Origin of the sequence: Chryseobacterium sp. X308 (assembly GCF_020733145.1) — a bacterium.
Classification (GTDB): Bacteria; Bacteroidota; Bacteroidia; order Flavobacteriales; family Weeksellaceae; genus Chryseobacterium; species Chryseobacterium cupriresistens.
Genome location: NZ_JAJFZH010000012.1, coordinates 57672 through 115342, shown reverse-complemented (window position 1 = coordinate 115342; position 57671 = coordinate 57672). Strand labels below are relative to the sequence as shown.

Sequence of the window (57671 nt, the reverse complement as noted above, 5' to 3'; positions counted from 1 at the left end):
GGCGTTTTGCAGAAACTTGTGTTGCGATTTACAGTTGCGGGGACAGTCCGGGAGTTACACCCGATTCCCTTTTCATTCCAAAATACTGGAAACCAAAATTTTTGCAAAGATAGTTTTTTATATGTATTCGCCAAAAATCAGACTTTTCTATACAAAACATGCTATCCTTTTGTTATATACACAAAAAAGAACGGCCGCTTTCAATATTGAAAACAGCCATTCATCCCACTACTTTACTATTTATATATGTTATTTTTTAATAAATTTATAAGGCTCCTGTTGTACTCCTTTTACGGAATATTGTAAAATATAATCTCCTTTTGACAGAGATGAAACATCAATCTGTCCTTCTACAGTATCCAATGATTTTACCTTTTGTCCAGCCATATTATAAATTTCTGCTTTCTCTATTTTTCCTTTTCCTTTAAAATACAGGATGTCAGCCACTGGATTAGGATAGATACTTGTATTGTTTTTCTCTTTCACAGCATCACTCACCGATAAAAATTCAGAAGTATCCAGGTAAAAAGCAATCATCTGCCCTGAAGCATTTGTCCCTGACCCGGCAATTTTCTTTCCGTCCTGTGAAATCGCAAGAGGAAGTCCCATTGTTACTCCATTAGTGGCAATTCCTAAAGATGCCGCATAATCATTCAGGTTAATTCTCCCGGCGGCAGAGGTCCAGATAAAGCCTTCTCCTGACATGGGAGGAGCCCCAAATGCTCTGTAATACCCGATCACTTTTTTCCCATCAGCAGAAATCCCGGTGGCACCTCCTTTGAAGCTGAAAGAAGCATTAGGATGCGTTATATAAGTAAGTCCGCTCACAGCATTCCATACATAAGGATTAGGATTTGCCGAACCTATTATTGTATTTCCGTCAGCAGAAATTCCTCCTGCTTCTCCTACATGATTCCCATTATTATCTGTAATAAAACTTTCCACTCCATCCTGCCATTTTGCTCCGCTTCTTGTTCCGGTTGATTCATCCTGCCAGCCTACGATCACTGTTCCTGCTGCATTGATTGCGTTTGCTCTGGAGCTGCGTCCGGGAACTATACTTCCCAGATCTACCACGCCGTTTACTTCGTCCCATTTCACAGCATGCGCATTCGCTGCGGTGAGAAAACCAAGACCAACAATAGTATTTCCATCAGTCGACATTCCCCAGGTAGAGCTTACGCTGCCATCCCATCCTGTAGGTACAAGCCCGCCTCTGTTTACCCATGTGGCCATAGCGACATCATAAGTAGATATTTCATTGAATCCTGTTGCGGCATTGGTAACGGACGACGATATTTTGGTTCCGTCATTCGAAACAATGGTTCTGCCTGCAGCCGGATATCCGTTTGTTATAGAACCTATCTGTACGAGTCCTCCTGCAGCATTCCATTTATATATACTTCCTGCACTGGTGTGCAAGCTTACTACTCCATTATCCGATACTGCGCCTACATTATAATTTCCCAAGCCGATTACAGTAAGCTGCGCTTCTGCAAAACCAAATTTCAGGAAAAGATAAGCTATCAATATTTTCATTGACATTCTGTAAAAATTTTTCATATTTTATTATATTTAGCGTTTTGAATTGGTGAAAACAATATTAATACAACATTCACTCAATTAAAAGAAATTGACTTTCATAATTCGTGAATTTTAAAAGAGTTTAATTTTTAAAACACTAATAACCAAATAGATATAAAACAATATTTTGAATATGGATTTTACCGGAATTATTCAAAAAAACACAAAAAACAATTTATCAGGACAAAAATTATTTCAAATCTTACTGTTTATTTTCTGCTTCCTTATTACCAAAGGACAGCCCGGCCCCGACTTCAATATGCTAGCAGATAAAGCATTTCTGAAATTGTATCAGAATCCCGACGAATGCATAAGTTATACCCAGGGAATTCTTGTGAGTGATCAAAATAGAGAGTACAAAATTGTACTTCAAAATATTATTTCACAAGCTTTTGCCCTGAAGGGAGACTATGTACAGTCTGTCAATATTTTTGCTCAAAAAGAAGATATTGATCAGAAAAATAACCTTTCATATTTTATGCAGGTCTTCAGTGGTTATAATCTTGCTGATCAGTATCAGAATCTGGGTTTATACAATCAGTCAAAGACAATTATTACCAATCTTTTATCCGATCAGAAACTTCCTAAAAGTAATGATCGTTCCTTAAGAATCACCACTGCAAAATTGTATCAGCTTCAGGCATTAAACTCAGGAATCAACAGAAACTATCCTGAAGCCTTACAAAATCTTGATAAAAGCAACCAATACCTTGGGAATCATAATGAAGAGAACAGAATTTTAAAAATAGAAAACAGAATTTTTCGCTCTTCTTATCTGCTGAAGCAAAATAAATCAATAGAATATAAAACACTTATAGAAAATGTGATTGCTGATCTTGAATCTCAGAAAAACCAGCCGTTTCTTTTAGGTTTGGCTTATGAGAATCTGTCCCAATACTATTTTCTGAAGCAGGATTATGCAACCTCTATTCAAAAATTGGAGGCAGGTCTTCGATTGATCGAGAATCTTCCGTTTAATAATTTAAAAATTAAAATTTACGAATCACTGTCCCGTAATTATTACGCGGTACATAATGATGCAAAATATCATCAGTACAATAAACTTTACACTGATTTAAAAACAAAAACAGATTCCGGTTTAAAAGAAGGAATACGATATCTCGTGAAGCTTGTGGAAACCAATCAGAATAAAAACATTGAATTTCAGAGGTATATGCTTTTAAGATCTTCCTCGGTTTTAATCTTCATTTTATCTTTGATAATTCTGGGCTTGCTTGCCTATTTTTTAGTCATTAGAAGTAAAAATAAAGATTTAAAAAAACAGTTTGATTTCTTTGAAAAACAGACCAGTCAAAAGACTCAGCCAGTTATTTTAAATAAAACAACTACAATAAAAGATAGTGGGACGCCCAAAATATCGAAGGAAAAAGAAGATGAAATTCTTCAAAAGCTAGAAGAATTTGAAAAATCCGATAGGTTTCTCAATAAAAACATGTCTCTGTCGCTGCTTTCTTCTCAAATGGAAATCAATACAAAGTACCTTTCCGAAATTATTAACAGTAAGGAAAAAAACTTCAATGGATACATTAATAAACTTAGAATCAATCATATTGTACAGCTATTAAGAACTGATTCTACTTTTCTTAATTATAAAGTAAGTTATCTGGCAGAATATTCAGGATTCTCATCACACAGTGCATTCACTACTGTTTTCAAATCCGTTACCGGAATGTCTCCCAATGCCTATATTCAGGAAATCAGTAAAACAAAAGCCTTATGAAATTAATTTTTAAAATAATAGTGTTGCTGGTTGCCTTTTGTAATGGTATGAAGGCACAAAAGACACCTGATAGTATCTTACTAAGAAAGGCCAAACTTGAAATTTACGACAACCCCGATAATACCATCAAAATCGGAGAACAATTATTAAAAAAATCTCGTGATATCAAAACTTCCATTAATCTTTATATGCTGCTTTCAACTGCCAATATTGCTAAAAGAAATTTTGAAGAGTCTTTACAATATATTCTAAAAGCAAAAGAATTGTCTCAGAAAACCAATGATGCAAGAAGCCAGGCAGGTGTTCTCATCTCAGTGGCGATCCAATATCAGCAAATGGAACTTTTCAACAAATGCTTAGAAACACTGAATGAGGCAGAACAGTATATTGCAAAAATTCCTGAAAAAAATCCGGAGAAATATATTGAAACGGCTGCGAGCTACGCAATACGAGGAATGGTATATAAAAGTCAGTCTAATTCAGAAATTGCTCTGGAAAAATTCCTGATTTCTATACGAAATTATGAAAAGGTTCCCATAAAGAAAACCACTTACTCCAATATGAGTGTGGTATACTACAATATTGGGTACTGTTATCTGAACCTTAATGAGATTGACAAAGCACAAGAGTCATTTTTACAGTCTGTCAGCTATACCCGGAAGAATTATGGTAAAAGTCTGGAAGCATTTGCTTTGAAAGGAATTGCTGAAATACACAAACAGAGACATGAAAATCAAACAGCGATAAACCTTTTACTAAAAGCTGAGGATCTTTCTAAAAATACCGGAGATATTATCCTGAACGAAGGACTTTATAAAGAATTGGCTGAGAATTATCTTGCTATGGGACAACAGAATCTCTATCAGCAGTTTAACAAAAAACACATGGAAATGAGATTTAAAAGAAAGCAGAATGAACTGAAATCTATTAATCAGGTGATCGACAACCACAACAAGGAAACAGCTTTGAAAAGTGAGAAACTGAAATCTCATTATCGTTATATTAAAATGGCTTCAGTTCTTCTGGGATGCATTTTGATCGTTCTGCTTTTATATTCTATTATAAAAATCAGAAAACAGAATAAGAAGTTTCATAAAGAGATACAGCAAATGATAAGAACATCGTAAGCTATGAAAGCAAAAAACATCCCAAATTGGGATGTTTTTTTATGATATAAAATTTTCAATTTATTTACCAATAACTTCGGTAATCGGATTTCCTACATTTCCACTTGGAAACTGGATTTTCAATAAGGAAGATACCGTAGGAGCAATATCTGTCATGTGATATTCTTTATTGCTTTCTCCCTGCTTCACTCCCCAACCCATAAAGATCAGTGGGATATGAGAATCGTAAGAATTCCATACACTGTGTGTAGTTCCTGTTTTAGAATATGGCGGAAGCATAGAATCATGAGAGATTAACTGAATATCTCCGCTTCTCTGTCTGTTGATCCCGTTGATAATTCTTTGTTTAATTGGCTCCGGAATGCTTGACTCCTGAACTTTGTCCACAGAAACAGCATATAAAACGGTAGGATCTTTTTCAATTTCCTTTATAGCGAAATTTCTTACATCATCCAGTTCAAGCTTGTTATCTGCCAATACTTTTCTGTCAAAATAAATCTGATAGTTATCAATGGCATTGACCAGTTTATCAGTTCCGAATTTTTCTTTCAGTTTCTGGTTCAGATTCTTTTCCGCATCTTCTCCGAAGAAACCTGTAGAGATTTTATGTTCTTTAAGGAATCCTACAGAGTGTGCTCCACCGTGATCAGCAGAAAGGAAAACCGTGTACTCTCCTTTTCCTACTTTTGAATCAAGATACTTGAAAAACTCAGCTAAATCCTGATCTAATCTGATATATACATCTTCTACTTCAATAGAATTCGGCCCGAATTTATGTCCTGCATAATCCGTAGATGCCAGATTAATCGCTAAGAAGTCTGTAATATTATCTCCACCCAGCTTTTCACCTTCTACAGAAGCTTCTGCCAGCTTTAAAGTCAATGTATTTCCAAAAGGAGTATAACGGATATTGTCTTTTTTAGTCTGGTAGTCTTTTGCTAGATTACTGTAAGGGAAAGTAGGTGTTTTTGCACTTCCCAACAAACCTTCCCAAGGAGAATTGTCCGGTGCGCTTTCTGTATATTCGTTGATTGGAAGTAAAGTATTCCAGCCATTCGCTACTAATTTCTCAGGGAGATTCTGAGAGTTGAATGATTTTATCCACTGAGGAAGATCATTCATATACCATGTACTGGTAATGAAATTCCCGGTACTGTCATCAAACCAGAAAGCTCCGTTTGGAGTGTGTCCTGCAGGAAGAATGGAAGCACGGTCTTTCAAAGAGACACCGACTACTTTTCCCTGGAAGTTTGTTGCCAGTCTCAATTCGTCAGTGACTGTCGTAGACCAAAGATTTTTCGGAGAATGGCTTCCCGTTTTTGTATTGGTAGTACCTACCGGCTGAACGTTCTCATCTGCAGTACAGTAAACTCCTTTACCTGTTTCCTTATCTGTCCAGTCATTTCCTGCAATTCCGTGAATAGCCGGTACAGAACCCGTATAGATACATGTGTGTCCCAAAGCTGTAACGGTAGGAACATAAGGAATATGTACATTATTCAAAGAATATCCTGTATTTAAAAGTCTTTTGAAACCGTCATTTCCATATTTACCATAAAAACGGTAAAGATAGTCCCAACGCATCTGGTCTACTACCAGACCAACGACTAATTTAGGTCTTTCCAGTTGAGTATTTCTGTTCTTCTGTGCATTGATTGTAACTACGGAGAATAAAGTAGCTGCCGCAATTGAAATGTTCCTAAGCATCCAAGTAAATTTTTATTGTTGACAAATTTAAGGGTTTTGAAAGTTTTGGAGTGTGAAATTTTATTTAATTTTGAACTAATCATTGATTTAATGTTTTGGAAAGAACTACTCATGTAATAACTGCTAAATCGATACAAGAGCTTCCTTGTATTGATTACCTCAGAAATATTCCTCGACAAAAAATAATCAGAATAGTTTTTGATCATCCTATCAATCATATCAGAGAGGATTATGGTGAACAATTAACGAAAAATCTTCCTCATTTTCAAATAGCTATTCATTCGATGGAGCCTAAAATTGAAGTAACGAAACTCATTACAAAAGAAGAGATAATTGCCAACCAATTATTTTTTGTACAGTGTGCAAAAGACTACAGAAAACTTGGAGAAAAACTGGTCAGTTTATTTTTTGAAAAGAAGAAAATAAAACTAAACAAAGATTTCCCTTTTCTTGCTTTTAATTATTTCAAAGGTCGAAGTAGAAGAACTCAGAGTGGAAAAGTAGGTAAATGGAGATATTTCCTTCATGGTTTTCATTGTCACTTTCAAAATGTAACTACAAAACAGCAGATTGAAGTTCCTTTTATGTTTGGGATGGAATTTGGGGATCTTGATCCTTACTTTTTTTCTCGTTATATTAAGTCTACGCCTGACTACCATCCTCTTCCCGTTAGTATTTATGAAGATTTTGCGGATGGAGAAAGAATATTAGATGTGATGCTGCAATTGGGACTATTGGAACAAATCAGTTCAAACCTTGAAAATCATTCAGGGCTTGTAATCAAAGATAGAAATAAGGTTGACATTAAAATATATAATCCTGATAAAGATTATGAAAAAATTGAATTCAAATCCAGATTATCAAAATTTATACAGTTTTTTAATTTCTAAATTATTTAATAACCAATGATATTAGGTGTATACTGGTATTTCAAATTCCCAGACCATTTATATGACTTTCAATTTTTCAAATTTTCTCCTGGACTTGGAGGACATGCCGATACTCCTGCTGAACTGACTGCCAGAGTACATGTGGAAAATACAGATGGTTTTGTCCATAAACTGGAAGCGCTAAAATCTGACTTCAAAAGAACCTATTTACACCTGAATATTGATGATAATCAAGTAATCATCAATATTGGTGGCCATATGCTTTTTGATTTCCATTTTCAGTTTGCATTAGAAATTGAAGAATTATTAATCCGGGAAAATGCTGTATCAGTGGATTACAGTGTTCCTTTTACCATTCAATCTACCAGAAGTTTTCCTCCGGAAAAAGAAAAATTCAAAAATATAGAACACCGCTTCATCCAGATGGTGGGATCGGATTTCAGAAAAAGCAATGCAGAGAATTATGCAGCCAGAATTGATTGCAATCTGCCTTTGCAGTACAAGCAGGTTCTTATTAATGATTTAGACCGTATATGCAGAGAAGAAAACATCCATGTATTTTACTATAATGATTTTGATTATAAAAATCATTGTAATCTGATGCTCTTTTTCACCAATGGCAGACAGAAAAAAGAAACCATTCAAAAGGTTGACATCAATTCATTTGGACGTAAAGTGCGGCAGCTTAGCCAGAAATATCCTCTTCATTTCGGTCATTTCGGAAGCTTTAAGGAATATCCTTTACGCGGACCCCATTCAGTGTTGATGGTAGATGAAGAATATATTGTAAACAAGAAATAAACCTTTCAAATTCAATCTTATGATCAAATTCAAATATGTTATTCTGTACGTGCAAGATGTAGAACTGTCCATGAATTTTTATAAAAACACCTTTGGTTCCGAAATAAAATTCATCACTCCTGAAAAAGATTATGGCGAACTGCTGACCGGGGAAACAAGTCTTTCATTTGCTTCTGTGAACCTGGCCAGTTCCAATATTAAAAAAGGATTTTTAACCGCAAAAACAGAAGACAAACCTTTTGGAATGGAACTGGGATTTACAACGGATGATGTGGAAGCCTTGGTAGAAAAGGCACTAAAAAACGGGGCTGTTCTTTACGAAGATATCGCGGTAAAACCATGGGGACAAAAAACAGCTTATATCAAAGATCCCAGCAATTATCTGGTAGAAATCTGTACTGAAATGCAATAAAATGTAAAGGTGGAAATAAAAAAATTACAGCAGCTGTCCTCCAATCCCAGCGCAGGATGGGGACATAACGGATATACAACAGACATACGGTATGTGGTTTCATCTATTGAATTCGGAGGTTCTTTTGAGTTTATTATAAAGGAAAAGTCTTTGCCTTATACCAAAATCTGGGAAACGACTTCCGAAGACCTTGAAGAAATGAATACGATCATTGAACAGGGAAATTCCTTTGGTGCTTTTGTCAATGAAGAGCTGGCAGGCTGGATCATCTGTGAACACAGGACGTGGAACAACAGTTTTTATATAGAAAGCATTCTGGTTGACGAAAAATACAGACGGCAGGGAATCGGAATCATGCTGATTAAAAACGCCATTAAAGAAGCAAGGAGATTAAATTGCAGGGTTATTGAACTGGAAACACAAAATACCAATTATCCTGCGATACAATTTTACAGAAGAATGGGATTTAATATTACCGGACTCAACACAAGGTTGTACGAAAATACAGAGGAAATTGCGCTTTTCATGACTTTGGATATAGAGTAATATATCATATTCATTAAAACACTTGCTGGCGTGTTAATAATTTTATACATTAGTAATCAACAAATTAAAAATGATTACTATGAAAAATCTTAAAAAACTAAAGAGAAATCAGCTGTTGCTGATCAGTGGAGGCGATACTCCTTATGCCTTATGTGATATGGATGGCAACTGCCCTCCGACAATAGGTTCCTACTATTGCAGCGATGGTACCTGTTACAGAGTTTCGGGTGGCGGTGGCGGTAATCCCGGATGTAATGAACCAATGCGTCTTTGCCAGGAATGGGAAACAGGATGCGGGTGTGTTTATATATAAATGTATTTTGTTAGATAAAATTTTGGAAGAGCGGTTTTTACCGCTCTTTTTTGCAATCAGCAATAGCATTCATTAACTTGCATCTCTTAATAATACATCAAAGAATATCATTATGAAGACATTAATCTGGAAAGGAATATTTTACCAATCTCTTGAATATTTTAATTTACAATCTGATGATAAAAACTATACGGTAAAATCAAAAATCATCGGTTGTCTTGAGGATAAAATATATAATACAGAGTATAAAATTCACATTGATAAAGACTGGATCGTTCAGGATTTTTTGATTGAATCTGAGGTCAATACAATTAAAAAAACTTTTTCGGGAAAAAGAAATCAAAGCCAATGGGAAATTAATGGTGTTGTAAATCCTGAGTTTGATCATTTCAATTTCATAGACATTTCTCTTACTCCGTTTACCAATACTCTACCGATCAACAATTTAAAGCTTTCAGAGAGTGGTTCTCAAAAGATTAATATTATATATATTGACGTGTTAAAACATCATATCAGACCTGTTCAACAACAATATACCCGGACAGCTGTTAATAAATACCTGTATGAAAATATCGAAACCGATTTTAAAGCTGAAATTTCGGTTGACGAAAGTGGATTAGTCACCTGCTACCCTGAATTGTTTGAAAAGATTGCAGAATTTTAATACCATAAAAGAACTCCATAATCGTTAATAGATCAAGCTGCTACCCTTGCATTTCAAGGCAAATAATACTCAGGAACAATCTGATAAAGTAAGAGAACTTAAAGATAATGCTCTTTTTAAATGTATTGCATTTGTACAATATAATCAAAGAATTAAGACGTGACAGAGCCAAAGGAAGATAGTTTGGTATTTTAGTAATAAATACCCTTATACAGTTGTTATAATAATATGAAAACAATTGCTATCCTACTCTTTTTTCTCACTTCCTTGACTGTCATTTCAGCTCAGAATAAACCGTCAGAAGGCATCTTTGAGACCTCAGATCACGTAAAGATCAAATATAAAGTCTCCGGAAAAGGAGAAGCTTGTATTTATATTCCAGGTGGTCCCGGACAGGGATATCCATCTTTTGAGCTGATGGGTGGAAATAATCTGGAAAAAAACTTACGGATGATCTATATGGATCAACGGGGTTCCGGAAAATCCGGCACATCGGACAACTATCATCTCGATAAAATGATTCAGGATATTGAAGAATTGAGACAGCATCTGAAATTGAAAAAGGTATTCTTGCTGGCTCATTCCTTTGGCGGAATCATAGCAGTCAATTATGCAAAAAAATATCCAGAGTATACCAAAGGACTCATTCTTGCGAACGTTACCCTTCATTTTCTGAATGATGAATCTGTCAAAGAACAGATTGAATACGGAAACAGCCTTTTACAGTTAAAAAACAGAGTGATTCCTAAAGACAGTCTTTCTTCAGAGCTTTCAAAAGTCAGCAGCGCTTTAAGAAAGAAAAGAATCGGGTATAAATTCCTGACCGAAGATATTGAAACCATAAAAGAGTCTGATAAAATAGATTCTCTTCATCCCCGCATCATCGACTTTGGAATGGCAGTAATCTCAAAACCCAAAGAATTTCCTGAATATTATGCCGATTATGCACCCATCACCAGGGACATTCGTGTTCCGGTACTTATCATTACCGGAAAAAATGATAAAGCAGTCGGAACTCAGCATTATAAAACTTTCCGGTTTCCCAATCAGAAAGTAGTTTCTATTGATGGCGGACATCTTTTGTACTACGAGAAAAATAAAGAATTTGTGAAGTCTGTTACTCATTTCGTAAAAACAACGAAGTAATAGCAGCTGTTTATTTTTATAATCAGTTTTCGGCGCGGCCTTCGGCCGCGCCGAAAACTTCCTCCATTCAAATACTCAAACAAAATCCGGCTGTTTCAAATTTGAAACAGCCGGATTATATCTATTTTAATTCCTGCTTAAAGTGGGTAAATCATTAAAATTTAAGATCTCCATTCACTTCTCTTACTGCATTAGCAGCTTCAGCGAATTTCAATTGCTCTTCAGCAGTCAATGTTACATTTACGATTGATTCTACTCCATTCGCTCCGATAATCGCAGGAACACCTAAGCAGATATCATTTTGTCCGTATTCTCCTTCAAGCATTAAAGAACAAGGGATCATTTTCTTCTGGTCACATGCAATGGCCTGAACCATTACAGAAACAGCAGCACCTGGAGCATACCAAGCTGAAGTTCCTAATAATTTTGTAAGCGTAGCTCCTCCTACTTTCGTTTCTTCGATGACATATTTTTGTTGCTCATCACTTAAGAACTCAGTTACAGGAACCCCGTTTCTTGTCGCTTTGCTCAATAATGGAAGCATACCTGTATCACTGTGAGCAGCGATTACCATTCCGTCAACATCAGAAATCGGAGCTTCTAAAGCTTCAGCCAATCTGTATTTGAATCTTGCAGAGTCTAATGCACCACCCATTCCGATGATTTTGTGCTTAGGAAGACCTGAAGTTTTGTGAACAAGGTAAGCCATAGTATCCATTGGATTGGAAACCACGATGATGATTACTTCCGGAGAGTGTTTTACTAAGTTTTCAGTAACTTCTTTCACGATACCAGCATTGATACCGATCAATTCTTCTCTTGTCATTCCAGGCTTTCTGGGAATTCCTGAAGTGATTACTGCTACATGAGAACCTGCAGTCTTGCTGTAATCTCCTGTTGTACCCGTAATTTTTGTATCAAATCCGTTAAGAGATGCTGTCTGCATCAAATCCATTGCTTTCCCTTCAGCAAACCCCTCTTTAATGTCTACCAAAACTACTTCTGAACAGAAGTTCTTCATTGCGATGTATTCTGCACAGCTTGCTCCTACAGCGCCTGCACCTACTACAGTTACTTTCATATTGTTACTTTTTAAATTATTTTTTTGTTAGTTAAGTTAAATTTGAAACTCCCCAAATTTAACAATTCCTGAAAAATTGCGCAATTTTTCAGGAATTTAATTAGAATTAAAATAATTAGTTGACATTCAGTAAAAACGAATACAGTTTTTTTGCGCCGGAAAGCACCTCATTGTAGCTTTCTTCTGCCACCTCAGTATCCAGAACTTCTTTAAAGTTTTTCCACATCGGGCCTGTATTTTCCTGATAACATCCGAAAAAATTGAAAGTAACGTCATCAAAACCCTCCGTTTTAGAAAGCTGTTTAGCAATAACATTTCCTCCCAACGTAGACCCTTCAATCACATACATCGCTCCAAGCGCTTCATGTTCATTATCGAAATCCAGGGGATGGGAAACTTCCTGATTTTTCAGGGAAAGGCTTTTCAGGTCTTTTTCAATAAGGGAAAGCTTCTTTCTTTCCTCAAGCTGAAGTTTTTCTGCATACTTGTCAGACAGGCTGCTGAATATTTTATCTTCGCTGTGAAGAAGCATCAGGTAATTGGTATGAATGATTTTTTTATAATCCTCTAAAGTGAAGGTTTTGTTGAAAATCTTCTCAGAATTAAAAAGTTTTTCTGCCGCATCGTGATACTCTGCTGTATTCTGTTTAAGATATTCTGATACCATAAATAACGTTTTAAAAGTTTCTCAAATGTAAGGCTTTTTGAACGTTAAAATAAATGAAGTCCCCTCATTATTACTCTCAAAATCAACATTTCCTCCAAGTCTTTGCATAATGCGGTGCACAATAGATAATCCCACTCCGTTTCCTTTGAATTTCTTGGCATTATCCATCCTGTTAAAGATTTTAAACATCTTATGTTTTTCCTCCACAGGAATACCGATACCGTTGTCTGAGATCCTGTAAATAATGGTTTGCCCATCTTCAGTTCCTTCAATTTCCACTTTCGGAAGATCTTTATGGGAAGAATATTTCACAGCATTGTTGATGATGTTCAGAAACACCTGATGAAGCATTGTCTTATCAGCCAGTACATCCGGACATTCCTTGATGATAATCTCACTGCTGGCACTTCCGTAGGTCATCTTGGCATTTTCAGATATTTTCTCAATAGTATGCGTTGTTTTCAGACTTTCAAGCTGAATTTCGCTGTGCTTGGCACGGCTCAGCTGCAGGACGTCATGCATCATTTCAGCCATATTATCAATTTCTTCAATAATGGCATTGATCTTGGCTTTACTTTTTTCAGAATTATCGGCAAGGTTTCCCAGAAGCATTTGTGCATTCAGTTTCATCACGGTGAGAGGTGTTCCCAGGTCATGAGAAATGGTGTAGGAAAAACTGTCAAGTTCCTCATTTACTTTTTTAAGCTCATCATTAAGCCTTTTAATCGCATTGTAATTTTTATGGGAAGTTTCTAAGATCAGATCTCTTACAGCCTGTACTGCACTTACATTTCTGGAATTCCATCTTTTGGAATGCCCTTTGATATTTTCTGTAAAAATGCGGAATGAAGTTCGGGGAGATATCATTTGTCTTTCCTCTCCGTTCTGAGAAAATACACTGACTTTCTTCTCCGGATTTCCGGCCCAGTTGATATGTTCATCAAACTCTTTTCTGAACCAGATCAGCATTTCATTTTTATCCCTTTCAATAAAATAGATGGCAATGCCCGCTGCATTTTCAGTCAGTTCGAGTTCTTTACCATGGTCTTTAAGGAAGTTTCGGCTCACATAAATACGTTCATCGGTATTACTAAGCGCCCATACTGCAATTCTTCCAATACTTTCGAGATCAGGAGTACTTCCGTCTGTTACTATATTTTCATCAGAAACAATGGCAAGCCCATCTGCTTCCGGTAAGTTTCTGATTTCTTTTTTACATTCAACAAGAGAATCAAAGAGATTGTTATGCTTTAAAAATTCCGTTTTCAGCTGAGACATTCTCTCATTGAGTTCCAACCGGTAATTCAGTTCGTTTTTTGATTTAAAAGAAGAATAGGCATTCGCTGCCAGAGCAGTAAAAATTCCGGCCTGTACTCTATCTTCAAGATCAATATGTTTAGGTTCAACATTCTGGCAGGTTACCAGACCCCATAGATGATCATCAATAATAATGGAAACACTGAAGCTGGAAGCCACTCCCGAATTTTTCAGATACTGTGCATGAACCGGTGACATTCCTCTGGATGCGGAGTAAGTAAGGTCAATATTTTCAGGACTTCTGCTTAAAATGGGAACCGTATCCGCATATACATTGCTGAAAATTCTTTTTCTTTTTTTCAGATAAAGATCACGGGCCTGTTTTGGAATATCAGACTCCGGGTAATGAAGACCAAGAAAGCTTTCCATATTTTCGTTTTTCTTTTCTGCGATTACTTTTCCGGAACCGTCCATCATGAATTTGTAGACCATCATACGATCATAATTTACCACCTTTGAAAGAGTTTCCAGGAGATGATTCCAGAGTTCCTTTTCATTGTCGATGATATAAAAATTATCATACTTATTGGAAATCCGTTTGTTGGGATTAATGATAACCTCTTCTAACTCCAGAAAAATATAAAGTTCACTTCTGAAAACAGAGAAATGATATTCTTTATCATTAATAAAAACCTTATCGAAATACGTTTCATTCTTACGTCTGGTAAACTTATCCAGTGAAGTATAGATTTCTGAATCAATAATGCCCTGAAAACTTTCCGGAAAGCCAGTAATCTTTCTTCCGAACAGCTCCTCTGAGCGCTCAATTTTAAATAGATCCGCAATATTCCTGCTAAAAAAAGTAATGGTACGGGATTCTGCATCAATGCCAATCAGGTAACCAAAGCTTTGTATAGAACCCGGAATATGGATAGGTTCTTCATGGCATTCTATAAAGTTCATATATCTCTTCAGTCTAGTAATCAAATATAGCGTTTTTTTGAACAGCTTTCAATTTTGTGGTATCTATTTTCAAACCTCAGTATATCAGGCATTCACGGGAAATAATGGTATAAAAAACGTAAAAAAAACATTAAAATATTCTTCATTTTATCCCTTTTTTCATGTCATTTCTGTAAAATATACGAAAAAAGATTCAATAATGCAATACTCAATCTTTAACCATGATTCATAACATAAATTACGGATTATTAATCTTAATAATTGTTTTATTTAAACAATTTTCGCTAAATTTATATCACCAAATAATGAATATGACAAAAATTCATTGAATTATTCACAACAAATTCAATACAAAATTTAAATTCAAATAATACTATTATGAAAAAGTTCCCATTAATTTTATTTTCTCTGATCCTCTCCGTAGGATTATGGAATCCTTCAGAAGCCTGTACAAGGGTAGTTTACAAAGGTCCCCAGAATACCGTTATTACAGCCCGTTCCATGGACTGGCGTGATGAGATCCCGGTCAATTTATGGGTACTTCCGAAAGGAATAGACCGCAACGGACTGGTAGGACCAAAATCTGTAAAATGGACCGCCAAATATGGCAGCCTTATCAGCTCTTCGTGGGATATTGCTTCTGCCGACGGAATGAACGAAAAAGGATTGGTAGCCAATCTGCTCTGGTTAGGAGAATCCCAGTATCCTAAATTCGACGGAAAAGGAAGTAAAAAGGGAATTGCCATTTCATTATGGGCGCAATATTATCTTGATAATTTCGCTACAGTAAAAGAGGCTGTAGAGTTTTCACGAAAAGAACCTTTCGTTATTGTTAGTGATTATATTCCGGGAACAGAAAGATTTACCACCGTCCATCTTTCCATTTCCGATGCTTCAGGAGACAATGCTGTATTCGAATATATTGACGGAAAGCTTGTCATCCATCATGATCCGTCTTACACGGTAATGACCAATTCTCCTGTTTTTGAGGAGCAGCTTGCCCTTAATAATTACTGGAAAGGTATTCCGGGGACCGTTATGCTTCCGGGAACCAACCGTGCCGCAGACCGCTTCGTAAGAGCTTCTTACTATATCAATGCGATTCCTCAGACCGCAGATACCCGCACAGCTGTAGCCAGCGTTTTCAGCGTAATCAGAAACTGCTCTGTTCCTTACGGGATCACTTCTGCCACAGAGCCTAATATTTCTTCTACAAGATGGCGTTCTGTTTCGGATCAGAAAAACCTGGTATATTATTTTGAAACAGTCTTTACTCCAAACACTTTTTGGGTAGATCTTAAGGAATTTGATTTAAGTCCAAAAGGTAAAGTAATGAAACTGGATCTTAGTAATTACCATACATACAGCGGAAAATCCAATGCAGAATTTAAAGAATCTGCTCCGTTCACCTTCTTAGGATTAAAATAGACATTTCGCCACAAACTACTTATGCTTAAGTAAATCTGGTTCCTGCAGATGAAGACCTAAGTATTCCGCACTTTGAGTGAATGTATGACCATTCAAAATACATCAGATGCATGTGGTAAAATAAAATTTACAATAAAAAAACAAAAATAGATATGGCCTTTTTTTCGATTAAAAAGAAAAGCCTGATCCTGTGTATGCTGGCCTGTGGGTTATCAGCTTATGCACAAAATCGGGATTCTCTTAAGACCACTTCTCCTCCACAGGAAGACAATGTAAAATATCCGCAGCTGCAGATCAAAGGCCTTTTTCAGGCGCGCTATCTTGTAGGGATGAGTAAAGATGTAGATGTAAACGGACTTCACCACACCGATGGTTCCGGAACTGATAATAATTTCATGCTCAAATATATGAGGGTTCAGATCCGGGCGCAGATCAGTAAACGTACTGAAGTTGTGGTTTTGGCTAACCTTGCCGATTTTAAAAACGATCCTAAAAGCAGAGTTCTTGAAAATGCTTACCTGAAATATACGTTCAATCCCAAATTGGCAATTACTGTAGGACAATTCAGACCCTGGTTTGGTATTGAAGAAACTTATCCTATTGATATTATTAAATCTTTGGACTGGTCTAACCAGTATACGGAATTCGGAAAGCTGGGCTGGACAAGTTTCCAGATCGGAATGTCTGCTACAGGACAGCTTCAGCTGGGAGAAATTCCTTTCCAATATGCTGTTTCAGTGGTGAACGGAAACGGAAAAAACCCGGTTAATGATAATGACAACGGAAAGCAGTATTCTACCCGCCTTGTTTTCGGATTATCAAAAAAATACAATTTCAATGTAGGGTTAAATGGTGGTATCGGAGAGGTATTCAGTAAAAAAGTATATGCTTTGGGAATAGACCTGAGCTCACTGATTCATTTTGATCCGAAATGGAGTCTCGATATGCAGCTGGAAGCTAAGCAGGCAACCAACCATGTTCTGTACAATTCTATTGCCCCTGAACTTCGTCCTGAAAATCCTGATCAATATCTGATCCGGGGAGCGTATTTCCTTCCGAACCTAAGATATGAAATCAACCACAAAAATCTTAGCGCCTTCGAACTATCCTGCCGTTACGAATATCTTGATACCAACTTCAGAATGGCATCCAACCCAAGACAAACGATTACCCCGATGTTCGGATTGGAATTCCTGAAAAATTATGGTGCAAGAATTCAGCTGGGAGTCCAGTTTGACCGCTACAAACATCAGATAGAAAACACATCACAATACAACAATAATCTATTCATTGTACAGGTACAAAGTAGATTTTAACGATTAAATAGTAGTATCATGAAAGAAATTAATATTAAAAACGTAGCGATCACATTTGTTGTTGCGTTGATCATATGGTTCATTCCTGCTCCGGAAGGTGTTGCCGAAAATGCCTGGCATCTGTTCGCCATCTTTGCTGCGACCATTTTAGGGATTATCCTTAAAGCAGCTCCAATGGGTACAATGTGTATGATGGCCATTGGTTTTACAGCCCTTACGCAAGTGGTAGCTCCGGGAGACGCGGGAAAATCCATTACCAAAGCGCTTTCCGGTTTTGGAGACAAAGTAATCTGGCTGATCGGGATTTCATTCTTTATTGCCAGAGGATTTATAAAAACCGGATTGGGGAACCGTATTGCCTTTTTATTCATCAGAGTTTTTGGAAAAAGCTCACTGGGACTGGCTTACGGGTTAGGACTTGCCGACGTTTGTCTGGCACCTGCCATTCCAAGTAACACCGCAAGAGGTGGTGGGATTATTTATCCTATCATGAAATCTATGGCGATAAGTTTTGATTCCGTTCCTGAAAAACCGGAAACTCATAGAAAATTAGGTTCATTTTTAACGTTGAACAGCTACTACATGAACCTCATCGCCTCTTCCATGTTCCTTACCGGGACAGCCAGTAACCCGATGTGTCAGAAGTTTGCAGCCAACCTTGGTATTGATATTACATGGATGTCATGGGCTGCTGCAGGGTTCATTCCTGGTGCAGTAGCGTTCTTTGTCGTTCCCTTGGTATTGTACAAATTATATCCGCCAGAATTGAAAAAAACAGGTGATGCTCCGAAAATGGCAGCTGAGAAATTAAAAGAAATGGGACCTATTTCCAGAAACGAATGGCTGATGCTGCTGGCATTCTTCATTCTGCTGGCCCTTTGGATATTCGGTGGAGCGCTTTCTATTGATGCTACTACTACAGCCTTTATCGGATTAACATTATTACTACTAACCTCAGTACTAACCTGGGAAGACGTAAAAGGTGAAAAAGGAGCATGGGATACTATCGTTTGGTTCGCCGTTCTGGTGATGATGGCAAGCTCTTTAAATGAGTTGGGTTTCATTGGATGGTTCAGTAACCTTATCAAAGTACAAATCGGAGGATTGAGTTGGCAGGTAGCTTTCCCGGTTATTATTGTAGTGTATTTCTTCAGCCACTATATTTTTGCCAGTGCTACCGCTCACGTAGCGGCCATGTATGCGGCATTGCTGGGTGTAGGGGTTTCTTTGGGAATTCCACCAATGTTACTGGCAATGATGCTTGGTTTCATGGGTTCAATTTACGGGGTGCTTACTCATTACGGCCACGGTCCGGCTCCGGTATTCTTCGGTAGTGGATATGTTGACCTGAAAGCCTGGTGGCTCAGAGGTCTTGAAATAGGAATTGTTCTATTGATCATTTATATGGTCGTAGGAGGATTATGGATGAAAGTCTTGGGATATTATTAATCAATAAATCAAAAATATGTTATCAACACTGTCAAGAAAAATGCTGATGTGCCTTACAGGACTCTTTTTGGGATTCTTCCTGTTGATTCATTTCCTAGGAAATCTTCAGCTTTTTCTTCCACAAGAACAGGCACACCTGCAGTTTAATGCCTATTCACATTTTTTATCAGGAAATATTATTATCAAAATAGTTTCTTACGTCTTGTATGCCAGTATCATTCTGCATGCTGTAGACGGCCTTATTATAACTTTAAAAAATAAAAAATCCGGCGGCGGTTATCAGTCTGACGGACGTGGAAGAGCCAGTACATGGGCTTCCAGAAATATGGGAATTCTCGGAACATTAATCCTGATTTTCCTGGTGATCCATTTCCAGAACTTCTGGTATATCTACAAATTCGGAACTCCTCCTTTGGATGAGAACGGAAATAAAGATCTCTACATTCTGGTAGTGAATGTCTTTAAAGAATGGTGGTACGTTATCATTTATGTTGTATCAATGATCGCTTTGTGTTATCACCTGATTCATGGAATACACAGCGCTGTAAGAACCCTGGGATTATATCATCCTAAGTTCGTACAATGGTTCAAAACGATCGGAATTGCTTATTCAATCGTTATCTGTGCAGGCTTTGCATTGATGCCAATTTATGTATTCTTTACTTATCATTAAACAGAACGGTCATGATTTTAGATTCAAAAATACCACAAGGCCCATTGGAACATAAATGGGAAAATTATAAAAAGAAAGCAAGACTCGTTAATCCTGCCAATCGTAAAAAACTGGATGTCATTGTTGTTGGAACAGGTCTGGCGGGTAGCTCAATTGCTGCTTCTCTGGGAGAAATGGGATATAATGTCAAATCATTCTGTTTCCAGGACAGCCCGAGGAGGGCACACTCTGTGGCAGCACAGGGAGGCGTGAATGCTGCCAAAAATTATAAAAACGATGGTGACAGTGTATACAGAATGTTTGTAGACACACTGAAAGGAGGAGACTTCAGAGCCCGTGAAGCCAACGTATACAGAATGGCAGAATGTTCTCTGAACCTCATCGACCAGGCTGTAGCGCAAGGTGTACCTTTCGGCCGTGAATACGGCGGATATCTGAACAACCGATCCTTCGGAGGGGTTCAGGTGAGCCGTACTTTCTATGCGAGAGGACAAACGGGGCAGCAGCTTCTTCTGGGAGCTTATCAGGCTTTAATGCGACAGGTTGGAAAAGGTTCCGTACAATTATTTTCAAGACATGAAATGCTGGATCTGGTTACTGTTGACGGCAAAGCCAGAGGAATTATCGTAAGGAATTTAGACACAGGAGATATTGAAAGACATGCCGCTCACGCTGTAATATTGGCAACCGGAGGTTACGGAAAAATTTATTATCTGTCTACCCTTGCCATGGGATGTAACGGTTCTGCCATCTGGAGAGCCCATAAAAAAGGAGCTTTAATGGCTTCCCCAAGCTGGATCCAGGTACACCCTACTTCACTTCCGCAATCAGGAGATTATCAGTCTAAACTGACCTTAATGTCTGAATCATTACGTAATGACGGCCGAATCTGGGTACCATTAAAGGAAGGTGAAACCAGACCTCCCAATGACATTCCTGAAAATGAAAGGGATTATTATCTGGAAAGAAGATATCCAGCTTTCGGAAACCTTGCTCCAAGAGATATTTCTTCCCGTGCAGCCAAGGAAAGAATTGATGCAGGTTTCGGAATCGGGCCTTTGAAAAACGCCGTTTATCTTGATTTTTCAAAAGCAATACAGGAACAGGGAAAAGATAAGATCAAAGAAAAATATGGAAACTTATTCGATATGTATCTTAAAATAACAGGATATGATGCGTACAAAGAACCTATGATGATCTCTCCTTCTGCCCATTTTTCAATGGGCGGACTTTGGGTAGATTATGAACTGATGACTACTGTTCCGGGACTATTCGCTTTAGGTGAAGCTAATTTTGCCGATCACGGAGCCAACAGATTAGGTGCCAACTCACTTCTGCAGGCCTCAGTTGACGGATATTTCATTGCGCCTTACACCATTGCCAATTATCTGGCGGATGAAATTCACACCGGAAAAATTTCACCGGATACTCCTGAATTTGAACAGGCTGAAAAAGCAGTTAAAGACCAGATCAATGGTTTTATCAATATCAAAGGAACCAAAACCGTTGATTATTTCCACAAAACTTTAGGAAAGCTCCTCTATGATTATTGCGGACTGGCCAGAAATGAAGAAGGGTTGAAATATGCCATTCAGGAAATCAAAAAACTGAAACAGGAATTCTACAAAGACGTAAGAGTTTCCGGACAGGGAGATAAAATGAATACCGAACTGGAAAAAGCAGGCCGCGTAGCCGATTATTTCGAAATCGGAGAACTGATGTGCTATGATGCATTAACCCGTAATGAATCCTGCGGAGCTCATTTCAGAGAAGAATTCCAGACTCCGGACGGAGAAGCCATGAGAAATGATGCGGAATACCAATTTATTTCTGCCTGGGCCTGGAAAGGCGAAAATGGAGAACCTGAAATGATTAAGGAACCTTTAATCTTTGAAGAAATTCAGCCAACGGTAAGAAGTTACAAATAAAAACAGAAAATTATGGATTTACATCTTAAGATATGGAGACAGAAAGACAGAAAAAGTGAAGGAAAACTGGTCCCTTACGACCTTAAAGGGTTGAATCCGCACATGTCTTTCTTAGAAATGCTGGACACTTTAAATGAAAAACTGATTATTGAGGGTGATGAACCTGTAGAATTTGATCACGATTGTCGTGAAGGAATCTGCGGACAATGCGGGATGATGATTAATGGTATTGCCCATGGTCCTTTGAAAAATACAACCACCTGCCAACTTCACTTAAGGTCCTTTAAAGACGGGGAAACGATTCTGATAGAGCCATTCCGGGCTGAAGCTTTTCCGGTGAAAAAAGATTTAAAAGTAGACCGTTCTGCTTTTGACAGAATTATATCTTCAGGAGGTTTTGTATCGGTGAATACAGGCCAGGCTCCTGATGCTACAGCAATTCCGGTGACTCACCAGACGGCTGAGGAAGCTTTTGATTCTGCTGCGTGTATCGGATGTGGAGCTTGTGTTGCCACTTGTAAAAATGGAAGTGCAGCTTTATTTACCTCTGCAAAAATCACTCACATGGCACTCCTTCCTCAGGGAAAAGAAGAGCGAAGCAAGAGAGTGCTGGATATGGTGGCTCAAATGGATACGGAATTATTCGGGCACTGCTCCAATACAGAAGCCTGTGAAGTAGAATGTCCTCAGGGAATTTCTGTCCTGAATATTGCCAGAATGAATTTTGAATACAACAGAGCTTTGTTTTTCAGAAAGAAGAATTAACCCGAGAAAATAAGGATGCTACATTTAAAAGGGCAAATTTGAAGATTCAAATTCGCCCTTTTTATTTTTTGTCAAAGATGATTTTTTCTTTTTATGCATCCATCATCGCCACCACTCTCGCCGGAGCTGCAGATCCGCCAACAATTTTTAACGGAAATACACAGATTTTAAATCCGGATGGAGGTAATGCACTAAGGTTTGTAAGCTGTTCGATGTGTAAATATTCTTTTTCGATTCCTACACGATGGCCTTCCCAGAAGAATTCAGGGTCATTCATTTCTTTGGCTTTCTGAGCCATATATTTCAGAGGAAGATCCCAGCCCCACTGATCAATTCCCATTACTTTTACGCCCTGGTCAATCAGCCATTCTGTAGCTTCTTTACTCATTCCCGTTCCTTTTTCCACAAAATCCGGAGTGCCCATCATTTTGTCACGATCGGTTCTGATCAGAACAATATTTCCTTCCTGAATGGTAATTCCATTTTTATCGAGATCTTTTTTCAAATCCTCAACAGTGATAGCAACAAAATCTTCTTTATGGGTACAGTCAATCACAATTCCGTCTCCGTAGCACCATTCCAGTGGAATCTGGTCTATCGTTTTAGCAGGCTTTCCTTCTACTACAGGACCATAATGCCAGGGAGCATCAATATGTGTTGTAGCATGAAGCCCCATATTTTTGATGGTATCATCTGCCCATCCAATCCAGTTTTTAGGAAAAAGTCTTGACGGAAGTCTTAATGCCAGACGAATGAGCCAATGTGATTTCCGATGGGCTTTATGTTTAATTTTCACCCGCATGAACCAGGGATCTCCTGCATTGTATTGGATAGATTTTGTCAGATCGACAATTGTTGTTTTCATATGATTTAGCTAAGGAAGCAAAGATAATGAATAAGGCAAAAAAACGAATAGGTATTAGCAAACGAAAAAAGATTAGCCATTACTAATCTTTTTCTAATTCTAGTGGGTTTTCGTATTTTTTATTTTCTTCTCGTTCTTTTTGTCTTTGCCTTATTATTTCTTGACCTTGTATAATGGTTGTTCCATAACTTGCGAGTACAGCAGCGGCATTGGCTTCATTATTTCTAACTGCTTGCTTTAATTTTTGTTGCGTAGTTTCTATCGCTTCTGTATATCTGCTCTTTTTAATGGTAATTAATTTACCATTTAATTTAGATGCAGGTATAGATTTTACCAATTCAAAATCAAAATCTCCTTTATCATCTGTTATTTTGACAATCAGTCCAGGTAATCCGCTAAATTTATATGGACCGTAAGGCAACGGAATTTCGGGAGCATACCATGCTATCCAGTTCCGACCTTTAAAAGTAACTTCTGCTTTTTTACAATTAATTGTGTTAATTATTTTTGTTTCATCTATAAGTTTCCAATTTTTTATTACAGGTTCTTTATAGGTAAGTAAAGACATTCCAGCTGATCTAAAATATTGTATATTTTCGTTGGATTGAATTATGGTAAAAGATAAACCTGTTTTTGGAATCACTACCCCTTTTTTCCAGCCAAGAGTTATACTACCATCAGCATTCTTTGTGCTTGTTCCTGAAGTGGCCATTACCGAATCACCTTTTAGCGATATAACACTTGCAAAAAATGCACGGTGATCTCCTATCTGTAATGAGAATTGTTCTTCATGCCGATAATCAGTCCGTGTATCGAATTTTGCTTTTAATTGATAGGTAAATTCCCCACGCAGAGTATCCTGTTTGTATGATTGTGTATAAAATAAAACACTATAAAATAAAATGAATATTTGTATTAGTTTTTTATGGTAATGCATAAGAGATTTTTTTATTATAAATTGCACTTATAGTATTAACTTTTACTATAAGTGCATTTACATTAGTTAGGCTAGATTATTACTAGGTCCATAGTGAGAAGCTGCTTACAATAATTTGCTTCAAGAGCTTCAGCCCAAGCATTTGCTTGCTCTGCTGTCCAATCTTGAGTGGTTGTAGCTTGTACTCCACAGGAAGTTTCAGTATACCAAACTTGACCTGCCTTTACAGTTTTAAGGTCTTCACGAGTCAATTTTTTAATTTTTTTCATAAAATATGTTTTTTTAATAAGTCTCAAATATATACAAATAACTCACATCTTAAAGATATTTTTCATTATATTAAGTAATTGTTTATCTGATAAAAACATATTTTTTACTTAAAAATTTCCGTATAAAAATTGAATTGATTTTTATCCTGTCACTTAAACAAAATGCATTTATTAAAAAAATGCATTTGGAGATTTTTTTATATGTTAAATAGTCAATGTCAAACAGAGACTTTACATCTAAAGTCTGAAAACATGTAATTATTCTGATGTATTATTATCAGATTTAGCGTTTTTACTTTTTACTCTCTACAACCCTCTGGGAATCATAATCTGCTTCGGATCATTCTCATCATACATGATCTCAATAGTTCCTTGTTGAGGAATGGAAGAAAGCTTTAAAAGACTCACAATTTTCTTATAAACAGCAATATGTTCAGTCCCTCTGAAATCATTAAAACTTACCTGAAACATGATTTGTGGCTGATCGTTCACTGTAAGGCCTGTCTGGCTTACACTGATAATATTGGCTTCCGCATTTCTTCCTGAAAAAAGAATACGTTCTTCTTTTGTATTTTTTAAAAACTTCCCGAAAATAAGCTGAAAAACCAGGACATAAATAATGGTCATCACCCCGCTGAAAATAATCGGGTGCATGAATGTCAGAAACCTCCAGCCAAAATCAAAAGACTCTCGCCAATAGAAATAAGAGTATAAGCCAATAACATAAGCAATCAATAATACAAGAAATACGATTCTTAAAATCATTCCTGATGTATTGAATCCTACTTTCTGATCACTTAAAATAAAATAAGGTTCCTGGGATACCTTAGGATTCAGCAGTACTTTGATTTTGTTTCCTACATCAAATCTTTTTTCGTGGGGTTTAGAATCATGAAACATCATTTTATGTTCTATCACCGTATTGCTGAGATTGGGAAATGAAAGCCCGACCTGAATGAGATTCATGTTTTTTTTAGGAATGTATTTCAGAAGCTTATAATCAATAATTTTGGCTTCTCTTGGAATTCCGTTCTGTACAATGGACCGGATCGTGTTTTTCTCTTTAAAAGTTGTAATGAAAAGCTTGTTGATAAAGAAAATAATCACATATCCCCATATTAACAAAGAAAAACCGAGATACCCATAGCTCACCGCTAATGAATTTCTCGGTTCTGTTGCCAGCTCCTCCGTCATCATGTAAATGAAAATTGGAAAAGGAACACAGAAAAAGAAGAGAAAAGCTCCCCAGAAAATGATCATCAATTTCATAACTGTTATTTTGTAATCAGCAATAAAGTTATGATATTATTATGGAACCGGAGATTTCTTTTTATACCTCTTTTTCGAAATAAAGTCTGTAATATTTTCCTTTATCATCCTCACCCATCTCGATCTTTTGTCGGTCTCCGTGGATGTAGATATGGAAGTTTTTATCTAATTTAATGATACTTTTAAAGTGTCTCTGCGTCTTTTTTACCGCCGCTTCACTGATCGGGAACTCTTCAGCAATATTTACCTGCATGTCCTGTTCGTAGTCTGTTTTAAAGTTTACAAAACTTTCAATCACATGCTCATCTCCCAAGACTTCACTGGCAAATTCATCCAGCTTAAATTCTTCTTTTTCCTTAAAGAAATTGATCGACTTGTTCAGGAAATCTGCCTGGTCTGCTTTGGAAACTTCAAATTCCTGGGGAAGCTGTTTGGTAATATAATCTTTATACACCATCAAAGCTTCCTGCGTGTGGAAATATTCATCATCACGCTGTTTTACTTTCAGGAAATCTTCGAACCAGTAATACATATCTCCGTTTTTGTTGTTGTCAACTACGGAAAGTACATATCCTGTTTCTTTATTGTTGTTGTAGATCAAAGCAGCCTTATCAATTTTAGACAAACCTATTCCCTGATCTTTTTCAATATCAAATGTTTCTTCTGCAGGATTGATTTTCAGAAAAGATTCTCTCTTCTCCGTTTTAAAAATCCCGATTTTATCCACTCTGTCCGGACGGTCGCTTTCATCTTCAAAAAGTACGATAAAAAGCTCTCCACTCTGAACTCTCGGATTTTCTGCCGCTTCGAAAAGATGTTTGGCAATATTCTCAGATTCCCAGATAAACTTGGATTTATCATCAAAAATTTCAGATACGGCACTGTAAACCGGATTATTCACCAGATAAGTGTCACTGTAAAAATGGAAGGTTTCTTCCGATTTAAAAGAACCTAAAAAGTAGTCTTCAAGCATTTCTGCCATTCCTTCTTCCAGCTTCAATTCCTCCTGGGAAAGTGTCAGCGAATCTCCGTTGATCTTATTTCCGACTCTGTGTACTATTATTTTTGAAAACATTTTCTGAATATTTGGACTGCAAAGATATTCATTCTTATCCTTACTGCGAAACTTAAAAAATGTCATTTTATAACACTCTCTTTTAACCACCCCGTCAAAAATTCTTTGAATTTTCGCCACCCCTCCAAAGGATGGGAATTATCAGTCCTCAGATTAGTAATAAGGTGTGATAGCAGCAATTTTTGTCTTTTTATTTTTTCCAAATTGATAAAACCCTTATCATTTTGACAGGCTTTTTTGCTTAAAAAATTCGTCTATAAAATAATAACTTATTAATTATCAATACGTTAAAAACATTCCATTTTCAACGGAATATCATTGGCATCATGATTTGAAAACATAGAAAAATGGACTTAAAGACTTTAAACAGAATCGACAAGCTCAGAAGATTAAAAAGCAAAGGACCTGCAACTCCAAAATGGCTTAAGCCCTATCATATGCTCTTTTTTGCTTTTTTAACCATTTTCATTTTTGGAGCCTTCATCAAAATGCTCGAACACTATCACCATTAAAATATAATACGATGAACTATTTACAAGCCGTAAAGGAAATCACTGATGTGGTTCCCGACTTTGAAAAAGAAGTAGAGAAAATCAAAATTCAAAACTCATACAGCATTATCCGCACCTTCACGGAACGTATTAAAAACATGATCCGACAGAATGACAGAAATCTGCTGTTCAGGAGTTTACAAAAGATGGACAAAATTTACACTGACGGAGATACAGTATTAAAGAATGCAATTGAGACAACCTTTATCTATTCTCTGGATAATTGTACTGCTTTCTGCACTGTGGAATACAGAAAAGTGATTTTTAGTCACATTTCTGCCAACCTTCAGAAAGTATATTCAAGACAAATTTACACTCACGGCATATAAACGTTTTGTTACATTTTTTATCCGTTTCATTACAAAGTGTTTAAATTAAACAAAATTAAAAATAACTCACAATCAATAGATTATGAAAAACAAAATCAGAAGAATTTCAGACTGGAAAACCTGGAAAACAACGACTAACAGACACAATGCAGAGATATTACTCACTCACATTGCTGTGATCGTTGGAGTATTTATTTTTGCAGCCTGCCTTTAAATTTTGGTATACATTTCGCTGCATTAAAAAGTGTTTGAAAAATTCTTAATTATGATGAAAGTACAAATGCAAACTATTAATCAAAAAATAGCTGTTGAATACTTAAAATTTTTCTATCCGCCACTTCGCAATGAAATCACCCAGCTGTCTGTACAGGACAATTTCGCAGGGATCATGCAGGCTACCGTAAATTATCTGAAGCACCTGCTGCAGGAATCGAAGATCAATATCATTGCCCATCACATCAAGTTGATGGACTGGATCTACAGAAACGGGAATTCTTATGTAAGAACCATGATTGAAAACCTGTTTGTAAGATCTTTCGAAAGCTTCAAGAAACACGCAAAGATCCAACATTGGAAACTTCTTTACCAATATATGCCTGTCAGCTTCCAGATCATTTATAATGAACAGCAGAAGCAGGATCAGATGTATTTTGGGAAATAAATTAAGTCAAAAAGCGAAAAGGTAAATATGCGTTTACCTTTTCGCCTTTTCATTCCTGATCGATATAACTCCCACTCTAATATGTTTCACAAATAGGTGTGAAACTTCTTTTTATAAAATATACCATGAAATACTCTTTTTATGCCCTGATAATGGCATTGTCATTAATATCGTGTGAAAACAACGATAATATAATTGATGATCCGAGACCTGTTGATAAAAATGTTTACTCGTTTCAATTTAAAAGTTATACTGTAAAAAATACGGTTTTGTATAAAGGATCAAACGGAGAAAAATCTACTCCTGATGAATCTTACCTTACCGATTACTGGAGCTTATACCAGGAACCTGCCTGGAAAAAAATAAACCTGGATCTTAAAAACAAAACGATCAGGTTATTCTCAGAAACCTCAACTACAGATTTTACCTACAGCTTTACCATCGCGAATGATTCTGTACTGATCAAAGAGAACAACAATAATAAACCAACTTACATTGGTGATTTCAATAAAAACACGTCATCCTTTACTTTAAAACGAACGTACCGATACGTTAAAAAAGTACCCCGTGATGACCATGACGCATTATTAATTACCAAAAGTTCTCATTTTGGAACCACTCAATACGAAAATATTTTCGGAAATATATTCTCCAAACCTTCTGAAATGATCAAAACAGGAGATCAGGTTTTATGGACCAATATTGAATATTCTTATCAGGAATAATTGTCATGTATGATTATCCAAAGCAAATCCCCGGAACTTACTATTCCGGGGATTTGTTTATAAAAAGTGATAGATCTTATTTCTTCACAAATACTTTCTCTATGATCTGTGCTTCTTCATTACTTAGTTTTGAGGCTTTCCCTAGCTTTGTAATAAAAGCTACTACTTCTTCCGGTGTGGCCGGCGATCCCAGATTTTCTCCTTTGGCATCAAAAGAATCCGCTAAAAATTCTCCCTTGGAATTAAGAATCAGCCAGAAAGGGAGTCCGGCATTTTCGCCATTAAATTTATTCATCAGCTCTTGTCCACCGGGATTCTCAAGACTTTTTTTATCACCTCTTTCCTGAACGTCAATGTAAGCTGTGACAAATCTCTTATCAAAAATAGGTTTGGTTTCAGGAAGATCCATATTTTTTTCCATCATTTTGCACCATTTGCACCATGAAGCATGGAACACCAGTAAAACATTTTTCTTACCTGCTTTAGCTTCTGTGAAAGCCTTATTTAAGACAACATCTGCTTTTTCCTGTGCTGCTCCCAACTGAAACAATAACAGGGTTACAACGATAATAATTTTTGAGTATTTCATTCTGAATTTTTATTTAAAATCTAAACGAATTTAGGTATTTAATCGTTCAGTTATTTTATTTAACTTTAATTATTATTATAAATAATGAGCTATAAATATTTTTACTGTTTTCTATTCACGTTTAGTCTTATAATATCTAATGCTCAGGTCTCTGAAGCAGTAAAAAAACTGGCACAGCCTTTAGACAATGTCTCCCTAATATTGGAGTTGGAGGTGAAAAAAGCAAAATTTATAGTCAATTTAAAAAAGTTGCCAAAATAGCCAGTAATGATGAACTTTATTATTTTGCAATGAATGGAAGCAATTCTTTAAGGGTTTATGCTGGTCAGGAACTATTTAAAAGAAATGATAAAAGATTTTTAGATATCTATGCATTTTATTCCGCCAATCCTTTGATTATGAAATATACTCAAGGCTGTGTTGGAAAAAATAAAAATATTTCAGAATTTTAAAAGATGAAGTATATTCTACCCAGTATTATATTTCGCTGCGGGATCAGTTATTAAAAAATAAAGATAAGCAAGATGAAATGTCAAAATTACAATTAAGCCAAATCAAAGAGCTGGGTTATGGGAAACTTACGGAAGAAAATATCAATGCAGTTAAAAAGCAGTTAGAAAAAATTGATAATAAAAAATCAAACTAAAATTTATCTGTTCAATATAATCGGCAAAACCAAAAATATAAAAAATATTACTATACCCTCCGAATTTTCATTGGATAATAGTTTTATTTTAAAGAGTATTTAAAGGAGCTTTAAACAAGACTTAAAATCTTTTTAATATCCTTACGGTTTTCCACATTTGGTGATTAGAAAAATAATTTTATATTTAAATTGTTAAATATTTAAAAAATATAATTATGAAAAAAGTATTATTACTTTCAGCATTTATGATTGCTGGACTTGTTTGTGCTAAAGAAAGCACTTCTAACAAATTAGAGTCAAAAAAGGAAAAACAGCAAATTGCAGCCTTTACAAGGTATTTGGTGACTATCAAAACTATTTGTGGAACTACTTATCAAACAGTTTTTGATTCTGAATTTGATTCAAGTGATTGCCTTTACAACGAATGGGAAATGTATAACAATCAAGATTGTGGACATTCCAGTTATGAAAATCCAATGACGTAATGAAAAAAATAATAGGCTGTCTTTTAACAGCCTATTTAATTATAATATTTTGAGTACCTATGAAACCACTTTTTAGAATTTTTTTGTTATTTCTTTGTTTTAACTATGTGAGAGGTCAAGAAAAAAAAGATTATTCGGAAATCGAAGTAAAGTATAAATATACTTTTGTACAAGATACTTTGGAAAAATCATCTACAATTAATGAGCCTATGGTCTTACTCACTAATGGCAAAAAATCTATATATTATAGTGAAAATTATAAGGCTGCAGTGGATGGTTTTGGGAAAAAACTGGAAGATGCAATGAAGACCGGAAATATTGTTGATCCCGGCTCTCTTCCGAAATCTAAGGTAAAGCATAATGTATATAAGGATGAAAACAAAACCTATATATCAAATTATTTAGGGAGAAATTATTACACCTATGAGAGTCCTGATAAACTTGACTGGCAAATTGATAATAAAAGCACTTCTACTATTGGCGGCTATAAATGTAATAAAGCAGTTGTAAGTGTAGGAGAAAAAAAGTTTATAGCTTGGTTTACTTATGATATTCCAATAAGTGATGGTCCATACAAATTTAGAGGACTTCCTGGATTAATATTAAAGATCAATGAGGTGAATAATTATATAGGTTTTGAACTTATATCAATAAATAAAACGAGTTTACCCATTGAGCAAAAAAAAGGGTTAATTGTATCCAAAGATCAATTTATAACAAAGAGAAAAGAATATATGAATGACCCCTATCAAGGTAAAATTAATAACCCTGAGTATAGAAAAATGATTGAGGACAATAAAAGGAAATATAACAATTCTTTAGAATAAAAAAATAAAACACCTGAATTTACAGGTGTTTTATTTTTCACTCATTATTTCTATACATCATTATAGCTAGCATTATGAGTGAGCTGTGTACCTATAATTACAGTTGTAGCTTCATCAAAAGGATTTTTACAATATCCGTTTTGTTCCATCCAGTTACATCAATTTGATATTCACCTTTTAACAGATCTGAAATGATTAAAATAAGAAAATACTCCAACCAGGCAGGACATCCTGAGCCAAGAAGGATCATCAGATACACCTTATTCTGGTGCCAGTCCGGAAATGCAGAAATTCTGATTGACGAAAATATTTTTGTGATCAAAACCGGTCAGGTTGTAACCATTACTTCAGGACAGTTTCATCAGTTAAAATCAATAGAAGGAGAATTGACTGCATTGGAATTTACGCTGGATTTTTTCTGTAAAAGTGATAGTGATATTGAACTTATCTTCCACAATGGTCTCTTTTGCCATTTTGGAATGAATGAAATGATCACTGTACAGCACCCTGAATTTTTCTCTGAAACATTGAACACTATTGAAAAAGAAATTCTGGAACAGCCTTACCAGTATCTGATCTCTACACATTCTCTGGTGGAATTGCTTCTCGTAGAAATCAATCGCAGTAAAATTGCCCACGGCGATGAAATATGGAAACCCGATGCTTTATTTTTAAAGTTCCTTGAAAGTGTAAGGGCAAATTTTAAAAATAATTATCAGGTCTCTCATTTTGCTGATCTTCTCGGAACGACTGAAGCCAAACTGAATGAGGTTTCAAAGCTTCATACCAGCAAAACGGCCCAGAATGTGATCTACAGCCTCATTATTTCTGAAGCTAAGAGACTTTTATTATATGAAAAGCTGACTGTAAAAGAAATTGCCTACCAGCTTGGTTTCAATGATCCTTTCTATTTTTCAAATTTCTTTAAAAAACATACTTCACAGTCTCCCAAAGAGTATCAAAAAACAGTAAAGGAAATTTAAAATCAGGATGGAGATCGGTACAAAGTTGGGGCCAGGCAAAAAATGTAATAATCCGTTGATGAAGCAATATGGCCTGTTGCTTAGAAAGAATCAATGAAATTGATTCCACCTTTGCCTCCTTAAAAATATAATATCAACTTCTTAAAACTTTGCGTCTGAATTAATTCCAAATCAGTCTTAAAAGTTGGAGAAATTGTAATGCTGGATTTTATAATACGCAAAGATTTATTTTCAATTCCGTTTTATCTTAAGTGAGCAATGAAGTGAATCGATATTCTATCGATTATGATGAAGCATGTGTTTAAATTTATAGCTAAATGTCAACATCCTAAATTATCTACAGCATTTGAGGCTCGCCCAGAATTGTTTTATACATCATCACTTCCAGATTCCTTCTCCAATATTACATGCTTTTCCCGGAATTGTCTATTCTTTAGGCGGCGGCTTTCGCTGAACTTTGTACTGTAATTAAAACCTAAAAATTATACGTATGAAAACGCAACAGGATACCGCCGTTTTTTTATTAAGAATTGCTCTGGCTGCCGGGTTTTTATCAGCAGTAGCAAGCAGGCTGAATCTTTGGGGAACTCAATCTTCAGGCTGGAAAAAATTTATAGATTATACTGCTGAAACCAATTCATTTTTACCACCATCGTGGGCAACCATTATTGCAGTATTATCGACCATTGCTGAACTGTCAATCGGTATTCTGCTTCTTCTGGGTTATCAGATAAAAAGAACAGCAAGGTACGCCTCTGTGCTCACTTTATTTTTTGCTATAGCCATGAGCATTTCTTTTGGAATTAAAGAACCTCTGGACTATTCAGTCTTCGCATTCAGTGCAGGAGCATTTCTTCTGAGTACATTTTCCCATTATAAATGGAGTTTTGACCATTTCTTACAGCAATAACAATTAAAATTTATATCACATGAACACCAACATCCACGATTACATCGTAAAAACAGAACAGAAAGAATGGCAGCCTTTGATTGAAAAAGGAATTCATTATGAAGGTATTTTTGTAAAATCCTTAAAATTTGATCCTGAAAAAAACCGTTCTACCAGTATTCTTTTAAAATTTGAACCGGGAGCGAGCTATCCTTATCATAATCATCCTGCAGGAGAGGAATTATTTATCATGGAAGGTGATGCAACTATTGCAGGAGCCCCACTTGAAAAAGGAGATTACCTATATACTCCGCCTGGCTTTAAACATTCAGTAAAATCGGAGTATGGCTGTACCATTCTTTTTGTGGTACCGGAAGAAGTGGAAATTCTTTAAGCTGATTACACACAAAACCACAGTAAACTTTTACCGTGGTTTTATAATTTTAAATGATAAAATGGGAATTGTTATTTCAAAACTGTTTTATCAGTTGATATCGTTCTGAAATCAATTAACGTTTTGTTCTTTCTTATGATATCCACCAAAGTCTGTACTGAAAAGGTAAGAATAATATACAACGGGATCAGCATACATACGTATCCGATTTCATGTTGTCGATATCCGAAAATTCCTTTTCCCCAGGAGATTAATATCCATTGAATCATGTACATTGAGGTCAGATTTTTACTGCAATATTTGAGAACACGTATAAAACCATTTTCTTTGGCGTTTGCCGTAAACGTATTAATCAGCCATAAAAACAGTAGTGTCCAGCCTGCAAAATAAAAAACACCTCCGGGACCCATATGATAAAAACCATTGTAATGATAATCACCATACAGAAAAACCAGCGGTGCTCCTATGGCGATAAATAACAGTCCGGCATAGAGCATATTTCTAAATATCTGTTGGGTATTGTAATTCATCTCCTGAAACCATTTCCCGAAAAACATTCCGATGATGATAAAGGCCATCCATGGAAAAACAGGGAAATAGACATATGCCGGATAATCGGTATTGAAAAGGAGATCCAGGACATAATTGATCACAGGATAATCCAGGTTAATTCCGCTTACTTCCCTGGATACCAGTGCAACGAATAAACCTATTGTCAGAATGATATATTTATTTTTGACATATTCTCTGATAAATCCTACCAACAACAAGGACATCCCTGCCAGCTGTAAAATATCACCCAATTGTACCAGATATACATACTGCTGTTCTATAGGTGCATCCCATCCATATTTTTGGATAAAATTATCAGGAGCAAAATTAAAAATCACAGGAATCATAAACTTCATAAAGTTCATGAACAACCCTGCAAATACCAGTAAAGCACCTCGTTTTAAAGCACTTTTAAGACTTTGATGACTGGAAGTCATGAAAGTAATTCCCATACAGATCAGGAAAATGGAAGTTCCCCTTCCAAGAAAAACAATAAAACTGCCGACAGCTGTTTCATATTGTGATTTTACATTGGCATACACCAATAAGGTATGTATAATGATCATTCCGATGACACTTATACCTTTTATTACATCCAGAGTAAGGATTCTTTTGTTTTGTAGTTCCATAGTTTTTGTGAAAATGTGGATTAGATGGATAAAATTGTACTCATTAATGATTTTTTTAATAATATTTTTATTTATTCTAAATAAAAAATCAAATATACAAATTAAAACCACTTCTCATAATTCATGAATCAATTTTCATAAAATAGTAATACTTAAACACTTACTTCAATATAATTACAATAATATCTTCAACACTCAAGTATGTAACTTTCCCTTGAAACGTCAGAAATGAAAGTTTAATACTCTATGTCCTCTAATAAAAAACTCTTCCAGCAGGAAGAGTTTTTATCATATCTAAACTTATAGCTTTAAATTATAGGAAATGATCTTTTAGAAATCATAGTCCCGAACCAAGCATTTTTATCCATATCGGTTTATACACAGGATTTTTAATTCCTTCCACATGATATGGATTAGGAGGGGTACGATTATTGGTTGGCTGATCCATAGGCTGGTCTAAAGCAAAAACATTTTCTGCAGGGATATGCAGTTCTTTACAGATTTCCGCTAACTCTTTTGCGGCAACTTCTTTCACATGATAGGTTGCAAAAACATTTTGAGGTGATGTTACCAATTTTTGCGAGTACCAGCCTGCTATCTTTTTCGTTTTGGAATCACTGTAATCCCATCCTCCTGAAAAGCTGATGATTCTTGCCACAGACTCATGCTGAGCAATAAATTCAGCCATTCCTCCCCCCTGAGACTGACCGGCTATAGCGATTTTGCTCCAGACAGGTTTACCTGTGTTGTGATCAAGATACTGAGACCATGCACCCTCTTTATCATTTTTTGACAAATACTGTAAAAGTTTTGTCAGGCGAGGTATTATGGCATCCTGATACTGATCCTGAATAGGCAGGAAAGTATTATCACCATAAATACGTTTTCTACGGAACTCCGCAGCACAGTCAACATTTTTACTCAAATAATCTCCTTTACAAACCTGTGAAACACCAGGTGAACTTATAAAAGAGAGTGCTATGATTCTGTATCCCTGATCCAATGCTGTTTTTAAAAAATCTTGGGGAACATGATCAGTTGATCCTTTGGTTCCCGTAAGCCAAAGCAATACCTTATTATTTTTAATGGCCTTGTCATAAATTACAATATGTGCACTGTCCCAACTCTTTACCGAAGGATCAGCTTCACTGGGCTTCACTTTAAGTGTTTTATAGCCGGAAAAATCAATTGCCGGACTTACCTTTTGTGCTGTCAAATTAGCGGACGAACTTACTATAAATGACACAATTAATGTCACTATAACCAATAACGAAATCTTTTTTTCCATAGTATTTAAATTATTTAACTGTTAAAACTCTATAGAGTATGGTTATCAGTCTACAATCAAATTCCTAAAATAAAATCCACCCCCATTTGTGCATGCAGTAGCGTGGTATTGAATACCGGAATCTCCAGATCATTTTGTCCAATAATAATCGGAAATTCTGTACATCCCAATATGATGCCTTCAGCGCCCATTGTTTCCAGGATTACAATCTGATCCAGTATATATTTTTTTGTTTCAGGCTTTAAAATACCAAGAGACAGTTCTTTTTGTATAATGGTATGAAGTTTTTCTCTGTCTTTCTTTTGGTCGGGTACCATTATATCAATATCATATTTATCTTTTAGGATTTTCTCAATAAATGGCTCCTCCATGGTAAATACTGTCCCAATAAGCCCAACTTTACGAAGCCCTTTCTTGCGGACTGCAGCGCCTATCGCGTCTCCAATATGCAGTATGGGAATCATGCTATGCCGTTGCACTTCATGAAACACTTTATGGGGTGTATTAGCACAAAATATTGCTGCAGAGGCTCCGGCTTTATATAATTGATCACAGGCTTCAATCAGCATTGCTGCAATTGTATCCCAATGATCCGACTTTTGCAACTGATGCATAGAATACTGATCAAGATTTACTAATACAAGAGGAGGATTTGTATTATTACCGAAATGGTCATTGATGGTTTGGTTCAGGTACATGTAATATTCCAGCGTTGAATGCCAGGAAAGACCTCCGACAAGACCTAATTTCCGTAATGTGGGATGGTGCAGAGGATAACACGGAGAATTTTGATTATAATTATTCATGACAGTTTTGTTTGCAGTTCTCTGCAGCTGGCACTTGTACTGCAAAGCCGGAAATCTCACCCTCTTTTTTACAAAATAATCGTATACAATTTATAGGGAAGTGCATTTTCTATTTTTTACCAAGATTAAGAAAAAAACAGTGAGAAGCATAATAACACCCTACAACATATATACGCCACTTTGTAGAGGTACCACAAAAACTACTCACAGATACTGCCTTTTTTTGCTTTTTGAAAACACACAGTAACACGAATTACTAATCAATCTATTATGTAATAAGCTCAAAACCGATTTTGGGGTTAATAATTCTTGTCGTTAAAATTATTGTATTGAAATACAGGAAAAATAGACAGTTCCATCTGAGGTACATTCCAGCAATTAGTATCTAAAACAGCAAATTATAAGCTCATTATGTATATGCTCCCCTCAATATTTTTTACAGACAGCAACCAAAGATCACATAATATTTTATTATATAATCACTATAATGTGGTTTAATATATTCATATTTAAAAAAAATTTCAAATGTTTTATACAAATAAAAATGCACATCTGGAATATATATAGTGTATATATGATGTATGTACAATCTGAGCCATATTGACCCAATACATATTACCTTTGCGCAGCTCTTTCAGATCTATTAACACAAAGAAAAAAATTAATTTTAATTATAATGTGTATGAAAAAAAAATTATTCTTAACAGGCTTGCTTACTACTTTTTCTCTGGTAGCAAAATCACAGGTGGGTGTTAATACCGCAGCCCCCTCGGCAACGCTTGACGTAACAGCTAAAAACAGCACAGGTACAGGTACAGCAGTAGAGGGAATATTGATTCCAAGAGTAGACCGGCAAAAAGCTCAGAGCATGACCGGAGTCCCTGTATCCACACTAATCTATGTAAACAGTATCGCTACTGGCACCAATACAGGCACTGCCCTGAATATTGATGCTGTTGGCTATTATTATTATAATGGTACTGTATGGACCAAGTTGACCAACCCGATTAATATTTATAATGCAGATGGTACCCTTACCGGTAACAGAACCGTAACCCAGGGAGCCAATACTTTAGCATTTACAGGAACGCAGGCCAATGCATTTTCAGTGGATGGCAATACCTTATCTGTGGATGCTGCCAATAATCGCGTAGGAATAGGAACAGTTTCTCCTACTAGTAAACTGGTGGTAAAAGGTACTAATGCCCAGCCTTCAGCAATGGGCACAGCCAATACCAATGCCACCTTCAGAGTGGATGGAGATACCAGCCATTCTTTGGATTTCGGAACCTATACCACCACTCCTTTCGGATCTTATATTTCCAGCCAGAACAAAGCATCTGCAGCAACCCTTCCTTTGGTACTGAACCCGGCAGGAGGAAATGTGGGAATTGGAGTCAATGCCCCTACAAGCAAATTACATGTAGAAGGCAGCCAGTTGCTTAATGCTGCGGTTACCACAGCTCAGACTAAAAATGCATTAGATATTAATGTTGGGCAGGATGGCTTCAGCTATGGTAACCGTACAGAAAATTTCGGTATTAATATGAGGTCTTCTTCTTCAGCTGCTACAGGTCCTATTTCACGTATTAATTTTGGTGATACTTCAACGTCGTCAGCCACAGGCAATCGTTACCTCTCTTTTAGTGTTGGCCAGACTCCTAACGAACTGATGTATCTTACTGATGCTAATTCCGGAAGAGTGGGGATAGGAACGACATCGCCTTCAACAAAAGTTGATATTAATGGAAATCTCAGAATAGGAACAGCTTCGGGTTCTAATAGCTCAGGTAATGTATCTACTTTAGTAAGAGATAACACAACGGGAGAAGTGAAAGTAGCCACATCCCCAACCGGAAATACGGCGATGTTCAATTATATTACCTACACACTTTCTAATGTTGACGGGGATTATATTAGTGATTATGATACCAAAATAAGTACAGCAGATTATTCAGTAGTAGTGGTAGGAATTTTCTTTACCTCCCCTTTAAAAGTTATAGCACCGGGCTCCGCTCAACCTTACTTCTCCCCTTCCAACGTACTTGCTTATCAACAAAATTCTACCTGGCATTTGCTAGCCGACTATCCAAACACTGCTCCAGCTTCCAATGGCACATGGGCTATTAACTGTCTGGTAATCAACAACAGTCTGATTAAAAGTATTCCTGGTGTAAACCAGGACTTAGGAGGAAGTAGTACGGGAGCAGCAGCAGGACCACCCGCGGGATTATAAAAATTTCGCTAACTTATCCTGATATTCACTATAAATAAACCGGAACAAAAATTTTGTTCCGGTTTATTTATACAATGGATTCTTAAATATCCTTTACAAGTATTTTTTTCATATAATCGCTCTTCTGTTTCTGTAAAATCTCTATTTTTTCATAAGAATCTTATTCCTGAAGACTAAACAATTGTGTTTAGGTAGGAAAAGCTTTTCAGGAAAAGAAAGTATGAAATTGATAGCTTTTGATATCATATACAAGACAGATGTTGTAAAAATACACACCCAGACCCTGCCTTGTGCTTTCTCTTCTCAATCATCAGGATTTCAGATGGCTGATGAGAACAAAATAAGCTGGTAAAAATACTTACAAAATATAATAACCAAATGAAGGTGGTATGACGAAAACATGTATTCCGAAATAATAAGCTTCACACTAAAGTACGACCTGTCATTATCTCTGGAAAATTAGCTAGCTGTACTTTATTGTAAATTCTGTTCGCTTTTAATTCGCTTTTAATAAATAAGCTATACCCAAAAGTATAGCTTATCCTTCATGACAATTTTAATGTCAAAAATGACCAAATACAAATCCGATTCTTTAAAAGATCATGCTATAGATTTTCAATAAATAAGAGATTCCTGTCTTCTATAATTTAATAAATTAAATCAAAACATTGATTTTTCTATACTTTTATAATATATGTCACTTTTTTAATTACCTAAATAAACAAACATATTGACACTTAAACTTTGAGGCTGTATATTGATGGACTGCTGTGCTACGCCCCCATTTACACTATTTGTGGTAAATGAATGGGAGTGCGGATTTTGGTGTAATACATTAGTATTAACATGATCAAGATTTCTCGTACCTGTACCAATTTTACCGGCTAAGAAGGTATATGAATAAGCATCAGTTGCCGGTTTACCATTGTTATTGATAATATCATACATTATAGTAGGCTCAGCTGAACTGGTGGTACCAGATAACTGAAAATTAGGCAATTGATTCCTTGCTATTGTACGGGAGTTATTGCTGTTAATACTTCCCAATCTTGTACCGTCCTGTACTAAGTAGGAGTTGCTGGCATTAGGAATATATGATGAAAAACCTAAAGAATTTGCAGCGCCTCTTTGAGTAGTGGTCAGGCCTCCTACTGATCTTCCATCAAGTTTTACCCATCCACCGTGATCCGAAACCGAAAAACTTGCCTTAATATCTCCAATATTAGCTGAACTTACCCCAACAGTACCTCCATCGGTAGATCTCCAGTTTGAATTACTGAAAACATATTCCAATGCTTTACCATTAGGAACAGTAACCCCATTCAGTGTTGCTCCAAATCCTCCCGAAGTATTGTTAAACACAACAAGTCTCTGACCAGCATTAGGCGCTGCAAATGCATTAATTGTAATTGTTCCTGTAGCAGTACCGGTAAGCTGAACCTGACCTACATTAGGTGGAACCGTTACAGTATTACCGGAAACAGCTAATACAATTTCACGGTTGGTAATCGCTCCATTAACATCCAGTGCTGTACCTGGAGTTGTGTTAACACCTACATTCCCCCCTTCTGGGTTTAACACCAAAGGAAGCCCTGCAGCGGCTGTTTTGTTCTGGCTTGAAATATAAGATCCATAAGGAGAGTTTGCATAGGTTCCGAAATCAAGGGCATGATTACTGCTTCCATCAACCCGAAGCGTGGCATTGGTAGTTGCTGTCCCTTGTGCAGAAGGCTGTGCATTACTCCCGGCTATCACCAGTTTATTAGTGGGAGTTACAGTTCCTACTCCAATATTTCCTCCTGAGGTAATAGTCATTTTTTGAGTATTATTGGTAGTAAATCTCAGATCATTGGCTGTAGTGGTTCCCACAGAAACTACACCTCCTCCGATATATGTTTTCAGATTAACTGTACCATTGGTATGATTCAATCCAAAGCTGTTATCAGGGGTGCTAATGGTAAGTTTGGTATCCGGTGCAGTGGTACCAAGACCTACACGGTCATTGGCAGCATCTACGGATAAGGTATTTCCATCTACAGAAAATGCATTGGTCTGCGTCCCTGTAAATGCTAAGGTATTCCCTCCCTGTGTTACGATCCTGTTACCGGTAAGGGTACCGTCTGCTGTATAAATATTAGTAGAAGTTGTTCCTCCTGCACCACCATCAGTAGATCTCCAGCCAGAGTTACTGTATACATATTCCAAAGCCTTGCCATTAGGAATGGTAACACCTCCCAATGTAGCACCGAATCCACCTGTTGTATTATTATAAACTATAAGACGCTGCCCTGGGTTAGGAGCGGCAGGTGCAGTAATAACAACCGCACTGGTAGCAGCACCGGTAAGTTGTACCAAACTTACATTAGCAGGTATCGTAACAGCATTACCTGCAACGGCTAAAGCAGTTTCACGGTTGGTAATCGCTCCATTCACATCCAGTGTAGTACCCGGAGAGATGAGCCCCAGTCCCAGATTACCATTAGGAGTCATCACCAGATCATCTTTAGCCTGAGCGGAAGTAGGTACTCCACTTGTTGGATTATTTTTCATCCCATCAACACTAAATATTCCCTGAGGATTACTGGTATTGATCCCCACCTGTGATTTCGCTGCCAGTGAAAACATAATAAATATGCTTGTTAATAATAATTTCTTTTTTCATCATTTGTGTATTAATTAATTTGAATAAATTAGTTGAGTATTAAAAAATCAATTGTGTTGTGAATAGTGCCATAAAATTAACACAGTGCAATATTAGAACACTTAAAATAAAACTCACATTTCAAATCTACATCATCCATGCAACACGATACATCATTTATACATTAAAGAGAAAATCTATATAGGCAAGAATCAATAACACACACGAAATCAACAGATTTAAAATCCGTCTCTCTATACTTAAATGAAATGTTTGTTTTTTTATACATAATAAAAAAACTATCCTATTCATATCAGAAAACAAGGAATAATTTACATCAGATAATTAATGTAAAACTAATGGACAACTATACCGGATGTAAGTGCCAGCAACAAAACGTTCAAAACGATAGTTTGTATATTCAAAAAATGTAACACCCAAGCCAATTAGGAGGGTGATTATCAAGGTTACTAACAGGAATATAGTACGAGAAGAAAAATAGCAAGTCTTATTATGACAAGTCTATGAAGTTAAACAAGCCAATAGCAAAGCAATAATAAAAACTTGCTCCAGTTTTTCTCTGAAATTGTATTCACTTACACTAGATTAACATTTCTAAGGCTCTAATATAGATCTGAAAAAAAGATACAGATTTGTCTCGCTTTCCAGATTCAGTTTTTTCCGTATTCTGTATTTTTTTGTCTGTACAGATCTATGCTCCATAGACACACACTGAGCAATTTCCTTTGACGAAAAGCCAAGCCATATCATGGCACAAAAAGTTAAATCCGATTTGGAAAGACTAGGATTTATTTTCAACAACTCCCTGAATAATTCCGGATAGGTTTCCTGGAATTTAGGAAAAAAATCAGCTTTTTTTTCTCTGGCAAGCTGAATGATATGCTCATAATTTTCACTGAGTTTTCTTTTCAGGTCTTTTGTTTCTTGCCCTATTTCAAAAATTACTTTTTCACTTTCCGCCAGCTTCTTTTTCTTTTTTCTGACACGCAAATAAAAGTAAATGGTAATTAGAATAATCAGCAGCATTAAGATACCACTATACCACAGCGTGGTATTATTTTGTTTTTTAAACTGAACCTTTTCGTTTTCTCTATCTTTATTCAGTCTGTTGATGGAGAGATCTACCGCCTGATTCTGATTCGCATTAAGGCTGTCCTGCAATGAGATTGCTTTGTTTATATATTCATTTTCTTTATCAGTATTACCCTCTTTTTTATAAAGTACAGACAGCTCCTTATAATTGTTAAGAATAAGCTTTGGCCTGTTAACCTGTTTTGCAAGCCCGATCGACATCTTAATTGCATTGATAGCCTGGCTGATTTTTCCCTGACTGTTCAGAAATACTCCATAATTCTGTAAAACAACAGCTCTCTGGAATTTGTTATGTTTAAATTTTTTGGTTTCCAAAAGCACAAAAGCTTTTTGAAAGTAATATCTGGCAGAATCAGGTTTCACTTCAAATATGGTATAGTGCTGTGCAACATTAGCTACATCAAGAGGGTTCGCTTCTATTTTCATAGCTTTATGCAGGTAAATAATCCCAGAATCAGGTCGGTCAACCTTGTACATGTATACAGATCTGATTGAATAGACATAACGTAAAAACAGGCGGCAGTCACGGTTATCTTTTCTCAGCTTCAAACCATAATTCATAGCTTTTGAATTGTATTCCAAAGCCAGCTTGCTCACATCCATCTTACCGTAAACCTGAGCGTACTCCTGATTAATTTTACCCAAAAGAAAATTATTAGTGCTTTTCCCGGATATATCTTCAGCCTTGTTTAAATATTCTAATCCTTTCTTTAAATCGCCCCCAAATAAATACCGGTTAGCAATATTGGCATATCCCATTGCTTCTCCTTCGCGATAGCCAATCCGGATTGCTTCCTTTATAATTCCTTTATTCCAACGGATAAGATCATCGTCAGATATTCTCGTCCGAAGTACTTCGTTTGTTTTTATCAGTAAAGTATCAATATTCCTTTCTGTATATCGTTGTGAAAATAATTCCGAACAACATATTATGAAAGAAAATAAAATTATTTTATTCATTTTTTTTAAAAAAAACATAATAACAAGTTGCTGATTAAAGATAAAAAAATACTTATAATAACCAAATAAAAATATTATGATAAGAATATCAGACCAATATTTCCAATTTGAAAGAATAACATTATTGCAAGAGAAACAAGGCACAGCTCCCCATCCATTATAATTTACTGCTTTTTACAATATAATTACTCCTTTTTTGAGTGTTATCTTTTCTTTGTTTTTATTTACACGGATAACAAGATTGGGAATCACATCAAAATATGTGTCGTCTCCCGTTTTCACCTGATACCGGTAATAAATTCATTTTTTCTTTTTTTTGCTTTAAAGAAATGATTCAACCCTATTATTGGTTACGGATGTCCGGAATCTCACAAAGAGATCAGGGATTCACTTTTCTTATACACATATCTATTTTATTTTCCACAAGGTTAAAAAAAAGTGATAAAAAATGCATAATAACAACATACAGCGTAGATACATCATCCTCTCAAACCACTATGAATAAAGGGTTACAAAATTCGGTACAACTTCACTACATCTTCAACAAATGCATTCGATTTCCACCTGACAGCAAAAAAAATTCCGGACTCAAATCAACATGTGCTTAAAACAGATATAAAGATGATCAAAACATAATTAGCCGTCTCTTTACTAACTTAAATCAAAAACACACTCCTTATGATAATTTTTCTACCATAAATCATGATTTGAATTATACCGGCAAATCTATCTTTATTGTCAACCTCTTTTAGCAAACTGATAAAAAGCAACAAAGATAAAAAACAAAGATAGTATTTTCATAATTAATTCACTTATTTGTGGTTTAATTTATTAAAGTTTTTTTCCTATAAAGCTTATTTTTTCAACGAAAACACGAAAATGATGTATTTACGATATACCCATGTTGTATCTATGATGAGCATGTAATATGCTTTATAACTTCACCAAGTATTACCTTTGCCTTCCAATCAATAGTAGAACACACAGATACAGTTCACCAATATGTTCACGGCTATTATAACTGTTGATATAAGAAAATTATTAATTAACGCATATTATGAAAAAAAATTTATTTGTAGTAGGATTGCTTGCTACCTTTTCATTGGCAAAATCACAGGTGGGGATTAATACCTCAACTCCCACCGCAACCCTAGATGTAACAGCTAAAAACAGCACAGGTACTGGTACAACAGTTGAAGGACTGCTTATTCCCAGAGTAGACAGGCAAAAAGCTCAGAGCATGACCGGAGTTCCGGTATCAACCCTTATCTATGTAAACAGCATCGCTACAGGTACCGCTGCGGGCACCGCTTTGAACATTGATACCGTTGGCTATTATTATTATAATGGTACCGTATGGACAAAGCTGCATAACCCGACAAATTCAACTGCTGCTAATCTTTACAATACGGATGGTACCCTTACAGCAAACCGTACCGTTACACAGGGAGCTAATACTCTTGCCTTTACAGGAACACAGACCAATTCATTTTCTGTAGATGGAACCACCTTATCTGTAGATGCGGCCAATGACCGTGTAGGTCTTGGTACTGCAACACCTGATACCAAACTTACCATCAGCACCCCCGATAATAGTTTTGGTTTAAACCATACCAATGGTACAGTGAACTTAAAGACATACATCGGAGGAGGAGCAGCCTCCGTGGGAACTACTACGGCAAACGATCTCAGATTTACAACGAATAACACTCAAAAAATGACTATTACTCCAGCTGGAGATGTAGGTATAGGTACCATCACGCCCGATACTAAACTTACCATCAGTACGCCTGATAATAGCTTTGGATTGAACCATACCAATGGGACAGTGAACTTAAAAACATATATCGGAGGAGGAGCAGCCTCCGTGGGAACCACTACTGCTAATGATCTGAGATTCACAACGAATAACACTCAAAAAATGACTATTACTCCAGCAGGAGATGTAGGTATAGGTACCGTCACACCCGACACTAAACTTACCATCAGTACAGGAGATAACAGCTTTGGATTAAACCATACCAATGGTACAGTGAATCTTAAAACTTATGTTGGAGGAGGAGCAGGTTATCTGGGGACTACCACTTCAAATAATCTGAACCTGATGGCCAATAACAATGCAAAAATGACTATTACTCCTGCAGGAAATGTCGGGGTAGGAATTAATACTCCTGATAATTCGGCTTTGCTGGATCTTAATGCTGCCAATAAAGGGCTTTTACTACCAAGGGTATCCCTGTCCTCCCCATCAGATGCGAGTACGGTTCCTTCGCCTGCCACCGGACTTATGGTGTATAATAATAATACAGCCATGTCACCTCAAGGTACGGGAGTTTATTATAACGGCGGAACTCCGGCAGCCCCGAATTGGGGTAAAATAGGTCCGGTTTCAAAAATGTATTTTAAATATTATACCTTTACAAACCCGAATGGAGATTTCATCTCTAATTTTGATACAAAAATACCTGTTTCTTCCTATACAGCTATTGTGGTGGGGTTTGACACCAACAATCATGGCAGCACTACTGCTGGCTTTAAAGGTAATGGATCTACCAATTTTGATTTTCAGGTACCAGATATATATACCTTTCAGCAGAACGGAACATGGAGAATTTATGCCGATGTTCCTAATGCAACTACTACATCAGGAAGTTCATTTGTTTGGGGGGTCAGATTGCTGATCATCTCCAACGAACAAATGACTATTTTGAGTGATGGCGGTTATAACCTTGGAGGCACCAGCGTCGGAGCGGCAACAGCATCTCCAGTTCCATAGCAGTAACCAATAACTAAGTCATCGGAATATATCCGGATTCAAATACTCTTCAAAAAATATTTTGAAGAGTATTTTATTTATCGATCAGTCCCTTTTAGTAACGAAGCTGTTTAAACTTATATATTCATTATTTTTAACTACAAAAGACACAAAAATTAAACATTTCATTTTTCAGAGTCAGACTTTATATATAATAGCCTACTTAAACTTTGTGAAAATCTTTGCCTGTTGAGCGAAGTCGAAATGTTCATCTTAAATGAGCTTTTGTGCATTCTCATTTTAAACTTACTTAAATAAACTCAAGTGTTTGTAAATGAAATCTTTTGTGATTTTTGTGGTTTTGTAAAGTGTAAATAACTTTAATAACAGCTTTGACAGGCTCAGCAGGACAACGCTTAAAAATCTCAGTTGCTATTCGGGTTGTCACCCTGAGCCTGTCGAAGGGCTGTTAATAAAAAAATCTTTTGTTAATGATTAATCCTGGTATTCATAAAAGATATACGTCAATAATGTTATTAAACCTTGATGATCTGAGATACCTGCTCAACCAGATTTGTATTTTTAAAATATGCAGTAAGCACATTAGACTTTTTACAACCATTATTTTATTCAAAATAAAAATACCTATCTATAATTCCACCGATGTCTGCCAGTCTATAGAAACATATACTTTGCAACTATAAATATTTTTAAAATCAAAACCTAAAAGTCATTAAAAAAGGATTAGAGAAAGCTAAAACACAGCATTTTTAAGGTTTAAATAAAAAACATAAAACGTATAACAGATTAATTATTTCACACAACAATGATAATATAAAGTATAAAATTCAAGAGTCATACCCAAATGATGTATGTATGATGTACGTATGTTGTATGTGAAAAACATACAACAACCTTAAATAAGCTTATTTTTGTTAAAGATATTAAGGATATTATGAATGTTATGGAATAAGCTTAAGACAAAGAAAAGCAATACTATGCAGCAAAGATTTTTATTTTGTTTTACTGTTTCATTTAAATAATAAAACATTGTGTTAAAGATTTAATACTGAACTTTTAGAGAAGACTATTGCTTCATGAATACAAAGAACATATAATCAATAAGTAAGGATACTCTGTTGCTATGATGGAGCCCGCGACAAAAAAGGAGATATTAATTTATTCTAATCTTAATTTCTTATATATTATGAAAAAAAATTTATTACTAGCAGGCTTGCTCACCACCTTTTCTCTGGTGGCAAAATCACAAGTGGGGATCAATACCAGTAATCCTCAGGGAATATTCAATATTGACGGATTAAAAAATAATCCGACAACGGGAGTACCTACAGCTGCTCAGGCTACAGATGACCTGGTGGTGACTTCTAATGGTAATCTCGGACTGGGGCTCATCGCTCCCGGTACTACACTGGATGTGAACGGAGCCATTACCAACCGGGAAACCGCTTTAGCCGTTGCAGGTAATGCTGTTACTATTCCGGCCAATGTAAGCCAGGTACAACTTACCGGCGCTGCTACTGCAACAGTTACTATTACTGCACCTGTTGCTCCCAATGCAGGGCAGCGAATCATTGTTTATAATAATACAACAGGAGGTTTTGGTGCTTCATTAGGCGGTGTTACTATTCCCAATGGCAAGGCTTTGGAATATGTATACAGTAATTCAGGCTGGAGAGCTACGGACGGAGGAGCTGTTGGAGGCTCTTCAGGTAATATCTATACAACAGACGGCACTCTAACAGGAAACAGAACGGTAACCCAGGGAGCTAATACCCTGACATTTACAGGAACACAAACCAATGCCTTTTCTGTAGATGGAAATACCTTGTCAGTGGACGCAGCCAACAACCGTATAGGAGTTGGTACCACTACCCCTACGAATAAGCTGGTAGTAGCAGGCACAAATGCCCAACCTTCAGCATTAGGTACAGCCAATACCAATGCCACATTTAGAGTTGACGGGGACAGCAGCCACGCTCTGGACTTCGGAACCTATACCAACAATCCTTACGGATCTTATATTTCCAGTCAGAACAAAACCGCAGCCACCCCCCTTCCTTTAGTACTGAATCCGGCAGGAGGAAATGTAGGAATTGGAATCGATAACCCTTCAACCAAATTACACGTACAAGGCAGCGAACTGCTGAATGCCGCTGTTACAACAGCTCAGACCAAAAATGCATTGGATATTAATGTTGGACAGGATGGTTTCAGCTATGGTAACCGTGCTGAAAATTTCGGCATCAATATGAGGTCTTCTTCTTCAGCCGGTACAGGGTCTATTTCACGTATTAATTTTGGGGATATTTCTACAACAACAGCAACAGGTAACCGTTACCTGTCTTTTAGTGTTGGCCAGACTCCTAACGAGCTGATGTATCTTACCGATGCCAATTCCGGAAGAGTAGGAATAGGAACAGTGTCCCCTACGAATAAACTGGTGGTAGCAGGTATCAATGCACAACCTTCAGCATTAGGTACAGCGAATACCAACGCCACATTTAGAATAGATGGTAATACCAGCCATGCTTTGGATTTCGGAACCTATACCAGCGCTCCTTTCGGGTCTTATATTTCCAGTCAGAATAAAACTGGAACTACAGGTCTTCCTTTAGTATTAAATCCGGTGGGAGGAAATGTAGGAGTGGGTACCAATGCTCCTGATAACTCAGCTTTGCTTGATCTTACTGCCACCAACAGAGGATTTTTGTTACCAAGAGTATCATTAACCTCAATGACAGATGGAACTACTATTCCTTCACCTGCAAAAGGACTTATGGTATACAATTCCAACACCGCATTAACTCCCTATGGAGAAGGAATTTATTCTAATTCAGGAACTCCGGCAGCTCCAAGATGGGATAAATTAGCCCCTCAGAAAAGTGATTTTGTTTTATCACAGGTAGTGGCCGTTGCAGCAACAGCTCCGGTAGATCAGGGCGCTGCAGGAGTAGGTAACGTTATAGACACTGTAAATCTTGGCTTGAGTTCTACAGTAGTGGTTCCTGCCAATTCTACTGCCAAAATATTAATGACCTACACTGTTCCAATGGGTACTTATCCTTTAAATAACAGCAATACAGTTGTTAATGGATATTTTGGTATACGTTTTCTCAGAAACGGCGTAGAAGCACCGGAGGGTTCCCGAAAATATTCTGTTCCATATTCAGATTCCGGATCGCATATGATGAGTGTGTCAGGGAGCTTTTCAGAAACCGTTGTTAACAGTGGATCATCACCTATCAATATAGTATACTCGCTTAATGGCTATGTGGAAGGTACTGTAAGTACTACCAGATTTAATATGTGGGCTTCATCCGGGGATAACTTTAACTGGGGTAAAGGATCTTTAAGTGGAACCGTGTTTGCTAAAGATAACTAATATAAAAAGATAACCTATACATTATAGAAAGATCTCTTGAGATAACTCAGAGATCTTTTTGTTTTTATGAATTTGATTTTTGCAAGCTCAGAATACACAAAATCAATCTTCCTGATTAAATAATTTTACTATAAATCATTATGACTTAGGTAATTCCGGTGGGCGCATTTTATATTTGTAACTGTTCAGTGTTTTTAAAAATGCTACGATATCAAACACCTCATCATCTGTTAAATTCAGTTTTTGGATCATTCCTGATTTATGGGGAAACTTTTGATCATTGATCTGTTCTCCTTTTGGAATTTCCCTTCCCATTCCGGCATTATACATCATGACGATGTTCGCCAGCTCAGGGAAAAGTCCGTTATGCATATAAGGTTTATTCTCGGAAACTTCTCTTAGTGCAGGAGTTTTGAATTTTCCTACATCTTCATTTTTTTGAGTAACAATGTACCGTCCCAGATCTTCGTATTTTCTTCCGTAATACGTCAGTCCCAGGTTATGGAATTTCTGGTCGGAAAAATAAGGTGTGTTGTGGCAGTTGATACAATTTGCTTTAGTTCTGAATAGATGAAGACCATTGATTTCGGAATCCGTTAAGGCATCTTTTTTTCCGGTCACGAATTTATCAAATCTTGAAGGTGGGCTTATCAGAGAACGTTCAAATGTAGCAATGGCTTTTGCAATTTTTTCTTCTGTCACATCTCCATTCCCGAAAGCTTTGACGAAAAAAGATCTATACCCTTTAACTTTTCTGATGTTCTTTGTTGCCATTGATATATGCAGATTCATTTCTACCGGATTTTCAATAGGTGCTTTCACCTGCTCTTCCAACGTTGCCGAACGGCCGTCCCAGAAAAGTGTTTTAGCATATCCGATATTTACCAAAGCAGGAGCATTTCTGGTACCTGTCTGCCTGTTGTGTCCAAAAGAAACCATGCTTCCGTCTGACCAGCCTGTTTCGGGATTATGGCAGCTGGCACAGGAAATTTGTCCGCTTCCTGACAATCTCGGATCAAAGAATAACATTTTTCCCAGCTCCGTTTTAGCTTCGGAATAGGGATTATCTTCAGGAAAACTCATTTTGGGCAACGGTCCGATATCCTGAAACCCTTCTTTAGCTTCATCAAATAAATAAGGTGCCGGCCATTTACTCTGATCACCACTGCTGTACAGTGTGCGAAGCTCTTCCACAGTATATCCTGCAGGATCATTAGAAGTATAACTTAGTAAACATAGTACTCCGGCAACTGCCAGAAAAGCAATATATCTTTCTTTCATTTATTTCAATACAATACTGAACTGTACAAAGATAACTTTATTAGCATGCTGATTGCAAAAGTTTTTCAATGCTGCAACTATGGCGACTGAAAAACATGCTGAAAATTAAATGCATAAGAAGAGGAACCGTGTTCCTGCAAATATTCTAGCCGTTTCAATGCTTCATCTATACCAGGATATTCATTATTTTTAATCCACCACATCGCATAGTGAGCTTTTCCGTATTTTTGGAACCATTCTCTTCTTCTTCTCAGAAAATCAACGTGGAATGTTTTATAAGTAAAATGTTCCAGGGAATCTATGTTTTCCCACACCGATAAATTGATGATAACCTGTTCATCGTTTAATGGATTAAAGCTTGTAGCATTGTTTTCATCATCTTTCAGTCTCCAGATAAATCCGTCGCTATTCTCTGCCAATTGGTTTACTGAATCCAAATGACTGACAAATTCATTCATCACCGGGTCTTCTATGTTGGTTCCTATCATTCGGGCAACATTAATTTGGGCTAGTTGATACATTTTTTTATTTCTTTTATTCTGATTAATATTGTGTAAAAATAGCTCCTGTACTATTACCATAAAATAACTATCAATTTAGATACTATAGAAAAGATGGAAAAAAAATGTGAGACCTTATTCGTTAATGTTGATCAGAAATCTTATCCCTGTGCTGTAAGTTTCGTCATGGATCTCATTGGAGGAAGATGGAAAGGGGTTATTCTCTGCCACTTAAAAAATGGGGATAAAAGGTTTGGCGAACTCAAGAAAGACCTTTCTTTTATTACAGAAACAACTTTAAGTATTCAGTTGAGGCAATTGGAAAAAGATCAGCTGATAACACGAACGGTATTTGGAACAAAGCCTCCGGTAAAAGTGGTATATAGTCTTTCAGATCTGGGGTTGTCATTTATTCCTTTATTGGATCATATCAATGATTGGGGTAAAATGATTCTGAAGGACAAAAAAGGTACTTAAAAAACTGTAACCCTATTTCTGAGGGCAGTAAATATCCTGTAAAATAAAACCCGGCAGCAAACTTTGTTTGCTGCCGGGTTGATTTATAATTAAATGTTAGTGTTTACATTTATTATTTTACTTCTTCGAAGTCTGCATCCTGTACATCTTCAGCTCCGGCGTTTCCACCAGCATTCTGAGCTCCTGCACCTGCATCAGCACCTGGCTGTTGACCCGCTGCATATAATTCTTCAGAAGCTGCCATCCATGCTGCATCTAATGCTTCAGTTTTAGCTTTCACATCATCAGCATTTTTAGCTTCGAACGCTGTTTTTAATTCTGCGTGAGCTGCTTCAATAGCTGCTTTTTTGTCAGCAGAAAGTTTCTCACCGAATTCTTTCAGTTGTTTTTCAGTCTGGAAGATCAATCCGTCAGCTTTGTTGAAGATTTCAACTTCTTCTTTTCTCTTGGCATCAGCCGCAGAGTTTTCCTGAGCTTCTTTCTTCATTCTTTCGATTTCTTCGTCAGAAAGACCTGAGGAAGCCTGGATTTTGATAGACTGCTCTTTACCAGTTCCTTTATCTTTAGCAGATACGCTTAGGATACCGTTCGCATCAATATCGAAAGTCACTTCAATCTGAGGAACTCCTCTTGGTGCTGGTGGAATATCTGTAAGGTCAAATCTACCGATTTCCTTATTATCGTTGAACATTGGTCTTTCCCCTTGTCCTACTCTGATGCTTACAGCCGGCTGGTTGTCAGAAGCTGTAGAGAATACTTCAGATTTTTTAGTTGGGATTGTAGTGTTCGCTTCAATTAATTTAGTGAATACAGAACCCATCGTTTCGATACCTAAAGAAAGTGGAGTAACGTCAAGTAGTAATACATCTTTTACATCACCTGTCAATACACCTCCCTGAATAGCTGCACCGATGGCTACAACCTCATCCGGGTTTACTCCTTTAGATGGTTTTTTACCGAAGAATTTTTCTACTTCTTCCTGGATAATCGGGATTCTTGTAGATCCACCTACCAGGATTACTTCGTCGATATCAGAAGTTGATAAACCAGCATCTTTTAATGCTTTAGCAACAGGCTCCATAGATCTTCTTACAAGATCAGCAGATAATTGCTCGAATTTAGCTTTTGTTAAAGTCTTCACTAAGTGCTTAGGACCTGTAGCAGTAGCTGTGATATATGGTAAGTTGATTTCAGTCTGAGGAGAAGAAGACAATTCAATTTTAGCTTTTTCAGCTGCTTCTTTCAATCTTTGAAGAGCAATAGCATCAGCTTTTAAATCTACACCTTCTTCAGCTTTGAACTCGTCAGCCATCCAGTTGATGATCACATCATCAAAGTCATCACCTCCTAAGTGCGTATCACCGTTTGTAGACAATACTTCAAATACACCGTCTCCTAAATCAAGGATAGAGATATCGAAAGTACCACCACCAAGGTCATATACTGCGATTTTCTGATCTTTATGGTTTTTATCAAGACCATAAGCTAACGCTGCAGCGGTAGGTTCGTTGATGATTCTTTCTACTTTAAGACCTGCAATTTCACCAGCTTCTTTAGTAGCTTGTCTCTGTGCGTCGTTGAAATATGCAGGAACAGTGATTACCGCTCTTGTTACTTCCTGACCAAGATAATCTTCAGCAGTTTTCTTCATTTTCTGAAGCGTCATTGCAGAAATTTCCTGTGGTGTATATTCTCTATCGTCGATTTTTACTTTTACTGTATCGTTTGGTCCGGCAACTACTTTATAAGGTACTCTTGTGATTTCAGAAGCATCATCTTTAAAGTGTGTTCCGATAAATCTTTTGATAGAGTAAACAGTTTTTGTTGGATTCGTTACAGCCTGTCTTTTTGCAGGATCACCTACTTTTCTTTCTCCGTCTTCCGTAAAAGCTACGATAGAAGGAGTAGTTCTTTTACCTTCTGCGTTAGGAATAACAACAGGGTCTTTACCCTCCATTACAGCAACACAAGAGTTGGTTGTTCCTAAGTCAATTCCAATTATTTTACTCATAATATTTTATATTTTTTCTATTTTTAATTTTAATTTACACTCTCAATTTCTCAATATCTGTACCATTCAAAAAATTATGACAAAATGACACAATAAAAATAAAAACCCCGATAAAATGGGGTTTTGAAATTATATTCAGGAAAAAAAATCATTTTTTTGAATGGAGATGTGTCAACTTTCATCAGTTTGCCCTGAGGTTTTATTTACTTTCTTTTAAAACCTGAATTAAAAAATAGCCAAGATCCGGATCCACAGGATATATTCTTCCGGTATTAATGCCAACTCCCACTCCATTTGTTCCAAAACCTACACCATCTATTCCAATACCTGAGAAGCTGTAGAATTTATTAAACTGCTCCGGTTTCCATTTTGCCCATACTGCCATTCCCGTAATTCCTCCTTTTACTATTTTCACTTCTTCATTTTCCTTTAAAGTAATCGTTATAAATGTATTGTCTCTTACTTCTTTTTTCTCTCCGTTTACTTTAAACTTTGAAATATTTCCGCTGTTTATAACGGGCTCACCGATGATATAAATTTTATTTTTTTCAATAAGTGTACTTTGATGCCTGATGTCGGGATCCTGTATATAGTAAGTATCTATTACCAATTCAGATTCATTTTGATGATCTCCTTCTTTAAAGCTCACAATGTGATAAGCATTTGCTCCTGAACTTTTTGCTTCATCAGCAATGGCTGTAAATAAATGTCCGAGATAAGTATTGGGATAATGCGCTTTGTACCTTCCTACAAATGCAGATTTATAGTTTTCCTGCTGCTGTAAAGGAATCATAAATTTCCGGGGAGACAGGTTTTCCAGATTTCCATTTTCCAGAACCTCTACATATTGACTGTGCCCCCAACCAAATAACTGCAGCAGAAGTATGATTATCAATTTTTTCATGACTAAAAGTTTTTATAATTCCGGGAAATATTTTCAAATAATGAATAAATTTTTGATAATATCCTGATATAAATATAGCAAAAACAACTGATAACCAGACCTTTTACAAGAAGACCCAATCAATAGAAGGAATTCCACATTCAATCTTCAAAAATTAATCAAAGTTTAACCTAAGAAATAGAGGCAGAATCTTTGTGAATTATTATTTTTGATAAAATATACACATTTAGAATGTCAATACACTTTAATCCCCGAGATATTACATGGCTTGCCTTTAATGAAAGAGTTTTGCAGGAAGCCATGGATGAAAAAGTTCCCTTACATTTAAGAATACGTTTCCTCGGAATCTTCTCCAACAATTTAGATGAATTTTTCAGAGTGCGTGTTGCCGGATTAAAGCGCGCCATGGATTTTAAGGAAAAAGTGATTGCCGAATCTTTTTATCAGCCGCCATCCAAGATCCTTCAGAGAATCAATGAAGTTGTGATGCGACAACAGCTGAATTTCGATAAAACCTGGAAAAAAATCCAGACCGAAATGGCTGATCATAAAGTTTTCATTAAGAATGCCAAAAACCTGACAGCCAACCAAAAAGAATTTGTCAGACAATATTTCGATGAAGTAGTAGAATCCAATGTGATCCCGATTCTCCTTCACGAAAATACTCCTATGCCTTATTTGCGTGACAAAAGTCTTTATCTGGGAGTAGCCATGAGGAAAAAAGACTGGCAGTATTCCAGTAATTATGCCATTATTGAAATTCCGTCCCGTTTTGTAGGAAGATTCGTATTGCTGCCAACGGAAGATCCGGAAGAAAAAAATGTAATGCTTCTGGAGGATGTGATTACCTTTAACCTTCCCCATATATTTTCTTATTTCGGATATGATGAATTTGCAGCCAATGCATTTAAAGTAACAAAAGATGCCGAACTGGATCTGGATAATGATATCAGAACCAACTTTGCAGAAAAAATAGAAAAAGGACTCAAAAACAGAAGAAAAGGAAAGCCTACCCGTTTTGTTTTTGATAAAGATATGGATAAAGCTCTGCTGGAACTCCTTATCAGAAAGCTGAACTTAACCAAGAAAGACAGCATCATTCCGGGAGGCAAAATTCATAATTTCAAGCATTTCATGGATTTTCCCGATGTATTTGAAAAGTATGAAAGACCTGTGGAAAGGACCTCTTTTACCCATCAGGCGTTTGAGCATGGGGAAAGAGTAACAGATGTCATTTTAAAAGAAGACGTTCTCCTTACTTTCCCTTATCATAAATATAATCCGGTGATTGATCTTCTTCGCGAGGCTGCGATGGATCCGGATGTAAAATCAATACAGATTACCGCTTACCGCCTTGCCAGCAGCTCAAAAATCATCAATGCCCTGATCTATGCGGCCAGAAATGGTAAAGAGGTAACGGTAATGCTTGAACTTCAGGCAAGATTTGATGAAGAATCCAATCTTGAATGGAAAGATATGCTGGAACCGGAGGGGATTACCGTACTTGTTGGCATTCCTAACAAAAAAGTACATGCCAAACTTTGTGTCATCAAGAAGAGAGCCCACAATAAAACAATCCAGTATGGCTTCGTAAGTACCGGAAATTTCAACGAAAAAACAGCCAGAATATATGGTGATCATCTGTTGCTGACTGCAGACCGAGGCATCATGGCAGATATCAATAAAGTCTTCAATGTGTTGAAAAAACCGAAAGATGACTTTATTTCCATTTTGAAAACTTGTAAAAATTTATTAGTTTGCCCTCAGTTTATGCGTGAAAAGATTGTTCACCATATCGATAAGGAAATCGAAGAAGCTAAGGCAGGACGAAGAGCAGAAATCATTGTCAAAGTAAACTCAATGAGTGACCGCGCACTGATTGAAAAAATATATGAAGCTGCTAAAGCCGGAGTGGTAACCAGAATGATTGTAAGAGGTATCTATTGTGCCGTAAACCAAAAGGAATTCAAAGAAAAAATAAAAGCCATCAGTATTGTAGATGAATATCTGGAACACGCCAGAGTTATGTATTTTTACAATAAAGGGGCTGAAGACATGTACATTTCTTCCGCAGACTGGATGACAAGAAACCTTGACTACAGGATTGAAGCAGCCGCTAAAATCACTGATAAGAACCTTAAGAAGGAATTAAAAGATATTCTT

General features: G+C 36.5%; 51 protein-coding genes and 1 riboswitch (2 of these 52 cut by a window edge). Of the genes, 31 read left to right on the top strand and 20 right to left on the bottom strand.

Features of this window, described 5'->3' with window-relative positions; genetic code table 11:
* Positions 1-112: riboswitch (cobalamin riboswitch) on the bottom strand (it extends 67 nt beyond the left edge of the window).
* Between the two features lie 137 nt (positions 113-249).
* Positions 250-1563, bottom strand: a complete 1314-nt coding sequence (locus tag LIV57_RS14145; RefSeq protein ID WP_227943093.1) for a T9SS type A sorting domain-containing protein — start codon at positions 1561-1563, stop codon at positions 250-252.
* A 154-nt stretch (positions 1564-1717) separates the two neighbouring features.
* Between LIV57_RS14145 and LIV57_RS14140 the strand changes: the two genes are divergently transcribed.
* Complete coding sequence (locus LIV57_RS14140; protein ID WP_227943092.1) at positions 1718-3325, top strand: helix-turn-helix domain-containing protein; 1608 nt, start codon at positions 1718-1720, stop codon at positions 3323-3325.
* Positions 3322-4452 carry a tetratricopeptide repeat protein gene (locus LIV57_RS14135; protein ID WP_227943090.1) on the top strand — a complete coding sequence of 377 codons (1131 nt, stop codon included), beginning with the start codon at positions 3322-3324 and terminating at the stop codon, positions 4450-4452. The genes LIV57_RS14140 and LIV57_RS14135 overlap by 4 nt, the downstream gene beginning before the upstream one ends.
* Before the next feature lie 60 nt (positions 4453-4512).
* Here LIV57_RS14135 and pafA read toward each other — a convergent pair whose 3' ends face one another.
* On the bottom strand, positions 4513-6159 hold the full coding sequence (gene pafA, locus LIV57_RS14130) for an alkaline phosphatase PafA (protein WP_227943088.1): 1647 nt from the start codon (positions 6157-6159) through the stop codon (positions 4513-4515).
* Positions 6160-6254: 95 nt separating this feature from the next.
* Between pafA and LIV57_RS14125 the strand changes: the two genes are divergently transcribed.
* From LIV57_RS14125 to LIV57_RS14095, 7 genes are all read left to right on the top strand, one after another.
* The gene (locus LIV57_RS14125) at positions 6255-7049 is read left to right on the top strand and encodes a DUF6896 domain-containing protein (protein ID WP_227943085.1); all 795 of its coding nucleotides are present in this window, start codon (positions 6255-6257) and stop codon (positions 7047-7049) included.
* A gap of 15 nt (positions 7050-7064) precedes the next feature.
* Positions 7065-7850: a hypothetical protein gene (locus LIV57_RS14120; RefSeq protein ID WP_227943084.1), complete on the top strand. Its 786-nt coding sequence runs from the start codon at positions 7065-7067 to the stop codon at positions 7848-7850.
* A 19-nt stretch (positions 7851-7869) separates the two neighbouring features.
* The gene (locus LIV57_RS14115; RefSeq protein WP_227943083.1) at positions 7870-8262 is read left to right on the top strand and encodes a VOC family protein; all 393 of its coding nucleotides are present in this window, start codon (positions 7870-7872) and stop codon (positions 8260-8262) included.
* Between the two features lie 9 nt (positions 8263-8271).
* Entirely contained in the window at positions 8272-8808 is a 537-nt protein-coding gene (locus LIV57_RS14110; RefSeq protein ID WP_227943081.1) for a GNAT family N-acetyltransferase, read from the top strand.
* 79 nt (positions 8809-8887) lie between these two features.
* Entirely contained in the window at positions 8888-9121 is a 234-nt protein-coding gene (locus tag LIV57_RS14105) for a hypothetical protein (RefSeq protein ID WP_227943079.1), read from the top strand.
* Positions 9122-9233: 112 nt separating this feature from the next.
* On the top strand, positions 9234-9785 hold the full coding sequence (locus LIV57_RS14100) for a putative glycolipid-binding domain-containing protein (RefSeq protein WP_227943078.1): 552 nt from the start codon (positions 9234-9236) through the stop codon (positions 9783-9785).
* 228 nt (positions 9786-10013) lie between these two features.
* Positions 10014-10931 (top strand): alpha/beta fold hydrolase, encoded by a 918-nt coding sequence (locus tag LIV57_RS14095; RefSeq protein WP_227943076.1) that lies wholly within the window; start codon positions 10014-10016, stop codon positions 10929-10931.
* Between the two features lie 154 nt (positions 10932-11085).
* Here LIV57_RS14095 and LIV57_RS14090 read toward each other — a convergent pair whose 3' ends face one another.
* The 3 genes from LIV57_RS14090 to LIV57_RS14080 all read right to left on the bottom strand — a co-directional run bounded on the left by LIV57_RS14090 (position 11086) and on the right by LIV57_RS14080 (position 14923).
* Positions 11086-12012 (bottom strand): malate dehydrogenase, encoded by a 927-nt coding sequence (locus LIV57_RS14090; RefSeq protein WP_034699354.1) that lies wholly within the window; start codon positions 12010-12012, stop codon positions 11086-11088.
* 115 nt (positions 12013-12127) lie between these two features.
* The gene (locus LIV57_RS14085; RefSeq protein WP_227943075.1) at positions 12128-12679 is read right to left on the bottom strand and encodes a biliverdin-producing heme oxygenase; all 552 of its coding nucleotides are present in this window, start codon (positions 12677-12679) and stop codon (positions 12128-12130) included.
* A 21-nt stretch (positions 12680-12700) separates the two neighbouring features.
* Positions 12701-14923: an ATP-binding protein gene (locus tag LIV57_RS14080; protein WP_227943073.1), complete on the bottom strand. Its 2223-nt coding sequence runs from the start codon at positions 14921-14923 to the stop codon at positions 12701-12703.
* A 354-nt stretch (positions 14924-15277) separates the two neighbouring features.
* Here LIV57_RS14080 and LIV57_RS14075 point away from each other — a divergent pair, with 354 nt between their 5' ends.
* From LIV57_RS14075 to LIV57_RS14050, 6 genes are all read left to right on the top strand, one after another.
* On the top strand, positions 15278-16327 hold the full coding sequence (locus LIV57_RS14075) for a linear amide C-N hydrolase (RefSeq protein WP_227943071.1): 1050 nt from the start codon (positions 15278-15280) through the stop codon (positions 16325-16327).
* Positions 16328-16479: 152 nt separating this feature from the next.
* Entirely contained in the window at positions 16480-17643 is a 1164-nt protein-coding gene (locus LIV57_RS14070) for a porin (RefSeq protein WP_227943069.1), read from the top strand.
* A gap of 18 nt (positions 17644-17661) precedes the next feature.
* Positions 17662-19092, top strand: coding sequence for an anion permease (locus LIV57_RS14065; protein WP_089690053.1), 1431 nt, complete (start codon positions 17662-17664; stop codon positions 19090-19092).
* Positions 19093-19108: 16 nt separating this feature from the next.
* A complete protein-coding gene (locus tag LIV57_RS14060; protein ID WP_227943067.1) occupies positions 19109-19765 on the top strand; it encodes a succinate dehydrogenase cytochrome b subunit in 657 nt (218 codons plus the stop codon).
* An 11-nt stretch (positions 19766-19776) separates the two neighbouring features.
* On the top strand, positions 19777-21693 hold the full coding sequence (locus LIV57_RS14055) for a fumarate reductase/succinate dehydrogenase flavoprotein subunit (protein ID WP_227943064.1): 1917 nt from the start codon (positions 19777-19779) through the stop codon (positions 21691-21693).
* Between the two features lie 12 nt (positions 21694-21705).
* Complete coding sequence (locus LIV57_RS14050) at positions 21706-22458, top strand: succinate dehydrogenase/fumarate reductase iron-sulfur subunit (protein ID WP_227943063.1); 753 nt, start codon at positions 21706-21708, stop codon at positions 22456-22458.
* A gap of 91 nt (positions 22459-22549) precedes the next feature.
* On the opposite strand, the gene LIV57_RS14045 is transcribed toward LIV57_RS14050, so the two are convergent.
* The 5 genes from LIV57_RS14045 to LIV57_RS14025 all read right to left on the bottom strand — a co-directional run bounded on the left by LIV57_RS14045 (position 22550) and on the right by LIV57_RS14025 (position 26873).
* Complete coding sequence (locus tag LIV57_RS14045; RefSeq protein ID WP_227943062.1) at positions 22550-23323, bottom strand: cyclase family protein; 774 nt, start codon at positions 23321-23323, stop codon at positions 22550-22552.
* 82 nt (positions 23324-23405) lie between these two features.
* Complete coding sequence (locus tag LIV57_RS14040; RefSeq protein WP_227943061.1) at positions 23406-24260, bottom strand: GLPGLI family protein; 855 nt, start codon at positions 24258-24260, stop codon at positions 23406-23408.
* A gap of 71 nt (positions 24261-24331) precedes the next feature.
* The gene (locus tag LIV57_RS14035) at positions 24332-24529 is read right to left on the bottom strand and encodes a bacteriocin-like protein (RefSeq protein WP_227943060.1); all 198 of its coding nucleotides are present in this window, start codon (positions 24527-24529) and stop codon (positions 24332-24334) included.
* A 306-nt stretch (positions 24530-24835) separates the two neighbouring features.
* Positions 24836-25798: a hypothetical protein gene (locus tag LIV57_RS14030; protein ID WP_227943059.1), complete on the bottom strand. Its 963-nt coding sequence runs from the start codon at positions 25796-25798 to the stop codon at positions 24836-24838.
* A 61-nt stretch (positions 25799-25859) separates the two neighbouring features.
* Complete coding sequence (locus LIV57_RS14025; protein WP_137905808.1) at positions 25860-26873, bottom strand: nucleoid-associated protein; 1014 nt, start codon at positions 26871-26873, stop codon at positions 25860-25862.
* A 347-nt stretch (positions 26874-27220) separates the two neighbouring features.
* Here LIV57_RS14025 and LIV57_RS14020 point away from each other — a divergent pair, with 347 nt between their 5' ends.
* The 5 genes from LIV57_RS14020 to LIV57_RS14005 all read left to right on the top strand — a co-directional run bounded on the left by LIV57_RS14020 (position 27221) and on the right by LIV57_RS14005 (position 29139).
* Positions 27221-27385, top strand: coding sequence for a hypothetical protein (locus LIV57_RS14020; protein WP_227943058.1), 165 nt, complete (start codon positions 27221-27223; stop codon positions 27383-27385).
* 11 nt (positions 27386-27396) lie between these two features.
* Entirely contained in the window at positions 27397-27753 is a 357-nt protein-coding gene (locus LIV57_RS14015; protein WP_227943057.1) for a hypothetical protein, read from the top strand.
* A gap of 82 nt (positions 27754-27835) precedes the next feature.
* Entirely contained in the window at positions 27836-27967 is a 132-nt protein-coding gene (locus LIV57_RS22915) for a hypothetical protein (RefSeq protein ID WP_262486817.1), read from the top strand.
* A gap of 51 nt (positions 27968-28018) precedes the next feature.
* Positions 28019-28414: a hypothetical protein gene (locus LIV57_RS14010; protein WP_062674152.1), complete on the top strand. Its 396-nt coding sequence runs from the start codon at positions 28019-28021 to the stop codon at positions 28412-28414.
* Positions 28415-28539: 125 nt separating this feature from the next.
* Entirely contained in the window at positions 28540-29139 is a 600-nt protein-coding gene (locus LIV57_RS14005) for a hypothetical protein (RefSeq protein WP_227943056.1), read from the top strand.
* Between the two features lie 76 nt (positions 29140-29215).
* Here the strand turns inward: LIV57_RS14005 and LIV57_RS14000 are convergent, their stop codons facing one another.
* A complete protein-coding gene (locus tag LIV57_RS14000; RefSeq protein WP_227943055.1) occupies positions 29216-29728 on the bottom strand; it encodes a thioredoxin family protein in 513 nt (170 codons plus the stop codon).
* 861 nt (positions 29729-30589) lie between these two features.
* Between LIV57_RS14000 and LIV57_RS13995 the strand changes: the two genes are divergently transcribed.
* The 5 genes from LIV57_RS13995 (at position 30590) to LIV57_RS13975 (ending at position 33952) form a co-directional block, all read left to right on the top strand.
* A complete protein-coding gene (locus LIV57_RS13995) occupies positions 30590-30859 on the top strand; it encodes a hypothetical protein (RefSeq protein ID WP_227943054.1) in 270 nt (89 codons plus the stop codon).
* A 59-nt stretch (positions 30860-30918) separates the two neighbouring features.
* Positions 30919-31686, top strand: coding sequence for a GLPGLI family protein (locus LIV57_RS13990; protein WP_227943053.1), 768 nt, complete (start codon positions 30919-30921; stop codon positions 31684-31686).
* Between the two features lie 191 nt (positions 31687-31877).
* On the top strand, positions 31878-32669 hold the full coding sequence (locus tag LIV57_RS13985; protein ID WP_227943052.1) for a helix-turn-helix domain-containing protein: 792 nt from the start codon (positions 31878-31880) through the stop codon (positions 32667-32669).
* A 490-nt stretch (positions 32670-33159) separates the two neighbouring features.
* Positions 33160-33579 (top strand): DoxX family membrane protein, encoded by a 420-nt coding sequence (locus LIV57_RS13980; RefSeq protein WP_227943051.1) that lies wholly within the window; start codon positions 33160-33162, stop codon positions 33577-33579.
* Between the two features lie 19 nt (positions 33580-33598).
* Entirely contained in the window at positions 33599-33952 is a 354-nt protein-coding gene (locus LIV57_RS13975; RefSeq protein ID WP_227943050.1) for a cupin domain-containing protein, read from the top strand.
* A 71-nt stretch (positions 33953-34023) separates the two neighbouring features.
* Here the strand turns inward: LIV57_RS13975 and LIV57_RS13970 are convergent, their stop codons facing one another.
* From LIV57_RS13970 to LIV57_RS13960, 3 genes are all read right to left on the bottom strand, one after another.
* Positions 34024-35133: a heparan-alpha-glucosaminide N-acetyltransferase domain-containing protein gene (locus LIV57_RS13970; RefSeq protein ID WP_227943049.1), complete on the bottom strand. Its 1110-nt coding sequence runs from the start codon at positions 35131-35133 to the stop codon at positions 34024-34026.
* A 337-nt stretch (positions 35134-35470) separates the two neighbouring features.
* Entirely contained in the window at positions 35471-36421 is a 951-nt protein-coding gene (locus tag LIV57_RS13965) for a BPSS1187 family protein (protein WP_227943048.1), read from the bottom strand.
* Positions 36422-36477: 56 nt separating this feature from the next.
* Positions 36478-37227, bottom strand: a complete 750-nt coding sequence (locus tag LIV57_RS13960; protein ID WP_227943047.1) for an aspartate/glutamate racemase family protein — start codon at positions 37225-37227, stop codon at positions 36478-36480.
* 682 nt (positions 37228-37909) lie between these two features.
* Between LIV57_RS13960 and LIV57_RS13955 the strand changes: the two genes are divergently transcribed.
* Positions 37910-39463 (top strand): hypothetical protein, encoded by a 1554-nt coding sequence (locus tag LIV57_RS13955; RefSeq protein ID WP_227943046.1) that lies wholly within the window; start codon positions 37910-37912, stop codon positions 39461-39463.
* Positions 39464-39683: 220 nt separating this feature from the next.
* Positions 39684-39815, top strand: coding sequence for a hypothetical protein (locus tag LIV57_RS22910; RefSeq protein ID WP_262908345.1), 132 nt, complete (start codon positions 39684-39686; stop codon positions 39813-39815).
* A gap of 353 nt (positions 39816-40168) precedes the next feature.
* Here the strand turns inward: LIV57_RS22910 and LIV57_RS13950 are convergent, their stop codons facing one another.
* Entirely contained in the window at positions 40169-42088 is a 1920-nt protein-coding gene (locus LIV57_RS13950) for a beta strand repeat-containing protein (RefSeq protein ID WP_227943045.1), read from the bottom strand.
* A gap of 631 nt (positions 42089-42719) precedes the next feature.
* A complete protein-coding gene (locus LIV57_RS13945) occupies positions 42720-44177 on the bottom strand; it encodes a helix-turn-helix transcriptional regulator (RefSeq protein ID WP_227943044.1) in 1458 nt (485 codons plus the stop codon).
* Between the two features lie 1057 nt (positions 44178-45234).
* On the opposite strand from LIV57_RS13945, the gene LIV57_RS13940 reads away from it, so the two are divergent.
* Positions 45235-46953: a hypothetical protein gene (locus LIV57_RS13940; RefSeq protein WP_227943043.1), complete on the top strand. Its 1719-nt coding sequence runs from the start codon at positions 45235-45237 to the stop codon at positions 46951-46953.
* A gap of 1186 nt (positions 46954-48139) precedes the next feature.
* Positions 48140-50335, top strand: coding sequence for a hypothetical protein (locus tag LIV57_RS13935; protein ID WP_227943042.1), 2196 nt, complete (start codon positions 48140-48142; stop codon positions 50333-50335).
* 138 nt (positions 50336-50473) lie between these two features.
* On the opposite strand, the gene LIV57_RS13930 is transcribed toward LIV57_RS13935, so the two are convergent.
* The gene (locus LIV57_RS13930) at positions 50474-51616 is read right to left on the bottom strand and encodes a cytochrome-c peroxidase (RefSeq protein ID WP_227943041.1); all 1143 of its coding nucleotides are present in this window, start codon (positions 51614-51616) and stop codon (positions 50474-50476) included.
* A 77-nt stretch (positions 51617-51693) separates the two neighbouring features.
* Complete coding sequence (locus tag LIV57_RS13925; protein WP_227943040.1) at positions 51694-52137, bottom strand: DUF3291 domain-containing protein; 444 nt, start codon at positions 52135-52137, stop codon at positions 51694-51696.
* A 93-nt stretch (positions 52138-52230) separates the two neighbouring features.
* Here LIV57_RS13925 and LIV57_RS13920 point away from each other — a divergent pair, with 93 nt between their 5' ends.
* Positions 52231-52593 (top strand): winged helix-turn-helix transcriptional regulator, encoded by a 363-nt coding sequence (locus tag LIV57_RS13920; RefSeq protein ID WP_227943039.1) that lies wholly within the window; start codon positions 52231-52233, stop codon positions 52591-52593.
* Between the two features lie 112 nt (positions 52594-52705).
* Here the strand turns inward: LIV57_RS13920 and dnaK are convergent, their stop codons facing one another.
* Entirely contained in the window at positions 52706-54604 is a 1899-nt protein-coding gene (gene dnaK, locus LIV57_RS13915; RefSeq protein ID WP_202838817.1) for a molecular chaperone DnaK, read from the bottom strand.
* A 199-nt stretch (positions 54605-54803) separates the two neighbouring features.
* Positions 54804-55508, bottom strand: coding sequence for a hypothetical protein (locus LIV57_RS13910; protein WP_227943038.1), 705 nt, complete (start codon positions 55506-55508; stop codon positions 54804-54806).
* A 231-nt stretch (positions 55509-55739) separates the two neighbouring features.
* Between LIV57_RS13910 and ppk1 the strand changes: the two genes are divergently transcribed.
* Positions 55740-57671: the 5' portion of a polyphosphate kinase 1 gene (ppk1, locus tag LIV57_RS13905; RefSeq protein ID WP_227943037.1), read on the top strand. 141 nt of this gene lie beyond the right edge of the window; only the first 1932 of its 2073 coding nucleotides appear in the window; the start codon lies at positions 55740-55742; the stop codon falls past the right edge of the window.

Excerpts from the sequence above, each read along its gene's own strand:
- LIV57_RS14010 (WP_062674152.1), top strand. The coding sequence starts at position 28,019 with ATGATGAAAGTACAAATGCAAACTATTAATCAAAAAATAGCTGTTGAA.
- LIV57_RS13960 (WP_227943047.1), bottom strand. The coding sequence starts at position 37,227 with ATGAATAATTATAATCAAAATTCTCCGTGTTATCCTCTGCACCATCCC.
- LIV57_RS13945 (WP_227943044.1), bottom strand. The coding sequence starts at position 44,177 with ATGAATAAAATAATTTTATTTTCTTTCATAATATGTTGTTCGGAATTA.
- LIV57_RS14030 (WP_227943059.1), bottom strand. The coding sequence starts at position 25,798 with ATGAAATTGATGATCATTTTCTGGGGAGCTTTTCTCTTCTTTTTCTGT.
- LIV57_RS13955 (WP_227943046.1), top strand. The coding sequence starts at position 37,910 with ATGAAAAAAAAATTATTCTTAACAGGCTTGCTTACTACTTTTTCTCTG.
- LIV57_RS13930 (WP_227943041.1), bottom strand. The coding sequence starts at position 51,616 with ATGAAAGAAAGATATATTGCTTTTCTGGCAGTTGCCGGAGTACTATGT.
- LIV57_RS13950 (WP_227943045.1), bottom strand. The coding sequence starts at position 42,088 with ATGTTTTCACTGGCAGCGAAATCACAGGTGGGGATCAATACCAGTAAT.
- LIV57_RS14060 (WP_227943067.1), top strand. The coding sequence starts at position 19,109 with ATGTTATCAACACTGTCAAGAAAAATGCTGATGTGCCTTACAGGACTC.
- LIV57_RS13910 (WP_227943038.1), bottom strand. The coding sequence starts at position 55,508 with ATGAAAAAATTGATAATCATACTTCTGCTGCAGTTATTTGGTTGGGGG.
- LIV57_RS14095 (WP_227943076.1), top strand. The coding sequence starts at position 10,014 with ATGAAAACAATTGCTATCCTACTCTTTTTTCTCACTTCCTTGACTGTC.
- LIV57_RS14070 (WP_227943069.1), top strand. The coding sequence starts at position 16,480 with ATGGCCTTTTTTTCGATTAAAAAGAAAAGCCTGATCCTGTGTATGCTG.
- LIV57_RS14020 (WP_227943058.1), top strand. The coding sequence starts at position 27,221 with ATGGACTTAAAGACTTTAAACAGAATCGACAAGCTCAGAAGATTAAAA.
- LIV57_RS13975 (WP_227943050.1), top strand. The coding sequence starts at position 33,599 with ATGAACACCAACATCCACGATTACATCGTAAAAACAGAACAGAAAGAA.
- LIV57_RS14075 (WP_227943071.1), top strand. The coding sequence starts at position 15,278 with ATGAAAAAGTTCCCATTAATTTTATTTTCTCTGATCCTCTCCGTAGGA.
- LIV57_RS13980 (WP_227943051.1), top strand. The coding sequence starts at position 33,160 with ATGAAAACGCAACAGGATACCGCCGTTTTTTTATTAAGAATTGCTCTG.
- LIV57_RS14085 (WP_227943075.1), bottom strand. The coding sequence starts at position 12,679 with ATGGTATCAGAATATCTTAAACAGAATACAGCAGAGTATCACGATGCG.
- LIV57_RS14025 (WP_137905808.1), bottom strand. The coding sequence starts at position 26,873 with ATGTTTTCAAAAATAATAGTACACAGAGTCGGAAATAAGATCAACGGA.
- LIV57_RS13990 (WP_227943053.1), top strand. The coding sequence starts at position 30,919 with ATGAAACCACTTTTTAGAATTTTTTTGTTATTTCTTTGTTTTAACTAT.
- LIV57_RS13920 (WP_227943039.1), top strand. The coding sequence starts at position 52,231 with ATGGAAAAAAAATGTGAGACCTTATTCGTTAATGTTGATCAGAAATCT.
- LIV57_RS14055 (WP_227943064.1), top strand. The coding sequence starts at position 19,777 with ATGATTTTAGATTCAAAAATACCACAAGGCCCATTGGAACATAAATGG.
- LIV57_RS14105 (WP_227943079.1), top strand. The coding sequence starts at position 8,888 with ATGAAAAATCTTAAAAAACTAAAGAGAAATCAGCTGTTGCTGATCAGT.
- LIV57_RS13995 (WP_227943054.1), top strand. The coding sequence starts at position 30,590 with ATGAAAAAAGTATTATTACTTTCAGCATTTATGATTGCTGGACTTGTT.
- LIV57_RS13965 (WP_227943048.1), bottom strand. The coding sequence starts at position 36,421 with ATGGAAAAAAAGATTTCGTTATTGGTTATAGTGACATTAATTGTGTCA.
- LIV57_RS14005 (WP_227943056.1), top strand. The coding sequence starts at position 28,540 with ATGAAATACTCTTTTTATGCCCTGATAATGGCATTGTCATTAATATCG.
- LIV57_RS14090 (WP_034699354.1), bottom strand. The coding sequence starts at position 12,012 with ATGAAAGTAACTGTAGTAGGTGCAGGCGCTGTAGGAGCAAGCTGTGCA.
- LIV57_RS14100 (WP_227943078.1), top strand. The coding sequence starts at position 9,234 with ATGAAGACATTAATCTGGAAAGGAATATTTTACCAATCTCTTGAATAT.
- LIV57_RS22915 (WP_262486817.1), top strand. The coding sequence starts at position 27,836 with ATGAAAAACAAAATCAGAAGAATTTCAGACTGGAAAACCTGGAAAACA.
- LIV57_RS14145 (WP_227943093.1), bottom strand. The coding sequence starts at position 1,563 with ATGAAAAATTTTTACAGAATGTCAATGAAAATATTGATAGCTTATCTT.
- LIV57_RS14115 (WP_227943083.1), top strand. The coding sequence starts at position 7,870 with ATGATCAAATTCAAATATGTTATTCTGTACGTGCAAGATGTAGAACTG.
- LIV57_RS14015 (WP_227943057.1), top strand. The coding sequence starts at position 27,397 with ATGAACTATTTACAAGCCGTAAAGGAAATCACTGATGTGGTTCCCGAC.
- pafA (WP_227943088.1), bottom strand. The coding sequence starts at position 6,159 with ATGCTTAGGAACATTTCAATTGCGGCAGCTACTTTATTCTCCGTAGTT.
- LIV57_RS14135 (WP_227943090.1), top strand. The coding sequence starts at position 3,322 with ATGAAATTAATTTTTAAAATAATAGTGTTGCTGGTTGCCTTTTGTAAT.
- LIV57_RS13925 (WP_227943040.1), bottom strand. The coding sequence starts at position 52,137 with ATGTATCAACTAGCCCAAATTAATGTTGCCCGAATGATAGGAACCAAC.
- LIV57_RS14035 (WP_227943060.1), bottom strand. The coding sequence starts at position 24,529 with ATGAAAAAAATTAAAAAATTGACTCGTGAAGACCTTAAAACTGTAAAG.
- LIV57_RS13970 (WP_227943049.1), bottom strand. The coding sequence starts at position 35,133 with ATGGAACTACAAAACAAAAGAATCCTTACTCTGGATGTAATAAAAGGT.
- LIV57_RS14050 (WP_227943063.1), top strand. The coding sequence starts at position 21,706 with ATGGATTTACATCTTAAGATATGGAGACAGAAAGACAGAAAAAGTGAA.
- LIV57_RS22910 (WP_262908345.1), top strand. The coding sequence starts at position 39,684 with ATGAAATTGATAGCTTTTGATATCATATACAAGACAGATGTTGTAAAA.
- LIV57_RS13935 (WP_227943042.1), top strand. The coding sequence starts at position 48,140 with ATGAAAAAAAATTTATTACTAGCAGGCTTGCTCACCACCTTTTCTCTG.
- LIV57_RS14065 (WP_089690053.1), top strand. The coding sequence starts at position 17,662 with ATGAAAGAAATTAATATTAAAAACGTAGCGATCACATTTGTTGTTGCG.
- LIV57_RS14140 (WP_227943092.1), top strand. The coding sequence starts at position 1,718 with ATGGATTTTACCGGAATTATTCAAAAAAACACAAAAAACAATTTATCA.
- LIV57_RS13940 (WP_227943043.1), top strand. The coding sequence starts at position 45,235 with ATGAAAAAAAATTTATTTGTAGTAGGATTGCTTGCTACCTTTTCATTG.
- LIV57_RS14040 (WP_227943061.1), bottom strand. The coding sequence starts at position 24,260 with ATGCATTACCATAAAAAACTAATACAAATATTCATTTTATTTTATAGT.
- LIV57_RS14000 (WP_227943055.1), bottom strand. The coding sequence starts at position 29,728 with ATGAAATACTCAAAAATTATTATCGTTGTAACCCTGTTATTGTTTCAG.
- LIV57_RS13985 (WP_227943052.1), top strand. The coding sequence starts at position 31,878 with ATGATTAAAATAAGAAAATACTCCAACCAGGCAGGACATCCTGAGCCA.
- LIV57_RS14045 (WP_227943062.1), bottom strand. The coding sequence starts at position 23,323 with ATGAAAACAACAATTGTCGATCTGACAAAATCTATCCAATACAATGCA.
- LIV57_RS14120 (WP_227943084.1), top strand. The coding sequence starts at position 7,065 with ATGATATTAGGTGTATACTGGTATTTCAAATTCCCAGACCATTTATAT.
- dnaK (WP_202838817.1), bottom strand. The coding sequence starts at position 54,604 with ATGAGTAAAATAATTGGAATTGACTTAGGAACAACCAACTCTTGTGTT.